Source organism: Actinomadura craniellae (assembly GCF_003289645.1).
GTDB classification, from domain to species: domain Bacteria; phylum Actinomycetota; class Actinomycetes; order Streptosporangiales; family Streptosporangiaceae; genus Actinomadura_D; species Actinomadura_D craniellae.
Genome location: NZ_QLYX01000003.1, coordinates 1 through 57,503, shown reverse-complemented (window position 1 = coordinate 57,503; position 57,503 = coordinate 1). Strand labels below are relative to the sequence as shown.

Annotated in this window: 50 protein-coding genes and 2 rRNA genes (1 of these 52 running past the window's edge); 18 read left to right on the top strand and 34 right to left on the bottom strand. The window is 72.9% G+C overall.

Features of this window, described 5'->3' with window-relative positions; translation table 11 throughout:
* A protein-coding gene (locus DPM19_RS06945; protein WP_111863995.1) for an MMPL family transporter crosses the window boundary here: on the bottom strand, positions 1–1,273 show its 5' portion. 884 nt of this gene lie to the left of the window's left edge; the window shows 1,273 of its 2,157 coding nt (coding positions 1–1,273); its start codon is at positions 1,271–1,273; its stop codon lies off the left edge, out of view.
* 58 nt (positions 1,274–1,331) lie between these two features.
* Positions 1,332–1,877, bottom strand: a complete 546-nt coding sequence (locus DPM19_RS06940) for a TetR/AcrR family transcriptional regulator (protein WP_111863994.1) — start codon at positions 1,875–1,877, stop codon at positions 1,332–1,334.
* Between the two features lie 244 nt (positions 1,878–2,121).
* On the opposite strand from DPM19_RS06940, the gene DPM19_RS06935 reads away from it, so the two are divergent.
* The gene (locus DPM19_RS06935; protein ID WP_111863993.1) at positions 2,122–2,685 is read left to right on the top strand and encodes a dihydrofolate reductase family protein; all 564 of its coding nucleotides are present in this window, start codon (positions 2,122–2,124) and stop codon (positions 2,683–2,685) included.
* 78 nt (positions 2,686–2,763) lie between these two features.
* On the opposite strand, the gene DPM19_RS06930 is transcribed toward DPM19_RS06935, so the two are convergent.
* Positions 2,764–3,276 (bottom strand): anthrone oxygenase family protein, encoded by a 513-nt coding sequence (locus DPM19_RS06930; protein WP_111863992.1) that lies wholly within the window; start codon positions 3,274–3,276, stop codon positions 2,764–2,766.
* Between the two features lie 115 nt (positions 3,277–3,391).
* On the opposite strand from DPM19_RS06930, the gene DPM19_RS06925 reads away from it, so the two are divergent.
* Positions 3,392–4,327, top strand: coding sequence for an AraC family transcriptional regulator (locus DPM19_RS06925; protein WP_111863991.1), 936 nt, complete (start codon positions 3,392–3,394; stop codon positions 4,325–4,327).
* 4 nt (positions 4,328–4,331) lie between these two features.
* Here DPM19_RS06925 and DPM19_RS06920 read toward each other — a convergent pair whose 3' ends face one another.
* From DPM19_RS06920 to deoC, 6 genes are all read right to left on the bottom strand, one after another.
* Positions 4,332–5,321, bottom strand: coding sequence for an LLM class flavin-dependent oxidoreductase (locus DPM19_RS06920; RefSeq protein WP_233509949.1), 990 nt, complete (start codon positions 5,319–5,321; stop codon positions 4,332–4,334).
* On the bottom strand, positions 5,216–5,461 hold the full coding sequence (locus DPM19_RS06915) for a DUF2630 family protein (protein WP_111863990.1): 246 nt from the start codon (positions 5,459–5,461) through the stop codon (positions 5,216–5,218). Before DPM19_RS06915 ends, DPM19_RS06920 begins: the two co-directional genes overlap by 106 nt.
* A gap of 106 nt (positions 5,462–5,567) precedes the next feature.
* A complete protein-coding gene (locus DPM19_RS34750) occupies positions 5,568–6,107 on the bottom strand; it encodes a hypothetical protein (RefSeq protein WP_146778759.1) in 540 nt (179 codons plus the stop codon).
* Between the two features lie 76 nt (positions 6,108–6,183).
* Positions 6,184–7,032, bottom strand: coding sequence for an aldehyde dehydrogenase family protein (locus DPM19_RS06900; protein WP_233509948.1), 849 nt, complete (start codon positions 7,030–7,032; stop codon positions 6,184–6,186).
* A gap of 13 nt (positions 7,033–7,045) precedes the next feature.
* Positions 7,046–8,515, bottom strand: a complete 1,470-nt coding sequence (locus tag DPM19_RS06895; protein WP_199484907.1) for an aldehyde dehydrogenase family protein — start codon at positions 8,513–8,515, stop codon at positions 7,046–7,048.
* Positions 8,516–8,528: 13 nt separating this feature from the next.
* On the bottom strand, positions 8,529–9,470 hold the full coding sequence (gene deoC / locus DPM19_RS06890) for a deoxyribose-phosphate aldolase (protein WP_111863987.1): 942 nt from the start codon (positions 9,468–9,470) through the stop codon (positions 8,529–8,531).
* 217 nt (positions 9,471–9,687) lie between these two features.
* Here deoC and DPM19_RS06885 point away from each other — a divergent pair, with 217 nt between their 5' ends.
* Positions 9,688–10,470 (top strand): SAM-dependent methyltransferase, encoded by a 783-nt coding sequence (locus DPM19_RS06885; RefSeq protein ID WP_233509947.1) that lies wholly within the window; start codon positions 9,688–9,690, stop codon positions 10,468–10,470.
* On the opposite strand, the gene DPM19_RS06880 is transcribed toward DPM19_RS06885, so the two are convergent.
* Both DPM19_RS06880 and DPM19_RS06875 read right to left on the bottom strand, forming a co-directional pair.
* A complete protein-coding gene (locus tag DPM19_RS06880; protein ID WP_111863986.1) occupies positions 10,415–11,047 on the bottom strand; it encodes a hypothetical protein in 633 nt (210 codons plus the stop codon). The genes DPM19_RS06885 and DPM19_RS06880 overlap by 56 nt on opposite strands.
* Positions 11,048–11,151: 104 nt before the next feature.
* Entirely contained in the window at positions 11,152–11,808 is a 657-nt protein-coding gene (locus tag DPM19_RS06875) for a hypothetical protein (RefSeq protein WP_111863985.1), read from the bottom strand.
* 182 nt (positions 11,809–11,990) lie between these two features.
* On the opposite strand from DPM19_RS06875, the gene DPM19_RS36915 reads away from it, so the two are divergent.
* Positions 11,991–14,837 carry a helix-turn-helix transcriptional regulator gene (locus DPM19_RS36915; protein WP_111863984.1) on the top strand — a complete coding sequence of 949 codons (2,847 nt, stop codon included), beginning with the start codon at positions 11,991–11,993 and terminating at the stop codon, positions 14,835–14,837.
* 286 nt (positions 14,838–15,123) lie between these two features.
* On the opposite strand, the gene DPM19_RS06865 is transcribed toward DPM19_RS36915, so the two are convergent.
* The 4 genes from DPM19_RS06865 to DPM19_RS06850 all read right to left on the bottom strand — a co-directional run bounded on the left by DPM19_RS06865 (position 15,124) and on the right by DPM19_RS06850 (position 19,845).
* The gene (locus DPM19_RS06865; RefSeq protein ID WP_111863983.1) at positions 15,124–15,954 is read right to left on the bottom strand and encodes a class I SAM-dependent methyltransferase; all 831 of its coding nucleotides are present in this window, start codon (positions 15,952–15,954) and stop codon (positions 15,124–15,126) included.
* Between the two features lie 185 nt (positions 15,955–16,139).
* Positions 16,140–17,285 carry an acetyl-CoA C-acetyltransferase gene (locus DPM19_RS06860; protein WP_111863982.1) on the bottom strand — a complete coding sequence of 382 codons (1,146 nt, stop codon included), beginning with the start codon at positions 17,283–17,285 and terminating at the stop codon, positions 16,140–16,142.
* Positions 17,286–17,400: 115 nt separating this feature from the next.
* On the bottom strand, positions 17,401–19,389 hold the full coding sequence (locus DPM19_RS06855) for an MDR family MFS transporter (RefSeq protein WP_111863981.1): 1,989 nt from the start codon (positions 19,387–19,389) through the stop codon (positions 17,401–17,403).
* Positions 19,390–19,449: 60 nt separating this feature from the next.
* Positions 19,450–19,845 carry a hypothetical protein gene (locus tag DPM19_RS06850; RefSeq protein WP_233509946.1) on the bottom strand — a complete coding sequence of 132 codons (396 nt, stop codon included), beginning with the start codon at positions 19,843–19,845 and terminating at the stop codon, positions 19,450–19,452.
* 135 nt (positions 19,846–19,980) lie between these two features.
* Here DPM19_RS06850 and DPM19_RS35160 point away from each other — a divergent pair, with 135 nt between their 5' ends.
* Positions 19,981–20,142: a hypothetical protein gene (locus tag DPM19_RS35160; RefSeq protein WP_158566714.1), complete on the top strand. Its 162-nt coding sequence runs from the start codon at positions 19,981–19,983 to the stop codon at positions 20,140–20,142.
* Between the two features lie 133 nt (positions 20,143–20,275).
* On the top strand, positions 20,276–21,031 hold the full coding sequence (locus DPM19_RS06845) for a class I SAM-dependent methyltransferase (RefSeq protein WP_111863979.1): 756 nt from the start codon (positions 20,276–20,278) through the stop codon (positions 21,029–21,031).
* A 62-nt stretch (positions 21,032–21,093) separates the two neighbouring features.
* Here the strand turns inward: DPM19_RS06845 and DPM19_RS06840 are convergent, their stop codons facing one another.
* The 4 genes from DPM19_RS06840 to pdxH form a co-directional block, all read right to left on the bottom strand.
* A complete protein-coding gene (locus DPM19_RS06840; protein WP_111863978.1) occupies positions 21,094–23,340 on the bottom strand; it encodes an ATP-binding SpoIIE family protein phosphatase in 2,247 nt (748 codons plus the stop codon).
* Positions 23,341–23,490: 150 nt separating this feature from the next.
* Positions 23,491–24,192 (bottom strand): metal-dependent transcriptional regulator, encoded by a 702-nt coding sequence (locus DPM19_RS06835; protein WP_111863977.1) that lies wholly within the window; start codon positions 24,190–24,192, stop codon positions 23,491–23,493.
* Between the two features lie 148 nt (positions 24,193–24,340).
* Positions 24,341–25,600: an MFS transporter gene (locus DPM19_RS06830; RefSeq protein WP_233509945.1), complete on the bottom strand. Its 1,260-nt coding sequence runs from the start codon at positions 25,598–25,600 to the stop codon at positions 24,341–24,343.
* Positions 25,597–26,271, bottom strand: a complete 675-nt coding sequence (pdxH, locus tag DPM19_RS06825) for a pyridoxamine 5'-phosphate oxidase (protein WP_233509944.1) — start codon at positions 26,269–26,271, stop codon at positions 25,597–25,599. The genes DPM19_RS06830 and pdxH overlap by 4 nt, the downstream gene beginning before the upstream one ends.
* A 107-nt stretch (positions 26,272–26,378) precedes the next feature.
* On the opposite strand from pdxH, the gene DPM19_RS06820 reads away from it, so the two are divergent.
* Positions 26,379–27,488 carry a citrate synthase 2 gene (locus DPM19_RS06820; RefSeq protein ID WP_111863975.1) on the top strand — a complete coding sequence of 370 codons (1,110 nt, stop codon included), beginning with the start codon at positions 26,379–26,381 and terminating at the stop codon, positions 27,486–27,488.
* A gap of 130 nt (positions 27,489–27,618) precedes the next feature.
* On the opposite strand, the gene DPM19_RS06815 is transcribed toward DPM19_RS06820, so the two are convergent.
* Positions 27,619–30,378 (bottom strand): ABC transporter substrate-binding protein, encoded by a 2,760-nt coding sequence (locus DPM19_RS06815; RefSeq protein WP_111863974.1) that lies wholly within the window; start codon positions 30,376–30,378, stop codon positions 27,619–27,621.
* Positions 30,379–30,436: 58 nt separating this feature from the next.
* Between DPM19_RS06815 and DPM19_RS06810 the strand changes: the two genes are divergently transcribed.
* The 4 genes from DPM19_RS06810 to DPM19_RS06795 all read left to right on the top strand — a co-directional run bounded on the left by DPM19_RS06810 (position 30,437) and on the right by DPM19_RS06795 (position 34,972).
* Positions 30,437–30,730, top strand: coding sequence for a hypothetical protein (locus DPM19_RS06810; RefSeq protein ID WP_146778758.1), 294 nt, complete (start codon positions 30,437–30,439; stop codon positions 30,728–30,730).
* Between the two features lie 10 nt (positions 30,731–30,740).
* Positions 30,741–31,853: a phosphoserine transaminase gene (gene serC, locus DPM19_RS06805; protein ID WP_111863972.1), complete on the top strand. Its 1,113-nt coding sequence runs from the start codon at positions 30,741–30,743 to the stop codon at positions 31,851–31,853.
* Between the two features lie 154 nt (positions 31,854–32,007).
* Positions 32,008–32,976 carry a hypothetical protein gene (locus DPM19_RS06800; RefSeq protein ID WP_233509943.1) on the top strand — a complete coding sequence of 323 codons (969 nt, stop codon included), beginning with the start codon at positions 32,008–32,010 and terminating at the stop codon, positions 32,974–32,976.
* A 79-nt stretch (positions 32,977–33,055) separates the two neighbouring features.
* Positions 33,056–34,972, top strand: coding sequence for a hypothetical protein (locus DPM19_RS06795; RefSeq protein WP_111863971.1), 1,917 nt, complete (start codon positions 33,056–33,058; stop codon positions 34,970–34,972).
* A 114-nt stretch (positions 34,973–35,086) separates the two neighbouring features.
* Here the strand turns inward: DPM19_RS06795 and thpR are convergent, their stop codons facing one another.
* The 5 genes from thpR to DPM19_RS06770 form a co-directional block, all read right to left on the bottom strand.
* A complete protein-coding gene (gene thpR / locus DPM19_RS06790) occupies positions 35,087–35,635 on the bottom strand; it encodes an RNA 2',3'-cyclic phosphodiesterase (protein WP_111863970.1) in 549 nt (182 codons plus the stop codon).
* 111 nt (positions 35,636–35,746) lie between these two features.
* On the bottom strand, positions 35,747–37,363 hold the full coding sequence (locus tag DPM19_RS06785; RefSeq protein WP_111863969.1) for a TerD family protein: 1,617 nt from the start codon (positions 37,361–37,363) through the stop codon (positions 35,747–35,749).
* Complete coding sequence (locus tag DPM19_RS06780; protein WP_111863968.1) at positions 37,363–37,932, bottom strand: TerD family protein; 570 nt, start codon at positions 37,930–37,932, stop codon at positions 37,363–37,365. Before DPM19_RS06780 ends, DPM19_RS06785 begins: the two co-directional genes overlap by 1 nt.
* Before the next feature lie 107 nt (positions 37,933–38,039).
* Positions 38,040–39,302: an MFS transporter gene (locus DPM19_RS06775; protein WP_111863967.1), complete on the bottom strand. Its 1,263-nt coding sequence runs from the start codon at positions 39,300–39,302 to the stop codon at positions 38,040–38,042.
* A gap of 35 nt (positions 39,303–39,337) precedes the next feature.
* Positions 39,338–39,721, bottom strand: a complete 384-nt coding sequence (locus DPM19_RS06770) for a MarR family winged helix-turn-helix transcriptional regulator (RefSeq protein ID WP_325050199.1) — start codon at positions 39,719–39,721, stop codon at positions 39,338–39,340.
* Positions 39,722–39,945: 224 nt separating this feature from the next.
* Here DPM19_RS06770 and DPM19_RS06765 point away from each other — a divergent pair, with 224 nt between their 5' ends.
* Positions 39,946–40,242 (top strand): DUF2530 domain-containing protein, encoded by a 297-nt coding sequence (locus DPM19_RS06765; RefSeq protein ID WP_111863965.1) that lies wholly within the window; start codon positions 39,946–39,948, stop codon positions 40,240–40,242.
* A gap of 33 nt (positions 40,243–40,275) precedes the next feature.
* On the opposite strand, the gene DPM19_RS06760 is transcribed toward DPM19_RS06765, so the two are convergent.
* From DPM19_RS06760 to DPM19_RS06740, 5 genes are all read right to left on the bottom strand, one after another.
* Positions 40,276–43,209 (bottom strand): sacsin N-terminal ATP-binding-like domain-containing protein, encoded by a 2,934-nt coding sequence (locus DPM19_RS06760; RefSeq protein WP_233509942.1) that lies wholly within the window; start codon positions 43,207–43,209, stop codon positions 40,276–40,278.
* A 43-nt stretch (positions 43,210–43,252) separates the two neighbouring features.
* Complete coding sequence (locus DPM19_RS06755; RefSeq protein ID WP_111863964.1) at positions 43,253–44,077, bottom strand: DUF3027 domain-containing protein; 825 nt, start codon at positions 44,075–44,077, stop codon at positions 43,253–43,255.
* Between the two features lie 67 nt (positions 44,078–44,144).
* Positions 44,145–44,543: a cold-shock protein gene (locus tag DPM19_RS06750; RefSeq protein ID WP_111863963.1), complete on the bottom strand. Its 399-nt coding sequence runs from the start codon at positions 44,541–44,543 to the stop codon at positions 44,145–44,147.
* 154 nt (positions 44,544–44,697) lie between these two features.
* On the bottom strand, positions 44,698–45,315 hold the full coding sequence (locus DPM19_RS06745; RefSeq protein WP_233509941.1) for an HAD family hydrolase: 618 nt from the start codon (positions 45,313–45,315) through the stop codon (positions 44,698–44,700).
* A gap of 230 nt (positions 45,316–45,545) precedes the next feature.
* Entirely contained in the window at positions 45,546–46,067 is a 522-nt protein-coding gene (locus DPM19_RS06740; RefSeq protein ID WP_233509940.1) for a GNAT family N-acetyltransferase, read from the bottom strand.
* Between the two features lie 189 nt (positions 46,068–46,256).
* Between DPM19_RS06740 and DPM19_RS06735 the strand changes: the two genes are divergently transcribed.
* From DPM19_RS06735 to DPM19_RS06705, 6 genes are all read left to right on the top strand, one after another.
* Positions 46,257–46,850 carry a TetR/AcrR family transcriptional regulator gene (locus DPM19_RS06735; RefSeq protein WP_199484906.1) on the top strand — a complete coding sequence of 198 codons (594 nt, stop codon included), beginning with the start codon at positions 46,257–46,259 and terminating at the stop codon, positions 46,848–46,850.
* 573 nt (positions 46,851–47,423) lie between these two features.
* Positions 47,424–49,508 (top strand): helicase-associated domain-containing protein, encoded by a 2,085-nt coding sequence (locus DPM19_RS06730; protein WP_325050198.1) that lies wholly within the window; start codon positions 47,424–47,426, stop codon positions 49,506–49,508.
* A 599-nt stretch (positions 49,509–50,107) separates the two neighbouring features.
* Entirely contained in the window at positions 50,108–51,664 is a 1,557-nt protein-coding gene (locus tag DPM19_RS06720) for a TROVE domain-containing protein (protein WP_111863960.1), read from the top strand.
* A 258-nt stretch (positions 51,665–51,922) separates the two neighbouring features.
* Positions 51,923–53,452 (top strand): class I adenylate-forming enzyme family protein, encoded by a 1,530-nt coding sequence (locus DPM19_RS06715; RefSeq protein ID WP_111863959.1) that lies wholly within the window; start codon positions 51,923–51,925, stop codon positions 53,450–53,452.
* 42 nt (positions 53,453–53,494) lie between these two features.
* Complete coding sequence (locus tag DPM19_RS06710; RefSeq protein ID WP_111863958.1) at positions 53,495–53,872, top strand: hypothetical protein; 378 nt, start codon at positions 53,495–53,497, stop codon at positions 53,870–53,872.
* Between the two features lie 67 nt (positions 53,873–53,939).
* Positions 53,940–55,592: a DNA repair helicase XPB gene (locus DPM19_RS06705; protein WP_111863957.1), complete on the top strand. Its 1,653-nt coding sequence runs from the start codon at positions 53,940–53,942 to the stop codon at positions 55,590–55,592.
* On the opposite strand, the gene DPM19_RS06700 is transcribed toward DPM19_RS06705, so the two are convergent.
* From DPM19_RS06700 to DPM19_RS06685, 4 genes are all read right to left on the bottom strand, one after another.
* On the bottom strand, positions 55,544–56,155 hold the full coding sequence (locus tag DPM19_RS06700; protein WP_111863956.1) for a dihydrofolate reductase family protein: 612 nt from the start codon (positions 56,153–56,155) through the stop codon (positions 55,544–55,546). The genes DPM19_RS06705 and DPM19_RS06700 overlap by 49 nt on opposite strands.
* Before the next feature lie 23 nt (positions 56,156–56,178).
* Positions 56,179–56,760: a dihydrofolate reductase family protein gene (locus DPM19_RS06695; protein WP_111863955.1), complete on the bottom strand. Its 582-nt coding sequence runs from the start codon at positions 56,758–56,760 to the stop codon at positions 56,179–56,181.
* A 125-nt stretch (positions 56,761–56,885) separates the two neighbouring features.
* Positions 56,886–57,002 (bottom strand): 5S ribosomal RNA (gene rrf / locus DPM19_RS06690).
* Between the two features lie 260 nt (positions 57,003–57,262).
* A 23S ribosomal RNA gene (locus tag DPM19_RS06685) occupies positions 57,263–57,503 on the bottom strand; the annotation flags it as partial.

Below are 57,503 nucleotides of genomic sequence, written 5' to 3'. Positions count from 1 at the left end.
GGGTCTGCGGCGCGTCGGCGGCGGAGACGACCGCGACGAGGCGGCCGTTGAACCCCTCGCCGAAACCTTCGCTGGTCAGGTCGTACGCCTGGCGTTCGGGCGAGTCCTTCGCCGCGGTGCCGGCGTCCGGCAGGGCCAGGCGCATGTCCTGCACCGGCAGGACGAGGGCGCCCAGAGCCAGGATCCCGACCAGCAGGACCGGCCAGCGCCACCGCACGACGAGGCGGCCCCACCGGTAGCCGAACCCCTCCTTCGCCGGCGCGTGCCCGGCGGTGCCGGAGCGCAGGGCGCGCGGCAGGACCCGGGTGCCGGCGAAGGACAGCACCGCCGGCAGCAGGGTCAGCGCGACCAGGACGGCGACGGCGACGGTCCCGGCCGCCGCCAGGCCCATGATGGACAGGAACGGGATGCCGACGACGGCCAGCCCGGCCAGGGCGATGACCACGGTGGCGCCGGCGAACACCACCGCCGAGCCGGCGGTGCCGATCGCCCGGCCGACCGCCTCCGGCGCGTCCAGGCCGTCCAGCAGGTACTGGCGGTACCGGGAGGTGATGAACAGCGAGTAGTCGATGCCGACGGCCAGCCCCAGCATCAGCGCCAGCACCGGCGTGACCGAGTTCATCTCGACCACGCTGCTGAGCGCGAACAGCCCGGCGATCCCCGCGCCGACACCGACCAGGGCGTTGACCAGCGTCATCCCGGCGGCCACCAGGGACCCCAGGGTGACGACCAGGACCACCGCGGCGACCACGACGCCGATCACCTCGGTGGCGCCCATGTGGAGCTGGCCCTTCACCGCCTCGCCGCCGGTCTCGACCCGCAGGCCGGGGGCGTCCGCGCCGACCTTCATGTAGGCGTCGCGCTGCGCGTCGGTGAGCTCGGCGGCCTCGGCGGTGAACTGGACCTGGACCAGGGCGTGGCGGCCGTCGGGCGACACCGCGCCGGACCGGAAGGGGTCGGTGGCGGCGGCCACGCCGGGGATCGCGGCGGCCTGCCGCACGATCGGCGCGACCTGGGCCGCGGTCAGCTTCTGGCCCTGTGGGGCGGCGATGACGACCGTGCCGGTGGCGCCGCTCGCCTGCGGGAACTGTTTCTTCAGGGCGTCCATCGCCCGCTGGGATTCGGTGCCGGGCATGCGGAAGTCGCCGCTGGTCGGGCCGCTGAAGGCGGCTGCCGCCCCGCCCAGTGCGAGCAGCACGAGCAGCCAGGCGGCCACGACGAGCCCCCGGCGGCGGAAGCACCATCGGCCGAGCCTGTACAGCAAGGTCGCCATGCGGGAAAACGCCTTTCTTTCGAAGTCTCGGAATCTCGGAGTCTCGGAGTCTCGGAGTTCAGTCGGAGCCGCGGCCCAGCGTCCGCAGCGCGCTGCGGATCATCTCCTCGCGCAGCAGTTCCTCGTTCACGTGCAGGTCGGCGGCGCTGGTCACGAACATGCCGCCGAGCGCCATGTATGCGGCCACGCGCTGCCGCGGGTCGGGTGAGCGGCCCGCCAGCGCGTCCACCAGCCGGTCGTCGATGCCCTCGATGCCCGAGACGGCCATGGGCCGCGACTCGGGCAGGGTGTCGAACAGGACCTTGAGTTCGCGCCGGAAGCGCAGCGCGACGTCGACGAACCCGGTGACCGCGGTCACGGCGGCGTCCGTGCCATCCAGGTCCGTCAGCCGGGCGTCCAGTTCGGCCGCCTCCCGGCCGACCGGGGTGAGCAGTTCGGTGAGGATCGCCTCCTTGCTGCTGAAGTGGTACAGCAGTGACGCCTTGGAGCAGCCGGCGTCGGAGGCGATGGTCTGCAGGGACGTCCCGCGGAACCCGTGCTGGGCGAACAGCCGCAACGCCGAGTCCAGGAGTTGCCCGTGCAGGGCGGTGGAGGAACGGGCCATATGACCACGGTAAATGTCCGATCGGTCGGTTCTGACCGATCGGACAGGGATCACACTGTGGCCTTCACCACGCGGTCCCGCGGCTCGGCGTGCGACGGCCCGGACAGGGGTGATCACGCTGCCACCCGGCCCCGTCCGAGGAATCGCCGCCGAAGATCTCCGGACGGGATGTCGAGGAGACGGGGATGGCTCCGATCCCCATGCGAAGGCGCCCCGAACCGGGGCCGAGCAACGGGAGCCAGAGATGCGGAAAATCGTTTACTTCGTGCACGTTTCGCTCGACGGGTACATCGAGGGCCCGAACGGGGAGTTCGACTGGCCGGTGATGGGGCCGGAGCTGTCGGAGTACTCGCACGAACTCGCCGAGCGGGCCGGCGCCTTCCTGTACGGGCGGTTGGTGTGGGAGATGATGTCGGGCTACTGGCCGGACGTCGAGTCGGTGTCCGACCACCCGCACGACCTGAGGTTCGCCCCCATCTGGCGCGCCACCCCCAAGGTCGTCGTCTCCCGCACCTTGCAGGAGGCCGGCTGGAACGCCCGGGTGGTCGGCCGGAACCTCGCCGCGGAGATCACCGCGATCAAGCGGGAGCCCGGCGGAGACCTCCTGCTCACCGGCGGGACCGGCCTGGCCGACAGCCTCACCGCCCTCGGGCTGGTCGACGAGTACCACGTCGTGGTCCACCCGGTCCTGCTGGGCGGCGGCAAGCCCCTGCTGCCCACGGCCAAGGGGCGCGTCCCCCTGGAACTGGCCGGATCGCGCGTCCTGGACGGCCGGCTCGTCCTCCTGCACCACCGCCCGGCCTCCTGAGGAGGCTCTCCGCGAAGACGCGCCGCCCGAAGACGACGACGGCGCCCCGGGGCTCGGGGCGCCGTTCGTTTCCGCCGGTCAGGACCCGCCGGCGGAGGTGAGCCGGCCGTGCAGGACGAGGGCCCAGCCCAGGCAGCCGACGGCGGCGACGGCGGTGGCGGTGCGGACGATGTTCCAGCGCACCCACCGGGCCTCGAAGCCCGCGCGGACCGCGGCAAGGTCGGCGATCTTGCCGGGGTCCCCGGCGGCGTCGATCTGGTTGTTGAGCGGGACGTTGACGAAACCCGTGATGCCGATCGTCAGCCCGTACAGGACGAGCGCGGCCACCACCCAGGGCAGCACCGACCGCTGCTCGGCGGGCAGGAAGAGCACGACGGCGAGGACGGTCAGCACCAGCGCGCCGAGGAAGCTCAGGTAGAACCAGCCGTTGAGGATCGCCACGTTGATCCGCTGCATCGTGGTGACGAAGGTGCGGTCGTCGGCCCTGGCCAGGCCGGGCATCACCGAGCACGCGTAGCCGTACAGCAGGCCCGCGATGAGCCCCATCGCGATGATCGCCGCGATCAGCACCCCGCCCCGGAACGTCTCCATCGTCTTCTCCCTCGCATCCGCGTCTTTCGCCGATACCCCGAGTCAACTGCGGGCAAGGGAAACGTTCCATGGCCGAAGATCTCCCGCCCATGCTCAGGCGTCTACACTCCCGCGTATGGACGCGCTGGCCGGACTTCTGGACGGTCCCCGGGCCCGGGGGGCGTTCCTGCTCCGCGCGGTCATGAGCCCGCCCTGGTCGCTGCGGATCCTGGACCGGTCGCCGCTCACCCTGATCGCCGTGGTGCGGGGCGAGGTGTGGGTCGTCCACGACGACGCCGAGCCGGTACGCCTGCCGCCCGGCGCCATCGCGATCGTGCTCGGCCCGGACCCGTACACGGTCGCCGGCGACCCGGCGACCCCGCCCCAGGCGGTGATCCACCCGGGGCAGCGGTGCGCCACCCTGGACGGGGAGCCGCTGGGCGAGGCGATGAGCCTGGGCGTCCGCACCTGGGGCGCCGACCCGGACGGCTCAATGACGATGCTCGTCGGCGCCTACCAGACGCTCGGCGAGATCAGCCGGCGGCTGCTCGGCGCGCTGCCCCGGCTGCTGGTGCTCCCCGAGGACGCCTGGGACTGCCCGCTCGTCCCGCTGCTGTGCGACGAGATCGTCAAGGAGGAGCCCGGCCAGGAGGCCGTCCTCGACCGGCTGCTCGACCTGCTGCTGATCGCCGTGCTGCGGGCCTGGTTCGCCCGCCCGGAGGGCGACGCCCCGGCCTGGTACCGGGCGTACGCCGACCCGGTGGTGGGCCGAGCGCTGCGCCTGATGCACGGCGACCCGGCCCGGCAATGGACGGTGGCGAACCTCGCCTCCGCCGCCGGCGTCTCGCGGGCCGCCCTGGCCCGCCGGTTCACCGCGCTGGTCGGCGAGCCACCGATGGCCTACCTCACCGGGTGGCGGCTGGCCCTGGCCGCCGACCTGCTGCGCGAGCCCGACGCCACCATCGCCTCGGTGGCCCGGCAGGTCGGCTACGGCAGCCCGTTCGCCCTCAGCGCCGCCTTCAAGCGCGAGCGCGGCATCAGCCCGCAGCAGCACCGCACCGGCGTGGCCTGAACGGTCAGCCGGTCCGGCCGCGGAGCCGGACCACCAGGCTGCGCACGGCGGGGACGACCTCCAGGGCGAACGTGGGAAGCTGCTCGGCCGGCCCGGCGAAGATGAAGGTGTCGATGCCGCAGGTGGTGGCGAGGCCGGCCAGGTCCTCGACCCACTGCTCGACCGGGCCGGAGAACGGCCCCCGGCGGGCGGCCTCGTCGATGGAGCCGATCACGTTGTAGACGCGCCGGATGGCGGCCGGATCGCGTTCCGCCGCCCGCGCGGCCGCGTCGATGATCTGCTGGCTTTCGGGCAGGCGGGCGGGCGGCACCTGCGCGGAGGTGACGACCCAGCCGTCGGCGGCCCGGCCGGTCAGCTCCAGCGACTTCGGCCCGGTGACGCCCAGCCAGACGCCCGGCAGGCTGGGCAGGACCGGGCGCGCCCCGCTGAGCCGGTAGTGCCCTCCCTCGAAGCGGGCCACCCGCAGGTCCGACCAGATCAGCCGGGCGATCTCGATCGCCTCGCCCAGCGCGGCGCGGCCCTGGGCGGTCGTTCGCCGGGTGCCGCCGTACTCCTCGATCGCCTCCCATTCGGCCCCCGCGCCCAAAGCCAGCTCGATCCGGTCGCCGCTCAGCTCGGCCAGGGAGGCCACGGTCTTGGCGAGCACCGTGGGCGGGCGCAGCGGCAGGCAGGCCACGTCGGGGAACACCCGGATCCGCGAGGTGCGTGCGAGCAGCACCGCCATCAGCGCGAACGCGTCGTGGTACCGGCGCTGGTAGGGGTGGTCCCGGACGCCGACCAGGTCCAGTCCCAGCCGGTCGGCCTCCTCCCCCAGTTCCAGCGCGGACGCGTCGGCCAGCGGTGTGAGGAGGTAGCCGAACCGCAGCGACCGGCCGTAGTCGATCCGGCCTACTGCAGGTAGTCCTCCACCTCGCCGGTCGGCCTGGGCCGTGCCTCGCCGGGGTCCTGGCCCGCCGAGAGCCGGGCCCGGCGCTGCCGGAGCAGGTCCCAGCACTGGTCCAGCGCCTGTTCCAGGCGGTCCAGCCGGGCCCGTTCGTCCTCCTGTGTCAACGCGTCCCGCCGGGCCAACTCGCGCAGCCGGTGCTCCTCCGCCACGAATTCGTCGATCAGTTCCAGGATCTGTTTCTCGTCCATCTCGCTCTCCGATCCGGTCGGGCATGCTCGCCTCCCCTACTCTCACCGGCCGGCGCGGGACTCTCCGGGGCCCTGCCCTGCGCCGGCGGGCAGGGCCCCGTACGGCTCAGCGGCTCCGGTTCTCGTTGTTGCTGGTCACCCCGGCCAGGAAGCCGCTGTCGGGACGCATGGGTTCGCTGCGGGACGGGAGCAGGCCGGCCGGGGCCGGGGGCTTCATCCGGCCCGTGCCGCGCTTGGCCTTCGGCTTGGCCGCGGGCCTGGTCGCCGGCTTCGCCGCGGGCTTGCGGGCGGCCGGGCGGCGCGTGGCGGGACGCGCGGGACCGCTCCCCGCCTGCTTGGCCAGCGCCCTGGCGGCAGCGTCCATGATCTTGGCGGCTTCGGCCATCGCCCGGGCGGCGCCCGCCATGGCCTTCCGCATGGCGTGCATGTGCTGGGCCGGGTCCGTGGCCCGGTCCACCGCCGACCTCAGCTGGCCGACCGCGGCGGACGAGACCTTCGACGCCGTCCCGGGCTTCCTGGCCGTCGTCCGGCGATGCCGCTTCGGTGCCGGCTTCCTGGCCGTCGAGCGGGTCGCCGCGGGCTTCCGGGTGGCGGGCCGTTTGGTGGCCCGGGCACCGGCCCGCATGGACGTACTCTTGGTAGGCATAGAACTACCCCCCGTAATCATCTGATACGGGGTGTTCTATTCCACGCTTCGGCGGATCTACACCCGAATCAGACGATCAGGTGCCTACCGGATGCCAGACGGTCTTGGTCTCCAGCAGGGCCGTCATCCGCTCGATCCCGGCCTCCGGGCCCGGCCGCAGCACCCGCTTGAGGTTCCCGGCCGCCGCCTCCTCCAGCGATCCGGCCAGGTCGGCCGGGGCGCCCGCCAGGTCCAGGGCGTTGACGTCCATGTGCGACGCCAGCCACGGTGCCAGCTCCGCCCGCCGGCCGGTCAGCACGTTCACCACCCCGCCCGGCAGGTCCGAGGTCGCCAGCACCTCGGCCAGCGTGATCGCCGGCAGCGGCGCCGGCTCCGAGGCGACCACCACGCAGGTGTTGCCCGACACGATCGCGGGCGCCACCACCGACACCAGGCCCAGCAGCGGCGAGTCCGGGGCCACGATCGCCACCACCCCGGTCGGCTCCGGGGTGGAAAAGTTGAAGAACGGACCCGCCACCGGGTTGGCCGAGCCGGCCACCGCGGCGAGCTTGTCGGCCCACCCCGCGTACCAGACCCACCGGTCCACGGCCTCGTCCACCTCGGCGCCCGCCGCGCCCTTGGCCGCCCCGGCCGCGCGCAGCTCCTCGACGAACTGGCCGCGCCGGCCCTCCAGCATCTCCGCGATCCGGTACAGGATCTGCCCCCGGTTGTAGGGGGTCCGCCCCGACCAGCCGCCGAACGCCTTGCGGGCCGCGCCCACCGCGTCGCGGGCGTCCTTGCGGGAGGCCTGCGAGGCGTTGGCCAGGAACCCGCCCCGGGCATCGTTCACCACGTACGACCTGCCGGACTCCGACCGGGGGAACGCACCCCCGATGAACAGCTTGTAGGTCTTGCGCACGGGCAGCCGCGCGTCGGACTGTGCCACCGGTTCCGTCCCCTCACCGCTGGGCGCCGGCCAGGTAGGCGCCCAGCCCGTGCCGGCCGCCCTCCCGACCGAAGCCGGACTCCCGGTAGCCGCCGAACGGCGCCGCCGGGTCGAACTTGTTGAACGTGTTGGCCCAGACCACGCCCGCGCGCAGCCGCTGCGCCGTCCACAGGATGCGCGAGCCCTTCTCGGTCCACACCCCGGCGGACAGGCCGTACGGCGTGTTGTTGGCCTTCTCCACCGCCTCCGCCGGGGTGCGGAAGGTCAGCACCGACAGCACCGGCCCGAAGATCTCCTCCCGGGCGATCCGGTGCGACTGGGCGACCCCGGTGAAGACCGTGGGCGCGAACCAGAAGCCGCGCGACGGCAGCTCGCACGGCGGCGACCAGCGCTCGGCGCCCTCCCGCTCGCCGATCTCCGACAGCGCCCGGATCCTCTCCAGTTGGGCGGCCGAGTTGATCGCCCCGATGTCGGTGTTCTTGTCCAGCGGGTCGCCGACCCGCAGCGTGGCCATCCGGACCTTCAGCCGGTCGAGCACCTCCTCGGCCACCGTCTCCTGGACGAGCAGCCGCGACCCGGCGCAGCACACGTGCCCCTGGTTGAAGAAGATCCCGTTGACGATGCCCTCCACCGCCTGGTCCAGCGGCGCGTCGTCGAAGACGATGTTGGCGGCCTTGCCACCCAGCTCCAGGGTGAGCCGCTTGGCCGTGCCGGCCACCGCCCGGGCGATCTGCTTGCCGACCTCGGTGGAGCCGGTGAAGGCCACCTTGTCGACGCCCGGGTGCTCCACCAGCAGCCGCCCGGTCTCGCCCGCCCCGGTGACGATGTTGACCACGCCCGGCGGCAGGTCGGCCTGCCGGCACAGCTCGGCGAAGGCCAGCGCGGTCAGCGGGGTCGTCTCGGCGGGCTTGAGCACCACGGTGTTGCCACAGGCCAGCGCGGGCGCGATCTTCCAGGCCAGCATCAGCAGCGGGAAGTTCCACGGGATGACCTGGGCGGCCACCCCCAGCGGGCGGGGGTCCGGGCCGTACCCGGCGTATTCCAGCTTGTCGGCCCAGCCCGCGTGGTAGAAGAAGTGCGCCGCCACCAGCGGCAGGTCCACGTCGCGCGACTCGCGGATCGGCTTGCCGTTGTCGATCGACTCCAGCACGGCGAGCTCGCGCGACCGCTCCTGGATCAGCCGGGCCAGCCGGTACAGGTACTTGGCCCGCTCCCGGCCCGGCATCGGGCCCCAGACCTCGTCGTGGGCCTTCCGGGCGGCGGCCACCGCCCGGTCGACGTCGGCGGCGTCCGCCCAGACGACCTCGGCCAGCGGCTCCTCGGTGGACGGGTCGATCGTCTTGCTGCGGGTCTCGCTCGACCCGTCGACCCACTCACCGCCGATGAACAGGCCGTATGCGGGCTTGATGTCGACGACGTCGCGCGACTCGGGCGCCGGCGCGTACTCGAACAGCGCGTCACCCCGAGGCACATCCGAACTCATGATCTAGACGCTCCTAGTCCAGGGTGAAGTAGTCGGGACCCGCGTACACGCCGGTGCGCAGCTTCTGCCGCTGCATCAGCAGGTCGTTGAGCAGGCTGGACGCGCCCAGCCGGAACGCGGCGGGGTCGAGCCAGTCGGGCCCGGCCGTCTCGTTGACCAGCACGAGGTACTTGATCGCGTCCTTGGTGGTGCGGATGCCGCCGGCGGGTTTGACCCCCACCCGGCGGCCCGTCCGCGCGCGGAAGTCACGGACCGCCTCCAGCATGACCAGCGTCACCGGCAGCGTCGCGGCGGGCGACAACTTGCCGGTGGAGGTCTTGATGAAGTCGGCCCCGGCGTGCATCGCCAGCCAGGACGCCCGCCGCACGTTGTCGTAGGTGGCGAGCTCACCGGTCTCGAAGATCACCTTGAGGTGGGCGTCGCCGCACGCCTCCCGGGTCGCCACGATCTCGTCCCAGACCTTCATGTAGTCCCCGGCCAGGAACGCGCCCCGGTCGATCACCATGTCGATCTCGGTGGCGCCGGCCGCGACCGCCGCCCGGGTGTCGGCCAGCTTGGCCTCCAGCGGGGCCCGGCCGGACGGGAACGCGGTGGCCACCGCCGCCACCCCGACGCCTGAGCCCTCGACCGCGCGCACCGCCTCGGCCACCAGGTCGGGGTAGACGCAGACGGCGGCCACCCGGGGCACCTCGGGGTCGGTGGGGTCCGGGTGGACGGCCTTGGCGCACATGGCCCGCACCTTGCCGGGCGTGTCGGCGCCCTCCAGGGTGGTCAGGTCGACCATGCCGATCGCCAGGTCGATGGCCTCCGCCTTGGCCGTGGTCTTGATTGATCGGGTGGCGAGGCGCGCGGCCCGTTCCTCGGCGCCCACCTGGTCCACTCCTGGCAGCCCGTGCAGGAACCGGCGCAGCGAGGCCGCGGACGCCGCGATGTCGGGCGAAGTCTCCGTTGACACCCCACAAGCATCGCGGAAGCAGGTCACTGGAACAAAACGGACCGCCACAACGGTGCTGACCCCGGCTGGTCAAGTTCTGCCGATCCGCGCGCCTTGCACGGTTCGCATCTCACTTATGTAAAGATCTTCGATCTCTGGCAGGAGAGCCGTCATGATGCACTTGGTACTTGATCGCCAGACTTCCCCGCTTCGGCGATCACTCGGCGAGGAGCCCGTTTTGCTTGATCCGAAGGTCCCCAGCGTCGCCCGGATGTACGACTACTTCCTCGGCGGCAAGGACAACTACGCCGTCGACAGGGACGCCTCCGAGGAACTGTCCAAGGCCGCGCCCAGCACCCGCGCCCTGGCGATCAACAACCGCAAGTTCCTCCAGCGGGCGGTGCGGTACGTGGCCGAGCAGGAGGGCATCCGGCAGTTCCTCGACCACGGCTCCGGCCTGCCCACCCAGGACAACGTCCACCAGATCGCGCAGCGGGTCGACCCGGACTCCAGCGTCGTCTACATCGACAACGACCCGGTGGTGCTGGCGCACGGCCGGGCACTGCTCGCCGACAACGACCGGACCACCGTCATCACCGCGGACATCCGCGACACCGACGGGATCATGTCCGACCCCGCGATCACCGAACTGCTCGACTTCTCCAAGCCGGTCGCCGCGCTGTTCGTCTCCGTACTGCACTGCATCCCCGACGGGGACGACCCCGCCGCGCTGGTCCGCCGGGTGATGGACCGGCTGGCCCCCGGCAGCATGCTGGTGATCAGCCACCTGGTCAGCGAGGACGACGAGGTGCGCAACCGGCTGACCGACTTCATGCTGACCGCCACCCAGAACAACTGGGGCCGGGTGCGCACCACCGCCGAAGTGAGCCCCTTCTTCAACGACCTCGAACTGGTCGACCCCGGCCTGGTCGAGATCTCCACCTGGCGCCCCAACCTGGGCGACGTCACCCAGCAGACCCTGGAGTGGATCGAGTTCGGCGGGGTCGCCCGGAAGAAGTAGCGGGATTGGTGCGGGTGACGTAGCGGAAGGGGAGGCCGCCGGGGGCGGCCAGCACTCCGCCAAAGCGGGTGTCGCCCGCGAACCACATGTGGTCGTGGGGGCCCTTGGAACCGGGCGGGAACGGGCCCTCCCAGCCCTCCTGCGGTGGGGGGAACGAGCAGTGGCTCTGGCCATCTGGTCGCAGCAGCACGACGCGGCCCTCCTTCGCCCAGTGGCGGCCGTTCGCGCGGCGTCCCTCGGCGGAGACCACCTGTACCTCCCGGGTGGCGCAGGGCCACACCTGCCAGCCGTAGGTGGTCAGGATGCGTCGTTCCTTGCGGCGGGCGCGGCGCCACAGCAGTGTTGGGACGCCGATCGCCGCGATCGCGAATCCCAGCCCCAGGGTGACCAGCACGGACAGCGGTGAGGTGGGGTCGCCGATGCGTGCCAGCAGGTAGCCGAGGAGCACCGCGTTGATGGCGGCCGCGAGGGCGCCCAGCCGGACCCCGCGTTCGCGGCGTTTGAGGATCGCCTCGACTCCGGGGGTGTCCAGGGCCCGGCCCGGCCGGATCTCGTAGCCGTACTCCTCGGCGATCATCACTGCGCTCCGATCTCGGGAAGCCGCACCGGTCGCGACAGGATGCCGGGCCGGGCCACCGGCCGCCCAGTGCCGGCGGCCCGGCCGCTCGTCCGGGGTTTGTGTCAGGTGGTCTGCTGCTGGCGGCCCAGGACCGCGCGGGAGGACGAGTTGTCGGTCTCCAGGCGGGTGCGGTCGCTGTACCAGGAGTACTGGACCTGGCCGTCGTCGCGCAGCCGCAGGGCCACGTACCCGGTCGGGACGGACGCGCAGTTGCCGCCCGCCTCGGCCCCCTTGGTGATCGTCTCGTAGAACACGATCTTGTCGGACGTCACCGAGTCCACCCGCAGCTCGCCGGAGCAGGCGAACCCGGTGTAGGTGGAGGTGCCCGACTCGGCGCCTTGCGTCAGCGTGATGGTGGCGGAGAATTCCTTTTTCGTACCACTTGAATTGTGGTAATAGCCCAGACCGTTCCAGACACCGGAGAAATTGGCCGGTACCGCGCGCGGATTGATCGACGGAGAGGCGGACACGGCGGTCGTGCGGGTGGGGTCCGGGTCCTCGTCGTCGCCGCCGAGCGTCACCACGACCACGGCGAGGAGGACGAACAGGGCCAGGGTCCCGACACCCAGGGAGATCAGCAGGGGTGCGGCGGACGAGCGGCGCGGCGGGCCAGGCTGGAACGGAGGGCCGGGCGGGCCGAACGGGCCGGGAGGACCAGGCGGACCAGGCGGATACGAGGGGAACTGCGGTCCCGGCGGGCCGGGGGGCGGTCCATACATAACGCGCTCCTGCAATTGCCGAAATGGCTTGGGCAGCCATTGGCGGGGGGCGTCCAGGCGGGATTCGTCGGGAACACCCAGTATGACGCCCTCGGCCCCGACCTGGTTGCTCCGGCAAGAGAGGAAAATTCACTTGTGCCCGCCTGGCATCCTGGTAGGACGAACCGGGCGCGAGGAGGACAGTGAGCACGCTGGTGGGTCGCTCGGCCGACCTCTCCCTGCTGGCGCAGGCGCTGGCCGACGCTCCCGGCGCGGTCCTGCTCGGCGGCGAGGCCGGCGTCGGCAAGACCCGGCTGATCCGCGAGTTCGGCACCCGCGCCGACGGCGCCCGGGTGCTGGTCGGGGGCTGCGTGGAGCTGGGCTCGGACGGCGGCCTCCCGTTCGCCCCCTTCACCGCGGTGCTGCGCCGGCTCGTCCGCGAACTCGGTACCGACGGGGTCACCGCACTGCTGCCCGGCCCGGCGACGGGGCTGGCCCGGCTGCTGCCCGAGTTCGGCGACCCCGGCACGAACACCGCCGAAGACCGGGCCCGGCTGTTCGAACTGGTGCTGACCCTGCTGGAGCGGCTGGCCGAGGACGGCCCCCTTGCCCTGGTGATCGAGGACGCGCACTGGGCCGACCGCTCCACCCACGACCTGCTCGCTTTCCTGGTCCGCAACCTCGACGGCCCGCGCCCGGTGCTGCTCGTCGTCACGTACCGCACCGACGAGCTGTACCGCGGGCACCGGCTGCGGACGCTGCTCGCCGAGCTCGACCGGATCGACCGGGTGCGCCGGCGGGAACTGGGCCGGCTGACCCGCACCGAGGTCGCCGACCTGGTCCGTGAGCTCACCGGCACCACGCCCGAGGCCGACCAGCTCGACCGCGTCTACCGGCGCAGCGAGGGCAACCCGCTGTTCGTGGAGTCCCTCGTGGACTGCGACGGCGGCATCGCCCGCGAGCTGCCCGAGTCGCTGCGCGACCTGCTGCTCGCCGCCGTCCGGCGGCTCCCCGAGGAGACCCAGGACCTGCTGCGGACGGCCAGCACCGGCGACACCCGCCTCGACCACGGGCTGCTGGCCGCCGTCACCGGCCTGGACGACGCCACGCTGACCCGGAGCCTGCGCCCGGCGGTCGAGGCCAACGTCCTGACCGTCGACGGCGACGGGTACGTGTTCCGGCACGCGCTGATCCGCGAGGCCGTGCACCGGGACCTGCTGCCCGGCGAGCACACCCGGCTGCACACCCGGTTCGCCGAGGCGCTGACGGCCGACCCGGCGCTGGTGCCGCGCGGCCGGGCCGCGGCGGAACTCGCCCTGCACTGGCACTCCGCGCACAACACCACCTGGGCGCTGATCAGCGCCTGGCAGGCCGCCACCGAGGCCTTCGCCGCCACCGCCCACGCCGAGGCGCTGAACATGCTCTCCCGGGTCCTGGAGCTGTGGGACCTGGTCCCGGACGCCGCGGAGCGGATCGGCGCCGGCCACGTCGAAGTCCAGGAGCGCGCGGTCGCCGCCGCGGACCTGAGCGGCGAGCACGAGCGGGGCATCAAGCTCGCCACCGCGGCGCTGCGGGAGGTCGAGCGGCTGCCGGACGCCGACCGGTGGCGGGCTCGCCTGCTGGAACAGCGCGGCCGGATGGCCGCCTCACTCGGCCGCTACCAGGAGGGCGTCACGGACCTGGAAGCGGCGGTCCGCGGCACACCGGCCGAGCCCGCGAGTGCCGAACGCGCCACCGTGCTGGTCGCGCTGGCCCGGGGCCTGCTCAAGGTGTCGGACTTCGCGGCCGGCCGCGCAGCGGCCGAAGAGGCCGTCGCGGTGGCCCGGCAGGCCGGTGACGCCGAGGCCGAGGCCGAGGCGCGGTGCGCTCTGCTCTGCTCCATCGACTCCTCGCACGACCCCGCAGCGCTGCTGGCCGAGGCGGACCGGATCGAGGAGGTCGCCCGGCGGGCCGGGACGTACTCTCCGCTGCTCCGCGTCTACGTCACCCGCTCGCACATCCTGGAAGGGACCGGGCGGCACTCCGCCGCGGCCGAGGTGGCGCGCGCCGGGATCGCGCTGGCCGGCGAGTACGGGCTCGGTCGGACCATGGGCACTTCCCTGGCCATCAACCAGGCTGAACCGCTGGTGTCGCTGGGCCGCTGGGACGAGGCGACGACCGTGCTCCGGCAGGCCCTCGACCAGGACCCGCCGCGCAGCCAGCAGGCGCTCCTGTGGCAGCTCGCCGGCGAGGTGGCGACCGCCCGCGGCGAGCTCGGCCAGGCCGCCGCCGCACTGGCCGCCGCCGAACCGGCGGTGCTCGGCCAGAGCCCGCCCTACTACGAGCACCTGCTGCCCGTGCTGCGGCTGACGGCCGCGCTGCGGTGGGCCGAGGGCGACCGGGCGGCGGCGCTGGCCGCGATCGAGCCGATGCTCGCCGACTTCGACTCCCCCGACCGGGAACGCTACCTGTGGCCCGGCCTGGTGGAGGGCGCCCGGATCTGCGCCGGTTCCGGCGACCGCGCCGCGTTCGCGGCGATCGAGGCGCGAGCCAAGTCGCTGCAGGTGCTGGACCCGGTCCAGGAGGCCCACCGGCTGACCTTCACCGCTCTCGCCGCCGAGATCCACGGCCGGCCTGACCCGGCCGCCTGGGACGCCGCGGCAGCCGCCTGGGAAGTGCTGGAACAGCTGTACCCGCTGGCCCGCGCGCTGGCGGACGGGGCCGCTGCGGCGCTGCCCGGCGACCGCGCGGGAGCCGCCGAGCGGCTGCGCCGGGCCGCGGAGGTCGCCCGGCAACTGGGCGCCCGCCCGCTCGGCGAACGCATCGCCGAGCTGTCGCGCCGGGCCCGGCCGGGCTCCGGGACGCCGCTGGGCCTGACCCCGCGCGAACTGGAGGTGCTGCGGCTGGTGGCCGAGGGACGGGCCAACCGCGAGATCGCCGCGGCACTGTTCATCTCGGCCAAGACCGTGAGCGTGCACGTGTCGAACATGCTGGCCAAGCTGGGGGTGGCGAGCCGCGGCGAGGCCGCCGCCACCGCCCACCGGCTGCGCCTGTTCGACCCGGCGCCCTGATCCCCGGCGCGCCCGCCACGGCCGCGCGGAACGCCTCCGGCCGCCGAACCCGCTGAAATCCGGCGGCGAGAACCGTCCCCTCCCGGGCTCCCGCCACCGGACCGTCGGACCACACGGGAACTACAGTGGCTGACCCTCCGGGGCCGCGGACCGGGTGCTTCCGCTGGGCAGAGAGGCGACCCGCGCCCCCGTCCGGTCGGCACGATTGTGGCCCGGGGGCGCGCCGGGACCCCCGGCGACGCGCGGCCGCTACCCAGTCATGCCCGGGACGCGACGATTTCCGGGATCACTTCCCGCCGGGGACCCGGGCCACACAGAGCACCGTCTGCCCGAACGGCGGGCGCACCACCCGCTCGATCGCGCGGGTGGTCGGGATGACCGTCCGGTCGTAGATCTTCACCAGCCGGGGGTCGGGGTAGCCCGCGCCGCCCCGCCGGACCGCCGCCCACCAGGCGATGCCGCCCAGGAAGTTGATCGGCTTGAGCACTTCGGGGACCAGCCCGGCCCCGCGCACCGAGGCGTTCAGGGTCTTCGGCGTGTAGCGGGTGACATGCCCGACCTTGCGGTCGAACTCGCCGTACAGCTGCATGTAGCCCGGCACCCAGATGACGATCCGGCCGCCCGGCTCGGTGACCGCGGCCAGGTCGCGCAGCGCCTGGACGTCGTCCTTGATGTGCTCCAGCACGTTCATCATGACGACGGTGTCGACCTTGCGCCGGATCGGCACGTCGGCGGGCAGCGCCAGGTCGAGCACCTCGACGTCGTCGTTGCCGTCGTAGCGCTTGCGCAGCTGCTCGACGCAGTACGGGTCGTTGTCGCTGACCGCCAGGTAGTCAAGCCGGCCGGCGAACTGCTCGGAGAAATGGCCCAGGCCGGAGCCGATCTCCAGCAGCGACCGCCCGACATGCGGCGCGACCATGTCGTACTCGTACTTGCGGTAGTTGCGGGCCTCGTCGCCGCCGAGGTGGTTCTCCAGCGCGCCCTCGCCGGCCGCGGGCTGGACCACGTCGCCGTCCGCGCCGGCCGCCGCGGGCGCGGGGCGGGCGGGGGCGTCCTTGCTGCCGAGCAGCTTCAGGAGAGTGCCGGCGATGCTCTTCTTCTGTGTTGATGACTGCATGGATTCCCGATCGCTGGGTGCGCTGTTCGCCGGATCGACGGGCCGGGGCGGTCGGGCACAGGGCCGATCTCGGGCACAAAGACCGCGTAAGTCTAACCGCCGGACGTGCTCCCCGCGCCCCGACCGCCCACCCCGAACCACCCGCGGGCGGCCGGGAGAACCCCGACCGCCCGCATCAACACAGCTCAGACGCGCTCGATGATGGTGGCGTTGGCCTGGCCGCCGCCCTCGCACATCGTCTGGAGGCCGTACCGGGCGCCGGTGCGCTCCAGCTCGTGGACGAGCTTGGTCATCAGGACGCCGCCGGTCGCGCCCAGCGGGTGGCCCAGCGCGATCGCGCCACCGTTGGGGTTGACCTTGGCCGGGTCGGCGCCGAGGTCCTTCTGCCAGGCCAGGACGACCGGGGCGAAGGCCTCGTTGATCTCGGTGACGTCGATGTCGTCGATCTTCAGGCCGCTCTTGGCCAGCGCCTTCTCCGTGGCCGGGATCGGGCCGGTCAGCATGTAGACCGGGTCCGAACCGCACAGCGCGAGGGTGTGGATCCGCGCCCGCGGGGTCAGGTTGTACTGCTTGACGGCCGCCTCGGAGGCGATCAGCAGCGCCGACGCGCCGACCGAGATCTGCGACGCGACCGCCGCGGTGAGCGCCCAGCCGTCGCGCAGCGGCTTGAGGCCGGCCATCTTCTCCAGGGTCGTGTCGGGGCGCGCGCCCTCGTCCTTGGCCAGCCCGGCGATCGGGGCGATCTCGCGGTCGAAGTAACCGGCCTCGATCGCCTGGGACGCCCGGCGGTGGCTCTCCAGGGAGAACTTCTCCAGGTCCTCGCGGGTCAGGCCCCATTTCTCGACCATCAGCTGCGCGCCGCGGAACTGGGAGATCTCCTGCGTGCCGTAGCGCTCGCCCCAGCCCTCGCCGTACGGGAAGGGCATGCCCTTCTCCATCGCCATCGCGACCGAGGAGCCCATGGGCACCATGGCCATCTGCTCGACGCCGGCCGCGACGACCAGGTCCTGGGTGCCGGACATGACGGCCTGGGCGGCGAAGTGCACCGCCTGCTGCGAGGAGCCGCACTGCCGGTCGATGGTGACGCCGGGGACGTTCTCCGGCAGCCCCGCCGACAGCCAGGCGGTGCGGGCGATGTCCAGCGACTGCGGGCCGACCTGCATGACGCAGCCCATGATCACGTCCTCGACGGCGGACGGGTCCACGCCGGTGCGGTCAACGAGCTCCTTGAGCACGTGCGCACCGAGGTCGGCGGGGTGAATGTCCTTCAGGGCACCCTTCTTGGTGCCGACAGGGGTACGGACCGCACCGACGATGTATGCCTCGGCCACGACGCCTCCAGTCTGGGTAGGGGTTCCGTCCCGAAACCGAGCGGGATTCGGTCAGTAGCAGATTACCTCTCCGCGACCCGAACGGTATATGACATCGGTCTCCGCCCTGCCTCTCTCACGGCCCCAGCACTGTCCGGTCGTGGACACCACCCACGTCCGCCCGCGACAACCCGGTCAGCAGGTCCACCAATTCGGGATGGCGCTCGGGCTCCCAGCCCGCCAGCAGCTCGGCCAGCCCGCCGCGGCGGGCCTCCGCCAGCCGGTCGGCCGCCACCAGCCCGGCACTGGTGATCGTCAGCCAGACCTCGTCCCGCTCGACGTACCCGGCCGCCACCAGCGGGTCGACACACCGGCGGCCCCGCTCGACCGGCACCTCCGCCTCGCCGGCCAGGTCCTGGCGGCGGATCACCAGTTCCCGGGCCACCCGGCACAGCGCCCACGCGCTGCCTGCCGACAGGTCGAACCCCGCCTTCCTGACCAGCCCCTCGTACAGCTCGCGGGCCGCCAGGTCGCGCCGCATCAACCGGGTCAGCGCCACCTCCAGCTCGGCCAGCGAGGAGCGCGCGGTGGGCGCGCAGCCCACCGCCTCGCCGAGGTCCTGCGACCGGCTGGTGGTCCGCAGCGGCAGCTCGCGCAGCACCCAGGCCAGCGCGAACCCGGCCACGGCCACCGGGACGGCCCAGGCGAACACGATCGAGATCGCGTCGCTGTAGGCGTGCAGGTACGGCTGCCTGTCCGGCTCCGGCAGCGTCCGGATCAGCGCCGGGTCGTTCGCGACGCGCTCCGGGTCCAGCCGGCCCGGCACCAGCGCCGTCAGGTTCCCGACCAGCCGGGACGCGAAGACCGCGCCGAACACCGACACGCCGAAGGCGCCGCCGATCGACCGGAAGAACGTCACGCCGGAGGTGGCCGCGCCCAGGTCCTCGTAGGGCACCGCGTTCTGCACCGCCAGGATCAGCACCTGCATGACCATGCCCAGCCCCAGGCCCAGCACCAGGAAGCGGGCGTTCATCGCCAGGTCCGACGTGGACTCGTCCATCGTGGACATCAGGTACAGGCCGAGCGCGGTGAACCCCATGCCGGCGATCGGATACATCTTGTAGCGGCCGTGGCGGGCGATCAGCCGGCCGCTGGTGACCGAGGTGAGGAGCAGGCCGAACACCATCGGCAGCAGGTGCACCCCGGACATCGTCGCCGAGATCCCGTGCACCACCTGGAGGAACAGCGGCAGGTAGGTCAGCGCCCCGAACATCACGAAGCCCACCACGAACGCCAGCCCGGAGCACACCGTGAAGACCTGCCGGCCGAACAGGTGCGGTGGCAGCACCGGCTCGACCGCGCGCCGCGCCGACCAGGCCCAGCCGAGGAGCAGGGCCACCGAGGCCAGGACGAGGCCGACGATCATCGCCGACCCCCAGGCGTACCGGGTGCCGCCCCAGGTGGCCGTCAGCACCAGGCAGACCGCCGCCGCGGCGAGCAGGGCCACGCCCGGGTAGTCGATGGCGTGCGACCTGCGCGGCTGCGGTGCCCGTAGCGCGACGGCCACCACGAACAGGGCCAGCACGCCCAGCGGCAGGTTGATGTAGAACACCCAGCGCCAGGTCAGGTGGTCGACGAAGAACCCGCCCAGCAGCGGCCCGAGCACGCTCGACACGCCGAAGACCGCACCGAACAGGCCCTGGTAGCGGCCCCGTTCCCGGGGCGGCACCACATCGCCCACGGTGGCCATGGCCAGCACGATCAGACCGCCGCCGCCGACGCCCTGCACCGCCCGGAAGGCGATCAGCTGGCCCATGCTCTGGGCCAGCCCGCACAGCGCCGAGCTCGCCAGGAACACCACGATCGCGAGCTGGAACAGGCGCTTGCGCCCGTACTGGTCACCGAGCTTGCCCCACAGCGGGGTGGCCGCCGTCGAGGCGAGCAGGTAGGCGGTGACCACCCAGGCCAGGTGCTCGGCGCCGCGCAGCTCGCCGACGATGGTGGGCAGCGCCGTGGAGACGATCGTCTGGTCCAGCGAGGCCAGCAGCATGCCCAGCATGAGCGCGCCGAGCACCGCGTACAGCTCGCGGCCGTGGAGCGCGGGCTCTTCGCTCGCCTCGGCCATCGCCGCGCCCCCGTCCCCTCGCCGGCGGTACGGGGCCCTACTACCCGGCGACCCGGCGGATCAACGCAGGTCTTTGGCCACCTTCGCGGTGCCCAGCGCGGTGGCTCCGACCGCCGCACCGGTGATCCCGGCCACCGCCCGGAAGGGCAGCGAGCTCCGGCCCTTGAGCCCGGCGACGGTGTCGAGCGCGTCGACCACCAGGCCCAGCCGGGCCCAGGTCCGGCGGCCGGACTCCTTGCTGATCAGGTAGCCGGCGCCCAGCACGATCTCCCGGGCCGCGAACATCCGGGCCAACTGGTCGCGGCCCGGGTCGGCGCCCTGTCCCAGGCCGAGCAGCCGCGCGGTCACGGCCGGTGCCAGGAAGGACGCCGTGCCCAGGGCCACCCGGCTCCACGCCATCTGGATCATGAGATCGTCGATGCGGTCTCGCTGCTCTGCTGCACTCTGCTTCGCCACGTCCGAGAGCGTATAGCGGGAAAGATCAGGAAACGGCACCGGGTAAGTATTTACTGACAGGCTGCGCCGCGCGCCGGAACCCCGGGGCCCCGCGTAGGCTGTCGGCAGCGGCCCCGCCCCCGATCGAGGTGACGCATGTCAGAAGGGCTCATCACGCTCCTCGTCATCACCGTGCTGATCTTCGTCGCGCTACGCAAGGTCACCGAGCGACTGCGCATCCCCACGCCGACCTTCACCGCGGTCTTCATGGTCTTCGTCCTCGTCGCCCTGGCCATGTTCGGAAAAGAACTGCAATAGCGAAGAGGTCCGAACCTCCCGGCCCGTTGCGGAGTCTCATAGTTCTACAGGCCGGGTCCGCCGATCGGGGCGGCGCGCCCGGCCCGCGCGGCGGCGGCAGGGGGAGCGATCCCTCTCAGGAGGGAGACCAGGCATGCTCCACGGCACCGGTACCAAGATCCGGAACTCCGGCGGGCAGTCCACCCCTCATCTGGACCGGCTGATCGACTTCATCGAGCCCGAGGCCGGCGACACCTGCCTCGACCTCTCCCGCGACGGTGGAGCGCTGGCCGCGGCGCTCACCCCGCACGTCCACGCGCTGACCACCGCGGAAACCCCACCGAAGAGCGCCCCGGACGCCCCCGCCGCACCGCGCGTCCCCCCGCCCGCCGCCGCGGGCCGCACCCCGACCGTGCTGTTCACCGGGCCCACCGCCGCGTCCGGCCCCGCCACACCGCCCCACCGTGACGGCACGTTCACCCTGGTCACCGCCCGGTTCGCGCTGTACCGATCGGGCGACCCCGCCCGCACCCTGCCGGAGATGCTCCGGGTGCGCCGGCCCGGCGGCCGGCTGATCATCGCCGAGATCGTCCGGCCCGACATGACCGCCCGCGACCGCGGCCGGATCGAGCAGATGCGCGACCCCGAGCACCCGGGCGTCCTGTCGCTGTCGGCCCTCGTCGACCTCGCCACCGCCGCCGGGGCCACGGTGCGCCGGCTCGACATGTTCACCATCGAACGACCGCTGGACCCCTGGCTGGCCGAGGGCTGCGACCGGCGCGCCGCCGACGGCATCCGGCAGGCCCTGCTCGACGAGATCGACGGCGGCCCGCGCACCGGCGCCCGGCCGCGGGTGATCGGCGGCGAGCTCTGGTTCACCCAGTCATGGGCCCAACTGGCCGTGCACTGAGCCCGTCACCGCGGAAACTCCGGTCGAGCGCGCAACCGGCCGCGCCGCGCGCCGAACCCCCGTCACCGCAGGGGCAGCTCGAACCAGACGGCCTTGCCGTCGGTGGTGGGGCGGGCGCCCCACCGGGCGGCCAGCTGGTCGACCAGGTAGAGGCCGCGGCCGCCCTCGTCGGTCTCGCCGGCGCTGCGGATGCGGGGTAGCCGCAGGTCGGAGTCGAACACCTCGACCCACAGCGAGTCGCGGCCGCGCCGCAGCCGGAGCCGGAACTCCTTGACCGACGGTTCGCGGCGGCCCAGCCCGGCACCCGGCCCCCAGAGCCCGTCGTCGAAGTCGGCGAACTCCTCCAGGTCATCGAAGGCCCCGCCCGGGACGCCCTCCAGCACCAGCTCAGGACGCGGGCTGGGGCTGGCGGTGTGCAGCACCACATTGGTGACGATCTCGGAGATCAGCAGGCAGGCCAGCTCGGACTGCTCGTCGTGCACGTCCCAGGAGGCGAACGTCTCGGCGGCCAGCCGGCGCGCCTCCGAGACCATGATGGGCTCGGCCGGGAAGTCGCGCTGCGCGACCGGAAGCTCCTCCGGGGCGGTGCGGATCACCACGATCGCGACGTCGTCGTCGATGTCGCCGGGCACCGCCTCGTACGCCGCGCGGGCGATCGACTCGACATCGTCGCGGGCGGCCCCCGCCACCGCGTCCCGCAGCATCCGGCGGGACTCCTCACGGGTGTAGTACTCCCCGTTCTCCTTGGGCCGCCGGTCGATCAGCCCGTCGGTGTAGAGCACCAGCGTGGCGCCGGGCCGCAGCTCGCAGCTCTCCTCGTTGAACAGGATGTCGCCGCCCATCCCGGGGGCGCGGATGCCGAGCATGGCCCCCCGGCTGTCGTACTCCAGGTCGGAGACCTCGCCGTCGACGATCAGCAGGGCCGGCTCGTGGCCCGCGTTGGCGAAGGACAGCGTCCGCGACCAGGCGTCGTAGACGAAGTAGGTGCACGACACCAGCGGGGTGCGCCGCACCTCGTCGCCGTAGCGTGGCGGGTCGGGGCGCGTCATGGTGCGCACCCACTCGTCGAGCTTGCGCAGGATGTCGGCGGGCGGCTTGTCGTCCTGGGCGAAGGCCCGCAGCGCCGCGCGCAACTGGCCCATCACGGCCGCGGCCCGGGCACCGCGCCCCTCGACGTCGCCGATCACCAGCCCGACCCGGCCCGCCGACAGCGGGATGACGTCGTACCAGTCGCCGCCAACCTGGGTCTGTATGCCGTGGCCGTGCGATTCGAGCGGCTTGGCCGGCTCGTACCGCCAGGCGATCTGCAGCCCGTCCAGCCGGGGGGGTTGCTCGCCTGGCAGCAGGTTCTTCTGGAAGGCCAGCGCGGTCTCGCGCTCCTCCTCGAACAGCATCGCGTTGTCGACGGCCAGCGCCACCCGGCTGGCGATCGCGCCGACCAGGTCGCGGTCGAAGCCGTCGTAGTGCGGGTCGGGCCGCCTGCTGAGGTTGGACAGCGCCAGGCTCATCACGCCCAGCAGCTCGCCCCGGGCCAGCAGCGGCGCCGCGATCACCGAGGTGACGCCCATGTCGTCGCCGAGCCGCTGGCTGGGCTCGGTGGGGGCGGAGAAGCGATGCTTCACCACGTCCTCGACCAGCACGGCGTCCCGGCGGTCCATCGCCTTGGCGCAGAAGTGGTCGGGCGGGTAGGAGACCTGCTCTCCCACGTCGGCCCAGGTGCCGGGCGGCGGGGTCCATCCGGCGGCGTGCCGGGACACCCGCCGGACCAGCCGCTCGCCGTTGAACAGGTCGATGAAGCAGTGGTCGGCGAACTGCGGGACCAGGGTCTCGGACATCTGCCGCAGGGTGATCTCCAGCTCCAGCGAGCCGGCCAGCCGCTCACCGATCCGCTCCAGCAGGCCGTACCGGTCCTGGTCGCGCTGGTTGCTGCGCAGCGCCTCACGGGAGAAGATCACGATGCCGTCGATCGAGCCGGAGGGCAGCCGCAGCGGCACGGCGTGCGCCCGGGTGTAGACCATGCTGCCGTCGGCGCGCTGGCTGCAGAAGGTGCCCTCCCACACCCCGCCCTTGAGGACGTGCCGCGCCAGTTCGGTGGCCTGCTCGCGGTCTTCCTCGGCGATGCCCAGCGACAGGATCGAGTGGCCGACGAAGTCGTCTTCGGCGGCGAAGCCGAACAGTTCCTGGGCGAACAGGTTGCGGTAGATGACGTTGCTGAAGCGGTCGCAGACGATGACCGCCATCTCCATCTGGTTCAGGACCGTCTCGGGCGGCAGGCTCGCCTCGAACGCGGGTTCCCCCCAGTTCCTCATCCGCCCGATCCCATCCACCGCACCGGGCCACGCCCGATCGTCGTAGACACCCCTCCCGTATTCAACGACGAACCGGCCCTCCGGACGCGGGGACGTGACCCCTCAGTGCGGAGATCTTCGGTACAGACCGGGGGGACCAAGAGGAGGTCGTCAACGTTTCGACACGAAGACGTGTTCCGCGAGACGGCGTGGAAGCTCCGTCGCGGGGGAATCTGTCTCGTCGTCACACGTAACTCGCACACCGTCGTCGCTCGGCGCGAGCGTCACCTCGCGTCCCGGTTGGATTCCGACCTGCTTGAGTGTAAGCATCAGATCGCTGTCTTTCTGCACCTGCTCGCTGATCCGGCGGACCACGGCCGGAGTGCCAGGTGATGTCGCGATCTCACTCATGGAACTGAGCGGGCCGGCCTCCTCATCTTCGCCGTGCCCACCGAGTTCGTCGAGACCCGGAATCGGATTGCCGTGCGGGCAGTGCGTCGGGTTGTCGAGCAGGGCCACCAGCCGGCGCTCGACCTCCTCGGACATCACGTGCTCCCACCGGCACGCCTCGATGTGGACGTCCTCCCAGGGCAGCCCGATCACGTGGATCAGCAGGCACTCGGCCAGCCGGTGCTTGCGCATGACCCGGGTGGCCAGGTCGCGGCCGGGGTCGGTCAGTTCCAGGTGCCGGTCGCCCTCGACGCGGAGCAGCCCGTCGCGTTCCATCCGGGCCACGGTCTGGCTCACCGTCGGACCGCTCTGGGACAGCCGTTCGGCGATGCGCGCACGAAGGGGAACGATCCCCTCCTCTTCGAGCTCGAAGACCGTGCGGAGATACATCTCCGTGGTGTCGATCAGGCCGTGTGAGGTCAAAGCTCCCTCCAGTCTCGCTTTCCGAGTCTACTTCCTCGGGACGCTCGGCACTGGCGACCACGCGTATCGGTGTGATACCTGATGGACCCCGGGTACGCGTCAACACATCATGGCCGATACTTCTTCCCGCGGGTGGCGGTTCGGGAGTTCAGGGCTTGCCGGGTCCGGCCGTCCGGGTGTCGTAGCGCAGCAGCGCCGGGACGCACAGCGCGACCACCACCACAAGAATCGCGCAGGCCAGCCCGCCGCCCACCCAGGACACGGTCGCCCCCGTCACAGCGGCGGTCGCCCCGGCCCGCAGGTCGCCCAGCCGCGGCCCGCCCGCCACGACCACCACGAAGACGCCCTGCAGCCGGCCGCGCATCTCGTCGGGCGCGTACGTCTGGAGCATCGACTGGCGGAACACCGCCGAGACCAGGTCGGCCGCGCCGGCGACCGCCAGCAGGGCCACCGCCAGCCACAGGCTGTGCGCGAGCCCGGCGGCGGCGACCGCCAGCCCCCAGATCACGATCGAGCCGACCAGCGCCACCCCCTGCCGGTGCACCCGCCCGATCCAGCCGGAGAGCACGCCGCCCGCCACCCCGCCGATCGCGATGGCGGCGAACAGCCAGCCGACCGCCTCCCCGCCGCCGTACTGGGTCTCGGCCAGTTCGGGGAAGAGCGCCCGGGGCATCGCCACGCCCATCGCGATGATGTCGACGACGAACGACATCATCAGCACGGGCTGGGTGGCCAGGTAGCGCAGCCCCTCGAACACCGAGCGCAGCCCGGGCCGGCCCGTCGTCCCCCCCAGCGGCGGGACCGGCGGCAGCCGCAGCGCCGCGTACAGGCCGACGGTGAACAGCACGGCGTCCAGCGCGTAGGCCACCGAGTAGTCCCAGCGGGCCAGCACCACCCCGGCCAGCAGCGGGCCGGCCAGGATGCCGACCTGGCTGGCGGTGTAGGTGAGGGTGTTGGCGGCGGCGACCTGCTCCTTCTCGATCAGCCGGGGAATGATCGCGCCCCGGGTCGGCGAGGAGATGGCGAACCCGGTGGCCTGGATCGCCACCACGGCCATGATCAGCGGGAGGTTGTGCAGGCCCAGCAGCGCCTGGACGAGCAGCAGCAGCGTCGAGACCCACGCCACCCACGACGCCACGAGCAGCAGGCGGCGGCGGTCCATGTGGTCGGCGACCGCGCCGCCCCAGAGCCCGAAGACGATCAGCGGCACCAGGTTGACCACGCCCAGCATGCCGACCCACAGCGACGAGCGGGTCATGTCGTAGACCTGGACCGGCACCGCCACCGCGGTGATCTGGAAGCCGATGAAGGAGACCCCCTGGCCGATCCAGAGCCGCCGGAACGCGGGGTGGGCCAGCGGACGGGGGTCGATCGCCAGCCGGCGCCAGCGCGGGGGAGCGAGCGTCAAGGAGAGAGCCTTTCGATCGTCCAGCCACGCCCCTCCCGGCGGTAGCGCAGCCGGTCGTGCAGCCGGTCGGGCCGGCCCTGCCAGAACTCGACCGTCTCCGGCACGACGAGGAACCCGCCCCAGAAGTCCGGCAGCGGGATGCCGTCCGGGTCCGGCCACCGCTCGGCCGCCGCGGCGTACTGGTCCACCAGTTCGTCCCGTGCGGCGATCACCGCCGACTGGCGCTCGCTGGCCCACGCGCCCAGCCGGGAGCCGGGCGGGCGGGACCGGAAGTAGGCGGCGGACTCCTCCCGGCTCAGCGGCGTGACCTCGCCGTTCACCACCACCTGGCGGGACAGCTGGTGCCAGGGGAAGACCAGTGCCGCTCGCGGGTTGGCCGCCAGGTCCCGTCCCTTGCGGGAGGTGTGGTTGGTGAAGAAACGGAAGCCGTCCGGCCCGTGCCCCTTGAGGAGGACGGTCCGCGCGCTCGGCACGCCGTCCGGCGTGGCCGTCGCGAGCACCATGGCGTTCGGCTCGGGCAGGCCGGCCCCGACGGCGTCGATGAACCACTCGCTGAACTGGGAGAACGGTTCGGCGGGGAGCGCCGACTCGGACAGACCGGCACCCTCGTAAGATCGGCGAAACCCGGCCGAATCGGACGTAGGTCGCTGCACAGTGACGAAGCCTCTCACCTGGGCATTGTCAGTATCACAGGGGCCTGGGTACTCAGCGGTAACGGGGACAGGGTTCAATGAACAACACCGCCTTATCACCCTGCGGACGAAAGGCAGGACGTATCATGTCCGACTTCAAACCCGGGCTTGAGGGCGTGGTCGCCTTCGAAACCGAGATCGCGGAACCGGACAAGGAGGGTGGGGCCCTCCGTTACCGGGGGGTCGACATCGAAGACCTCGTCGGCCGCGTCTCCTTCGGCGACGCCTGGGGACTGCTCGTCGACGACAGCTTCGACCCGGGCCTGGCCCCGGCGGAGCCGCACGTGCTGCCGGTCAACTCCGGTGACGTGCGCGTCGACGTGCAGAGCGCGCTCCCGATCCTGGCGCCCTCCTACGGGATGCGTCCCCTGCTCGACATCAGCGACGAGGAGGCCCGCGCCGACCTGGCCCGCGTCTCCGTGACGGCGCTGTCGTTCGTCGCGCAGTCCGCGCGCGGGGTGGGGCTGCCGATGGTGTCGCAGCAGCGCATCAACGAGGGCCGGACCATCACCGAGCGTTTCATGATCCGCTGGCGTGGCGAGCCCGACCCGCAGCACGTCAAGGCGATCGACGCGTACTGGGTGTCCGCGGCCGAGCACGGCATGAACGCCTCCACCTTCACCGCCCGGGTGATCGCCTCCACCGGGGCCGACGTGGCCGCCGCCATCTCCGGCGCGATCGGCGCGATGTCCGGCCCGCTGCACGGCGGCGCCCCCGCCCGGGTGCTCCCGATGATCGAGCGCGTCGAGCAGATCGGCGACGCCCGCAAGGTCGTGACCGACATCCTCGACGAGGGCGGCCGGCTGATGGGCTTCGGCCACCGCGTCTACCGCGCCGAGGACCCCCGCGCCCGGGTGCTCCGCCGCACCGCCCGGGAGCTGGGCGCCCCCCGCTTCGAGGCCGCCAAGGCCCTGGAGGACGCCGCGCTGGCCGAGCTGCGCGAGCGCCGCCCCGACCGCCCCATCGAGACCAACGTCGAGTTCTGGGCCGCGGTCATGCTCGACTTCGCCGAGGTCCCCCCGGCGATGATGCCCGCCATGTTCACCTGCGGCCGGACGGCCGGGTGGGCGGCGCACATCCTGGAGCAGAAGAAGACCGGCCGGCTGGTCCGCCCCAGCGCCCGGTACACCGGCCCGGGCACCCGCCCCCTCACCGACGTCGCCGGTGCCGACGCCGTCCTCAAGCGCGGCGTTTGAGCCGACCGAGCGAGCGGAGTGGACCGTGAGGGACGAGCGGTTCGCGTAGCGAGCAAGGAGGCGAGGACGCTGGCAAGCAGGGCTTGAGCCGCGCCCTCCGGCCCCCGGCGCCCGCCGGGGGCCTTCGCGTTCACCCCTGCCGGGGCGGGCAGCCCTGCTCGTGCGGCTGCGCGTCGATCAGCCGGCCGCAGACGGCGTCGACCACCAGCCGGCCGTCCGGCTGCACCGCCGCCAGCAGCACCGGCTTGTCCGCGACGTCGTGGCCGTTCGCCCGGCCGCGGAAGCGCAGCACGCCGCTGGCGCCCTGCTCGGGCGGGCCGCTCGGTGGCTCCATCAGCGTGGCCAGCACCGCCGGCGCGGTCGGCTCGCCGCTGAGCTGGAGGACCGTGCCGATGACCGTCCGGCCGGCGTCGTAGGCCAGCGCGGCGTGGGTGAGGGACGGCCGCGTGTTGGCCGGCGCCGCCCGGCCCACCAGGCGGTCGACCATCGGCGCGAACTCCGAGTAGAAGCGCGGCGCGGGCTGGTCGGCCACCCATTTCTCCACGAACGCCTCGCGGGCCGCCAGCGGGGTGAAGAACAGCCGGATGCGGGTGTTGCGCCCGATCTCCGCTCCGTTGTCGCTGACGTACTTGGTGACCTCGTCGCCGCCCAGCACCACCCGCCGGCCGCCGCCGCAGGTGGTGGCCGACAGCGCCGTGATGAACGCGTCGAACTCGTCGGAGCGGCCCGCGTAGTAGAAGACGTCGGCGGGCCGGGGCTCCCCGCATGCCTGCCGGACCCGGACGGCCACGTCGGCGGGGGCGGTCGAGGGCCGCATCCGCACGGCGTTCCGGCCGAACGCGGCGCGGAAGTCCTCGGCCAGGTTCCGGCTGTAGAGGTCGTCGGGGCTGGCGTCGTAGAACACCTCGGCGCTGGTCGCGCGGGCGCCGGTCCGGCCCGTCCTGGCCCAGTGCGCGGCGTGCACGGCGAGCCGCCGGTTGGGTGGGGCCAGCCGGAAGTAGTACGGCGAGTAGTCGGACTGGCCGGGGCGCCAGGCCGTCTGGTCGTAGGTGTTGGTGGTCCCGATCATCGGTAGCGCCGCCCGGGTCAGCACCTCGATGGCCGCCGAGGTCTCCCGGCGGCTCTGGCCGAACCCGACCACCGCCACCACCGAGCGGTCCGCGGCCGCCCGCGCCCGGATCTCCTCGGCGACCCGCGTCGCGTACCGGAACCGCGATCCGGCGTTGGCCAGCAGTACCCGCACCGAGGGCCCGACCCGGGCCCGGTTGTGCTGCTCCTGCGCGATCGCGAGGCCGACGAGCTCGCCGTGCGTGCCCGCCTGGAGGTCGGCCTGCCCGCTGGGCGAGCGGGGGTCCAGGGTCATCGCGCCCAGGTAGATCACCGTGACGTATTGCCGGCCCGACCGGATCACCTCGTCGTTGCGCTGCTCGATGTACTTCTCCACCGCCGACAGCCGGGGCTCGCTGAAGACGTGCGAGCCGTCGGTGATGCCGATGCACTCGCCGTTGGGCGCCTTCCAGACCGAGTGCGGGTCGCAGAACCGGACACCCTCGTAGACGATCACCGCCAGCGAGGCGACCAGGATCGCCGACATCGCCAGCCAGGGCACGAAGGGGTGTGCGGGCAGCGGGACGCGCCGGGGCCGGTACACCGGGTCGGTGCCCGAGCCGTCGCCGGCCGACACGTCCGCCTGGAGCACCCGGCGCGGGCCGAACACCGCGACCCGCCGCCGGTCGGCCTGGTAGGCGTCCCAGGCGGCGGCGACCCCCGCCAGGTCGGCCGGCTCGTCCGTGGCGACCGGTACCCGGACGTTGCGGGCCAGTTCGGCGGCCTGCGCCTGGGAGCCCACCCCGACCACGAGCAGCAGCGGGTCGAAGCGCTCGGTGTCCCGGCGGACGCGCTCCACCCGCCGGACGAAGGTCCGAGCGCTGTGGTCCTCAGGCAGGGCGTCGATGACCACGACCGGATGGCGCACCCGCGCCCAGGTGGCCCGGCGCCAGTCGCGCCGGTACGCCTGCCGCAGGTCCTCCAGGAAGGCGTTGACCAGCAGCAGTTCGAGCTCTTCGTCGGAGTTCCGCTCGGGGCGGAAGAACACGTCCAGCGCGAAGCCCGGCAGGTCGGTCCCGGCGCCGCCCACCCAGGACTGGTGGCGGAACCAGCGGTACCGCCACCAGCCGACCCGGCCCCGGGTCCGCCGCACCACCTCGCCGACCAGGAACGACAGCCCGAACCCGGCGGCCAGCCCGGCCGCGGCCAGGTCGATGGTGCTTGCCGCGGTAGCGCTGAGCAGTGCCACCAGCGCCACCCCGATGGGCAGCAGCTGCTCCACGTAGGTCAGGATCGAGGCGAGCCGGCCCTGCCCGCCGGGCTCGGCCGCGGGCAGCACCAGTTGCCGGCGCCGCCGGATCCCGCCCGCCAGCAGGGCCCGCCGGGCCTTCGCGCCGGACGCGGCGGTCAGCTGGGCGGCGAGCTGCCAGTTGCGGCGGGCCGAGTCCGACGCGAGGCCGTCGGCGCTCTCCCCGGCCGCCTGCCGCAGCCGCATCCGGCGCAGTTCCAGGAACCACAGCGCCAGGCTGAGCAGCGGGAACCGCAGGGCGGGCTCGAACCTGGGCTTGGCGTCGGCCAGTTCCCGGCTGATGTGCCGCAGCAGCAGCGGGACGTCCTCCAGCGGGTCGCCCGCCTGGACGTGGCTGCAGGGGCCGGTGACCTCTCGGCACCGCTCGACCAGCTGGTGGGTCACGCTCCGGTTGTCGCGGGCCGAGCCGATCGTTACCAGCAGTGGCCGCAACCGGTCACCCGTGCGGCGCGGCGGGCGCTCCCGCATCCGCTCGAAGACCCCGAGCAGGGCTTCGAGCCTGGCCTCGGACTGCGCCTCGCCGCTGGAGCCCACGCCGCCCTCCCGTTCAGTTGATCTGGTCCATACAACACCCAATCGACATCATGGGAGCGTGTCGGACGAAACAGACGCCGAGGAGTTGCGGCGCTACGAGGAAGCCCGGCAGGCACGGGCCCGGCGGCGCGACGCGCTCGCCCGGCGCGCCGTCGGCTGGATCATGGCGGCGGCCCTGGCGCTGCTGGCCTACGACTCGGCCGCGGCTGCGCTGGCGGACCACCGCGCGGGACGGTCGTGGGCATACCCGGCGGTACTGGCGCTGGGCTGCGCGGTCGCCGCCGCCACACTCGTGTTCCGGCTGGTCCGACACCGGGTGACCCGCGGGAGAACCACCCCCGGGGTTGACTAGGCTGTAGCGAGTGACTGACATCGTCATCCCCGCAGAGATCAAGCCAGCCGACGGCCGCTTCGGATGCGGCCCGTCGAAGGTCCGTCCCGAGCAGCTTTCCGCCCTGGCCGAGTCCGGCGCGAAATACCTGGGAACCTCCCACCGGCAGGCGCCGGTGAAGTCCCTGGTCCGCCGGGTCCGCGAGGGACTGGGCGAGCTGTTCTCGCTGCCCGACGGCTACCAGGTCCTGCTCAGCAACGGCGGCACCACCGCCTTCTGGGACATCGCCGCGTTCGGGCTCGTCCGGGAGAAGTCCCAGCACCTGGTGTTCGGCGAGTTCTCCAGCAAGTTCGCCAAGGTCACCAAGGGCGCGCCCTGGCTGGCCGACCCGTCGGTGATCTCCGCCGACCCCGGCACCCACCCGCTGCCGGCCGCCGAGGACAGCGTCGACGTCTACGCGCTCACCCACAACGAGACCTCCACCGGCGTCGCCATGCCGATCAACCGGGTCGGCGGCGCCGATTCCCTGGTGCTGGTCGACGCGACGTCGGGCGCCGGCGGCCTGCCGGTCGACGTCGCGCAGACCGACGTCTACTACTTCGCGCCGCAGAAGTGCTTCGCCTCCGACGGCGGGCTCTGGGTCGCCCTGGCGTCCCCGGCCGCGCTGGCCCGGATCGACGAGATCGCCGCGTCCGGCAGGTACGTGCCCGAGTTCTTCAGCCTGCCGACGGTCGTCGACAACTCCGCCAAGGACCAGACCTACAACACCCCGGCGGTCGGCACCCTGCTGATGTTCGCCGAGCAGGTCGAGTGGATGAACGCCCAGGGCGGCCTGGCCTGGACCACCGCGCGCACCGCCGACTCGTCCCACCGGCTCTACGCCTGGGCCGAGAAGTCGCAGTTCGCCACCCCGTTCGTGGCCGACCCGGCCCAGCGCTCCCAGGTGGTCGGCACGATCGACTTCGACGACGCGGTGGACGCCGCGGCGGTGGCGAAGACGCTGCGGGCCAACGGCATCGTCGACACCGAGCCGTACCGCAAGCTCGGCCGCAACCAGTTGCGGATCGGCATGTTCCCGGCCATCGACCCGGCCGACGTCGAGGCGCTGACCCAGTGCGTCGACCACGTCGTCGAGCGGCTCTGAGCACCGGGTGCGGGCGTCCGGCCCGGGCGCCCGCACCGAACGCATAGGCTGCGAGTGTGAACCGCTCCCCCCAGTGGCTGCTGCCCACCGTGCTGACCGCGCTGATACTGGCCGTGGTCGTCGGTGCGCTGCTCAACTGAGCGGGAGGAGCGGGGTGTACCGCCGGATCGGGGCCCTGACGGGGGTCTGCTGCCTGCTGACGGGTTCCGCCGCGCCGGCGCTGGCCGGCACGGGCAAGCCGCCCGTCGCCTTCACCATCACCGACCCCCGGATCACCGAGTCCAGCGGGCTGGCGGCGAGCCTGCGGCACCGCGGCGTCGTCTACACGCACAACGACTCGGGCGCCGGGGCCCGGATCTTCGCCGTCGGCCCCGACGGCCGGACCCGGGCCGTGCTCACCCTGGCGGGCGCCGCCGCCCGTGACTGGGAGGGGATCGCGCTCGGCCCGGACGAGCGGGGCAGGCCGTCCCTGTACGTCGGCGACATCGGCGACAACCTGGGCGGGGTCTGGCCGTACATCACCGTCTACCGGGTGCCCGAGCCCGCCCGGCTGCGCGACATGACGCTGCGCCCCACCACGTTCCGGCTGCGGTACGCCGACGGGCCGCGCAACGCCGAAGCGCTGCTGGTCCATCCGGGCACCGGGCGGTTGTACGTCGCCAGCAAGCTGTTCGGCGGGGCGCTGTACCGGGGGCCCGCCCGGCTGCGCAGCGACCGGACCAACACGTTGACCAAGGTCGGTTCCGCCCCGTCCATGGCCACCGACGGCGCGTTCTCCCCCGACGGGCGGACGTTCACCCTCCGCACCTACTTCTCGGCGCACGTCTTCGCCGCCCCCGACAAGCTCCTCCGGGTGGTGTGGCTGCCGGGCCAGCAACAGGGTGAATCGATCACCTACACGCCGGACGGCCGGTCGCTGCTGATCGGCTCGGAGGGGGCCGGGCAACCCGTCTACCGGGTGGCGCTGCCCGCGGAGGCGCTGCCCCCGCGGCCCTCGCCGTCCAGCGTGGCGGCCCCGGCCGACCCGGCGCTGCGGGACACCGACGGCCGGCGGAACGCCCTCTTCATCGCGCTCGCCGTCGGCGCCGCCCTCGCCTACGCCGTGTTCCGCCGGCGGGCATGACCGGGCGGGTCACACGGTTGATTCCGACGAACAGAAGAAGGCGGAGCGAAACGCTGATTTCGTGTGAGGATCTGTAGTCGTGGACCATGAGCTCGTCGGGTCGTCCGGTGATGATTCCCGGCCGGCCGGCCGCCGGCGCCCCGCGGCGGGCGGACCGTTCGCGCTGCTGACCCTGCTGGTCGCGCTGCTACCGATCCGGCCGGTCTGGCTGTGGGCCGCGCTGGTCGCCGCGGCGGCGGCCGCCCCCTGGGCGCTGGGCGCGCTGCGCGGTCGCCGGCCCCGACCGTACTGGCGGCTGTCGGCGGCGGGCCTGGAACGCGTCGGCCCCGGCGGGACGGTGCTGACCCGGTACGAGCGGTCCCGGATCGTCGAACTGGCACTGACCGTCGACGACGGCGCCCTCATCGTGTTCCACAAGTTCGGCCGGGTGTCGCTGGGGAAACTCACCCGGCTGGGTTTCGACCCGGCGTCCTTCTTCGTGACCGCCCGCCGGCTCGGCATCCCGATCCACGTGCTCACCGGCGACGCCGCCGGCACCGAGGACGGCACCCCGCCGCCCGACCGCGCCGCCGAGCGCCGCCTGCTCGACCTGGAGGCCGACCTGCTGGCCGCCGCGCACACGCTGGAACCGGCCCCGGCCGGCCCGGGCGCTCCTGTGGAACTGGCGTCCATGCCCACCGAGCCGAGCCCCGGACGGGTCGCCGCGCTGGGCGTCCTGGCCGGGCTGCTAGCCGGTATCGGCCTCGTCCGGGCGGCGCTGACCGGGCCGCTCGACCTCGCCGACCGGATCACCGCGGGCTGCTGGGCGGCGGCCGGGCTGCTGGTGGTGCTGCTGACCCAGCGCTGGCTGGCCCGCCACACCCCGGTGCGCTGGACGATCGGCCCGGACGCGGTGCGCATCCGGTACGGCCGGGCCGACGGCCCCTCCCTGCGGTCCGTCGAGACGGCCGCCCTGGTGGTCGGATCCGACCCGCTGGGCGGGCGGGACCCGGCGATCACGCTGGCCTTCGACCACCGGCTGCGGCTGCTGGCCCGGCTGCCGGCGCGCGGTCTCGACCCGTTCCAGCTCGCGCACGCCCTGGACGAGCGCGGTTACCGGGTGGTCTCCCCCGACGTGCGGGTGCCGCGCCCCTCGGCGTACGGCCTCGACGAACTGCCCGAGATCTTCGCCCAGGTGCCGGGCGGCCGGCTCACGGTGGACGGCGAGGGGCTGGGCTGGGCTGACGGCGCGGGCGACGTGGTGCTGCGGATGCCCGACGACCGGATCGGCGGCCTGGAACTGCTCACCATCTCCGGGCACGCCTGGCTGCGGGTGTACGACTCCGACGGCGACGAGTTCTTCGCCGCACCGCTGTCGGCACTGCGGATCTCCCGTACCGACCTGCGCGACTCCGCCCGGCGGGCCGGGCTGCCGGTGACCGACGCGGAGTACGACGCCTACCTCAGCGCCGCGTTCCACGGCGCGGTCTCCGCGCTGTCCGCCGACCCGCCGCCGCCCGACCCGGCGCCGCCCGGCGACTCCGGGGTGACGCTGGACGCGACCCGCCGCTCCCGGCTGCTGGCGTATGCGGCGACCGTCCTGCTGTGCGAGGTCGTGGCGGTGCTCGGCGCGCTCTGGCTGGGCGACGACCTCGGCGGCTTCGGCACCACCCTGGCCTGGGCCGCGCCGCTGGGTCTGCTCGTCGGGCTGGCCGGGTCCTGGCGCTACGACCGCGACCGCGACCGGCTGCGCGTCTCGGCGGCCGAGATCGCGGTGGTGACCGGCCGGGGCCGGGTGGCGTGGCGGCAGGCGCGTTCCGGGGTCGGCGGGGTCGGCATCGACGACTCCCAGGAGGGCCCGCCCCGGCTGGTGGTGTGGAGCCCCGCCGGCCGGGTGCTGCGCCGGGTGTCCCTGCCCCCCGACCTGGGCGAGCTGCGCCGCGTCTGCGAGCGCTACGGCCTGCCCTGGGGCCCGCCGGACGCCCACCGCCCCGCGTCCCCGCCACCCGAGCTGTAGGCCGGATCAGCCGGACCCGGCGACTTCCCGGGCATCGAGCCGTAAGCGAGATCGGCCGCGCGGCGGCTTCCCGGGCACCCGGACCACGAGCCGCACCGGGCCTCGGGAGCGAGGTCAGCCCAGCGGCCAGGACCGGACGTACTCGTAGCGGACCTGCGCCCCCAGGTGGCTGCGCACCAGATGGAGCGTGTCGGCGGCCCAGGGGGCGCCGGCGAAGGCGGCCAGTTCCTCGGTGAGCGGCCGCAGGTCGGTGGGGCGCCGGCTGCGGGCCAGGGTGAGGTGCGGCCGGAAGCCCCGGTGATGGTCCGCCGGCGACCCGGCACGGCTGCCCGCCGCGCTGCACGAGGCGGCGAGTCGGGCCAGCGCCCGGCGGTCGCCGTACACCCCCGTCCACAGCACCCGGGCATGCACCCCGGACGGGAAGGCCCCGGCCCCCGCCAGCGACAGCCCCATCGGCGCGTACCGCCCCGCCGCCCGTTCGAGCCGGGGCAGCAGCCGCTCCAGGGTGGTCTCGTCGATCTCCCCGAAGAACGCCACCGTGACGTGCATCAGCTCGCGCCGCTCCCACCGCAGCTCCGGATGAACGGCGCGCAGCGGCCGGACGGCCCCCGCCAGCTCGTCGAGCGCCGCCACGGACGGCAGCAGCGCCGCGAACAGCCTCATATGACGTTCCGGTGGGCCACCCTCAGAGCCTTTCAGCCCACACCCCGCTTGTCACTTCGCCCCTGGCCAGTGACGCTTCTCTGCGTGTCAAGTGGTGGGTGGGCGGTGGGGTCAGCCGTGGGAGGCGATGGCGCGGACGTGGGCGGCGAGGACATGGGCGAGCAGGGCGGGGGCCCGGGTGCCCGCGCCGGCGTCCGGCAGCAGGTCGGGGGTGAGGGTCCACTCGGTGCCGACCCAGTTGTCGACGATCGGGCCCTCGCCCGCCGGCAGGGTGTTGCACATCTGGCGCAGCCGCATCGACCGGACGGACTCGGTCGCCCGGCTGTCGGTCTCGACCAGCATCACCGGCACGCCGACCGTGGGGCCGTCCTCCACCAGGCGGAGCAGCTGGTGCGACTCCTCGCCGTCCAGCGCGGCCCCCGCGTCGAGGATCACCACCAGCCGGACCGGCGGGCCCCCGGCCAGGGTGGCGGGCAGCTCGTCCTCGCTGCCGCCGATCCGGCGCAGGTCGACCAGGTCGAGCAGGCCGCGCACCCGCTGTTCGGCGGCCGGGCCGATGGCCAGCCCGCCGCCGAGCAGGGCCTGCGTGGTGGCCTGGTCGAAGCCGTTCACCCAGCCCGCGCCCGACAGGCCGGCCGCGTCGATGACCTCCAGCCCGACCAGCCCGGGCGGGACGGCGGCCAGGAACCGGGTGACCAGCGACCACGCGTACGCCGCGGCGTCGCCCGGCAGCGGGCCCTGCGAGATCCACACCCCGCGCCGCCACGGCACCCGCAGCACCAGCGGCACGTGCAGCTCGGGCATCTCCGGGGTGGTCAGCCGGCCCAGCAGCACCCCGTCGGCCAGGTCGGTGCGGGGCTGCCAGGTCAGCCAGGACGCCTCGGTGAACGGCGCGACCTCGGGGGTGAGTCGGGGCTCCTGCCGGGTGAGCTCGTCGCGCAGCTGCGCGGCGTCACCGGACAGGCGGGAGGTCGCGGCGTCCATCAGCTCCTGGTAGCGGCCGCGCGGCACCCGGCCGGCGACCTCGTCGTTGCGGATGTTCAGCGCGTGCTCGGTGGACGAGCGGAAGGCCGCCAGCGACCGGCTGGCGTCCTCCCAGATCAGCCAGGCGCGTTCGAGGAACCCGACCTCCCGGCCGCCCGGACCGGAGGGGTGCGGCTCGGTGGGCTGCCCGGGGATCGGGCCGGTGGCGCCGACCGGCGGCGGGGGCGGGGCGGCCGTTTCCGCGTCGCCCGGGTCGTCGACCTCGACGCCGTGCGCGACGACCAGTTCGGCCAGGCCGCCCGCGTACCCCTGGCCGAGGGCGCGGACCTTCCAGGCCCCGGCACGCCGGTACAGCTCCAGGCCGAGCAGCGCCTTCTCCGGGCCGAGCTCGTCGACGGTGAACGTCACGAGCGGGGCGCCGTCGGCTCCGGTGAGCAGCAGCCGGGGCGGCGGGACCGCCCCGAACGACATGCGCCCGACGAGGCTGACCACGATCAGCACCGCTTGGACGTCGGCCGGGACCTGGGTCAGATCGATGTCGATCCGCTGGCCGCCGGCCGGGTCGGACCAGCGCGCCCCCGGCCCTTCGGGGGCGTTGAAGAACACCAGGTCCGCGTCGGACCGCACGCGCATGTCGGCGGCCACCAGCAGGGCGCTCACGTCGACCGGTACGGCGCAGGAGGCCGTGGCGACGAGACGATGTACGGCGAGCGGCGCGTTCGCGCCGCGGACCAGGTCGTTCATCAGGCGTGCTGGGCGATCACCGGGAGCATGTCCTGGAAGGTACGGCCGTGGCACGGCTCGCCGATGGCGTTCATCTTCCAGCCGGCCGGGTTCCGGTAGAGCTTGGCCATCACCATCGCCGTGTGGGCGCCGCCCCCGGTCAGGGTGTAGCGGGCCAGCTCGGCGTTGTCGCGCTCGTTGACGACCCGGCAGAAGGCGTTCTCGACCTCGTTGAACGTCTGGCCGTTGAACGAGCTGACGGTGAAGACCAGCGAGGTCACGTGCACCGGCAGCCGGGAGAGGTCGACGATCACCGACTCGTCGTCACCGTCGCCGGCCCCGGTCAGGTTGTCGCCGGTGTGCCGGACCGAGCCGTCGTCGCTGGTCAGCTTGCCGAAGAAGACCACGTCCGCGATCTGCCCGTCGGCGAACAGCACGCACGAGGCGTCCAGGTCGATCTCCTGCTCGCGGGAGCCGAAGAAGCCCCGCTTCTTCACGGCGTCCCAGCCGAGCCCCATCCGTACCAGTTGCAGCGCGTCGCCGGGCTTCTCCAGCGAGATCCGCTGGCCCTTCACCATCGACACGGTCACGGCCGTCGCCTCCTCAGTCGTCGTCGCGCCCCCCACGGACGCCCGGCAGCCGCCCGTCCTGCGGACCCGGGCGAGAAGCCCGGGCGAGGTCAGGCATGCAAAGCCTGTCAGCCGACGTGCCGGATTGTCATCCCATTCTCGGACGAAGCGCGCCGGAACGGGTTCCGGAGGGTACTGATGATCGTCTCACGAGGCACTGACAAAGCGATGACGGTGAGCGTGGTGAGGGTGGCCACCGCGCCCCCGAGCACGATGCTCAGCCGGGGGCCGAACGTCTCCGCCAGCCAGCCCACCAGCGGTGCGCCCACCGGGTTGGTCCCCAGGAACACGAACATGTAGAGCCCCATCACCCGCCCGCGCATCTCGGGCGCGACGGAGAGCTGCATGGTGGCGTTGGCCGCGGTGGTGAAGGTCATCAGCGTGATGCCGGTGGGCACCAGCACGATCAGGAACGACCAGAACGTGGGCATCAGCCCGGTGACCATCTCCAGCACGCCGAATCCCGCCGCAGCGCCGTACAGCAGCCGCCGGGTCGGCCGGACGCGCCGGGCCGCGAGCAGCGCCCCGGCCAGCGCGCCCACCGCGAGCATCGTCGAGGCGAGGCCGAACGAGGAGGCCCCGGCGCCGAAGACCTCGCGGGCCACCAGCGCGGTGGTGATCTGGAAGTTCATGCCGAACATCGCCACGAAGCCGACCAGCACGAGCACCGTCACCAGGTCGCGGCGTCCCCGGACGTAGCGCAGCCCCTCGCGCAGCTGTCCCTTGCCCCGCGGCACCCGTTCGGCCGGGTTCAGCTCGGCCTCGCGCATGGCCGCCAGCCCGAGCAGCACGGCGCCGAAGGAGGCGGCGTTGAGCAGGAAGACGGGCCCGGTGCCGATCAGCGCGATGAGCACTCCGGCGATCGCCGGGCCGACGATCCGGGCGCCGTTGAAGGTGGCGCTGTTGAGCGCGATGGCGTTGGGCAGTTCCCGGGGGCCGACCATCTCCACCGCGAACGCCTGCCGGGTGGGGTTGTCGACCACCGTGGCCAGGCCCAGGCCGAACGCCAGCAGGTACACGTGCCAGACCTGTGCCGTGCCGGTGAGCGCGAGTACGCCGAGCACCAGGGCCAGCGTCCCCATCGCCACCTGGGTGACCGCCAGCACCCGGCGCTTGGGATAGCGGTCGGCGATCACGCCGCCCCAGAGCCCGAACAGCAGCAGCGGCAGGAACTGCAGGCCGGTGGTGATGCCGAGCGCGGTGCCGCTGCCGTGGGTCAGGTCCAGGACGAGCCAGTCCTGGGCGATGCGCTGCATCCAGGTGCCGGTGTTGGAGACCACCTGTCCGGCGGCGAACAGCCGGTAGTTGCGCACCCGCAGCGAGCGGAACATGCCGCCGGGGCCCTGCTCATCGCGGGCCCCGGCCGTTACGCCTTGCTCAGTTTGTCCAGGATCGGCGCCGCCTGCTCCAGGATCGCCCGCTCCTGCGAGGTCAGCTCCGCCAGCCGCTGGGACAGCCACGCCTCCTTGCGGGCCCGTTCCTCCCGCATCAGGGTGCGGCCGCGGTCGGTCACCCGGACCACCACCTGGCGGCCGTCCGTCGGGTGCGGGCTCCGCTCGACCAGCCGTTCCAGTTCCAGTGCGGTGATCACCCGGGTCATCGACGGGGGCTGCACCTTCTCGTGGTCGGCGAGTTCCCTCGGGGTCATCTCGTGGTGTCGTTCGATCGCGGCCAGCGCGGCGAACTGGGTGATCGTGAGCCGGTGGTTCCCTTGGCGGCGGAGCCGTCGGCCCAGGCGCGCGATCGACATGCGCAGCTCCTCCGCGAGGGACTGCGCGCTGTGGTCTGTGGTCTTCGGTGTGGGCATGGCCGTTCTCGAAAGTCATTACTCTTGCTAACGATACGCGGGCGTTCCGCATTCCGTCCACAAGGGGAGACTTCGGCCTCCTCCGCTCACTCGCCGGGGTGTTCGGGGCATCGTCCCACGAAGGGCGGGCCCGCTCCGGTCGCGGGCGGGTGGCCTAGCCTGGAGACATGCCCCGACAACGACGCCCCGACCCCCCGCCGCTGGAGACCGACGACGTCCGGATCTCCGCCGTCGGCACCGCCGCCTGGCTCGTCGCGCTGGTCGTCCTGCTGATCGTCGGCATGTCCGAGGATCGGCGCTGGTGGCTGTGGGTCTGCGTCACCGGCGCGTGCATCGGCGCGTTCGGGGTGCTCTACATCCCCCGGCTGCAGCGCAGCCGGGCCGAGGCCACCCGCCGGCACGTGGCCGCAACCGGCCACCCCACCGAGCTCCCCGTCCCGGACGAGCGGTCCGACCGCTCCTGACGGCGGCGGGCACGCTCCGTCCCGGCCCCGGGCTCACAGGTCCAGGTCGGCCTCGGCGAGCAGGTCCGGCAGCGCGCCGGGGTCGCGCAGCACGGCCGCCACCAGCAGCCGGTCCGGCCAGCGCCCGGTCACCCAGGCCAGCCCGCGAGCCAGCCCCTCGGCACCGCTCGCATGCACCGTCCCGCCCACGGCCCGCCAGCCCGCCGTGACACCGTCGACGACCAGCGGGTCGTGCGCCACGTAGGTCCCGGGCGCGTCCGGCAGCACGGCGCGCACCACCGGCGGCACGGGCCGCTCGACGCCCCGCGACACCACCTCGCCCGGCACCTCGTCGCTCGCCAGCTGCAGGTCGAGCGCGTCCGCCAGCTCCTCCGACCGGTCGTACGCCGCCAAAACCAGCGGCTGGCCGGCCAGCAGCGGCAGCAGGTCCGGGCGGTCCAGCACCAGCGCGTCCGCCGCCGCGACCACCTCGGGCGCGCCGTCCACGACCGCCCGGACCCGCTCGGGCGGCCGGAGGGGATCGGCTCCGGGGGGACGGTCGGTGAGCGCCGTCCACAGCTCGCGCAGCCGGTCCCGGGAGACCGTCCGATCGGGATCGGCCAGCCGGGCCAGCAGCTCGGCGGCCCCACCCGGCTCGGCCAGCAGCTCGGCCGCCGACGCGCGCACCCCCAGCGCCCGCAGGAACTCCGGATCCAGCCCGCCGGGCGCGACGTCGTACAGCCCGGCCAGTTCCCGGGCCGCGGCGAACCGCAACTCGGCGGGACGCCGGCCGGCCAGCACCGGTTCCCGCGCCAGCCACCAGGCGGTATAGGACGGGACGGGCGCCCGGCGGCCGCCGGCGGTCAGCACCCCGGCCGGCTCCACCACGGCGGCGCGCACCGGCGGCACGGCCAGCAGGGCCAGCGCGGCGGGCCAGTCGGCCACCAGCTCCAGGTCACGCACGGCGGTGAACTCGGGCAGCAGCGGCGGGACGTCCTGGCCGGGCAGCCGGGCGAGCACGTCCTCGGCCCACTCCTCCCCGCCGTCGAGGTCGAAGGCGCCGTCCGTCAGGTCCGCCACGGAGACCTCGTGCTCGCGGACCAGCGCGAACCCCCGCAGCACCCCGGCGGCCACCAGGGCGTCCGCCCCGTGCCGCTCGACCAGATCGGCCGCGACCACCCCGAACGGGGAGTCGTCCCCCATCACCGGGCGCAGGGGGCTGTCGGGCAGCAGCAGCTCGCCCGCCGGGTAGAGCTCCCCGTCGTCGCCCGGCAGGGCCAGTTCGGCGAGCCAGGGCAGCTCGCCCGGGTCCAGGCCGGCCGCGGCCACCAGGTCGAGCACGGCGTGCGCGATCGGCTCGGGCTCCTCGGCGTCGTAGGAGCCGGTCACGGCGGCCCGCACCGCCGGGTCGGCGAGCACCGCGCGCGGGCCGGCGGGCACCGCGCCCAGGCGCGCCAGCAGCGGGTGCGCCGCCTGCGGATGCACGAACCGCAGCCCCAGCGCGTCGTGGTCGGCCGGGTCCACGCCCTCGGTGCCGACCAGCAGCCCGCGCGGCCCCCGCACCAGCCGCCCGTCGGCCAGCGGGACGGGCAGCGCCCCCAGCGCGTCGGTCCGCGCCCCCGCCAGCGCCTCGTACAGCCGGTGCCACCAGCCGGGCGGGCGTTCCAGGCCGGCCAGCGCGTCCACCAGGTCCGCGAGCTCCAGCCGGCGCACGCCCAGCGCGGCCAGCGCCGGGTGCCGCACCGGCCACCCGGCGGGCAGCAGCCCCGGCAGGACGCTTCCGGCCAGCAGGTCCACGGCCGCGGCGGGCGCGTCCACCGCCACGGTGTCCGGCCCCCGGAACAGCGCGGACGTCCCGTCGGGCGCCGCGATCGGCAGCAGGGGGACGCCGGGCAGCCGGTCGAGGACGGCGCGCCGGATCCGGGCGTCGAGCTCGCCCGCGGCGACCGGGCCGGGCACCAGGTCGAGCAGGCCGGGCTCCGGCGGCACCGCGCGCAGCAGTTCGACGTACGCCTCGGCGGCGCGCTCGACCAGGAACCCGGTGAGCGGCCCCGGCGCCACGTGCCGCCGGTCCGGCGCCAACGGGAAGGACGCGATCAGCAGCGCGGGCAGGTCCAGCGGCTCGTCGCTGGGGGTCGGCGCGTGCAGGACGGCCGCCGCCCGGCCCGGCACGTCCGGCAACGCCCAGCGCAGCCGCCAGTACGGCCGGGCGCGTTCCTCGGTCGGCCGGTCGGCCAGCAGCTCGGCGGGGATCTCCCCGTGCGCCTCGACGGTCCGCCACCGCACCCCGTCGATCACCACCGTCCCGGACGGCGCGTCGGGCTCGGCCTCCAGGGTGCGGACGGCGCCGTCGAGTTCGACGTCCACCCGGGCGAGGGCGGGCAGGGCGAGGAGCAGCGCCGGGCCGGTCTCGGCGAGCTGCCGCCGGACGAGGTCCGCGGCGGCGGGATCGCGCAGCGGCAGCCGGACGACCGTCTCGAACTCCGCGCCGAGCTCGCCCGGCCGGGGCGGGTCGGGGAGGGCGAAGGGCAGCCGGAGCACCGGCACGTGGAAGCCCCGGTGGTCCAGTTCCCCGGCCAGCGAGGGCAGCCCGGCGGCGAGTTCCCGGGTGCGCCGGGCCGACCAGCCGACCCCGGTGCCCGAGCGGGTGCCGATCGCGGGCTCGTCGCTCACCGCGACCACCGCGGCGAACCCCACCCCGAACCGGCCCGCCGCGGCGGCGTCGCCGCGCTTGGCGGAGGCCCGCAGGCTGGACAGCGCGGCCACGCCGGCGGCGTCCAGCGGCGCCCCGGTGTTGGCCGCGAGCAGCACCCCGTCGCGCAGCGCCAGGCGCAGCCGGCCGGGCACGCCCGCCGCCGCGGCGGCGTCGGCCGCGTTCTGCGCCAGTTCGACGATCACCCGGTCGCGGTAGCCGCCGAGCGCGTGGTCCTCCTCGGCGTTGGCGTCCTCGCGGAACCGGGCCGGCGACTCGGCCCAGGCGCGCAGCACCCGCTCGCGCAGCGCCGCGGCCTCGAAGGGGTCGTGCTCGCGGTCAGCTATGGCCGAGCGCCTCTTCGTCTTCCTCGGAGATCGAGGCCGCCGGGATGAGGTCGTACCCCAGCTCGTCGACGATGGGCTCGGAGGTCTCGACCGGCGGCGGCACGACCACGGCCTCCGAATGCGCCCCGCAGCCATGATCGACCGAGACGATCTTGCCGTCGTCGGGTGCGTACTCGTTGGCGCAGGCCCCGAAGACCCGCCGGAACGCCCCCGCCAGTGGCACGAAGAACCCACAGGTGGCGCACTGTGCCGGCGCGGCGGTCGCGATCGGCGCGTGCGGCCCGGAGGTGCCCTCGTACCACCGGGCGGCGGCCTCGTCGCGGCCCTCGGCCGACAGCACCCGGGCCCGGCCCAACCCCAGCTCCCACTGGGCCTGGTGGTCGGTCGCGTCACTGATCTGGGTCAGCCCCGGGGCCAGCCGGGGGTCGTCGGAGGCGGTCGGCAGCAGGTCACCCGGGCCGAGATCACCGGGACGCAGCCGCTCCAGCCAGGGCACCCACTCGGGCGGGCGCAGCGCGCTCTCACCGGGCAGCAGCACGCACTCGCACACCGTCACCAGCTTGGCCCGGGCGGCCCGGGCGACGGTGACGGCCCAGTGCCAGCCCTGGTAGGCGGGGTCGAGGCAGGTGAAGAAGTGGGTGACCACCCGGTCGGCCTCGCTCTGCAGGCCGAGGTGCTCACCGACGTTCCCGGGGCCGGCCGTCTCCTCGGCGGCCTCCCGGGCCAGGTCGATCGCCTCCGCGCAGGCCTGATCGACCGCGGGAGTGCGGGTCCGGCGGGCGGGCCGCGCCGGACTGGACTGACGAACTGCGCTCACGCTCCCGATTCTCCACCATGAAGAAGCATGGACAAGCACATCGAGATCACGCTCGGGGTGACCTCCCTCAGCCACCGTGCAGGTCGTCGGCGACCGCCCGCAGCACCGTCGCGATCTTCTTGGCCTCCGTGGGCGCCGGGTGTTTGCCCCGCCGGTAGGTGGTGGAGATGCCGTCGAGCAACTTGATGAGATCTTCGACGATCAGCACCATCTCGTCGGGCTTCTTCCGCCGGGCCCGGGCGGCCGTTTTCTCCACCGAGGGCGGGGTCTCCAGAACGCGCACCGAGAGGGCCTGCTGGCCCCGGCGGCCTTCGACGACACCGAATTCCACCCGTTGCCCGGACTTCAGCGCGGCGACTCCGCTCGGCAGGGCGGAGGAATGCACGAACACCTCACCACCGTCGTCGCGGGTGAGGAAGCCGAATCCCTTGTCAGTGTCGTACCACTTGACCTTGCCAGTGGGCACAGGTGACCTCGTCTAGCTCTCGAATAATTGCCCTCAAGCGTAGTGGCTGCGCCCCAAAACGGGGAACACGGGAGCGTTGTCCGTAGGCCCGATTTCGGGCGGTACGGGGCGCGTCCACCACCCCGTCCGGACAATCCCGTTCACTCGCCCCAGTTCAGGCGGCGCGGTGGCCGGCGAGCCAGCCGGGAAAGGCGAGCAGGTCGGCCAGCACCACATCGGCGCCGTAGGCCTGCAGCGCCGCCGCGTCGTACGGTCCGGTGGCGACCCCGACGCTGAGCGCACCCCCGGCCCGGGCCGCGTCCACGTCCGCGGTGTGGTCACCGACATATGCGGCGGCGGCGTGATCGCGCAGCGCGCGGCCCTTCTCGGCGCCGAACAGCGCCCCGACGACGACATCCACGGGCAGGCCGAGGAAGCGCACGGTGCGCTCGGCGTCCCGCTGGTTCTTGGCGGTGACGACCATGACGCGCCCGCCCGCGGCCCGGACCTCGTCGACGGCCCGGACGGCGCCGGGCATCGCGACGGTCTCGGGTACGGCGATGCCGGCGTACAGCTCCCGGTAGCGCGCGGCCATGGCCGGTATCTCGGCGGCCGGGTACCAGTAGGCGAGCTCCGTCTCCAGCGGGGGGCCGAGCCGGGCCACCACGGCCGCGGTGTCGATGAAGACCCCGGTTTCGGCGGAGAGCACCGTGAAGACGGCGGCGATGCCGCGCCGGGTGTCGGCAAGGGTGAGGTCGAGATCGAATCCCACGGTGAAAGCCTGGTCCGCCACGACCCACAGGGTAGAGGTGGGGCCGGCGCGCACAGGCCCGCGCCCCCCTGGCAGTGGCGATGCGACGGGATCCGAAAGAGGAGGGCGCGGGAATCTGCAGTGAAACTAGGTGATTCTGTGTGACTCTATGTGACTCTGTGCGCTTTTTCGCCGACCGGAACTGGCTTGCCCGACGGACCGGAACCACGGTTCCGTACTCACGCTCTACCCGCTGACCAGGCCCTCAACCCTCAGGAAGACCTGGATGTCAGCCAGTCGGACCAGCTGAGATCCCGCCCCGGAAAGCAGATCGTTTTGAAGGGCCATGCGGAGATTGCCCACTCTTCAACGAAATCGGTGAGCTCGTCCGCCAGAGCGGTGCCCGTCACATCCCGCCTCATCCAGAACAGCACCCCCGCGTCAACACCGCTCTGCCGGGGCGGCAAGATCTGGATACGCCCGATCATCCGCTCCTCGTCGACGCTCAACACCGCATAGGTGAACGACCGACGCAACTGGCCTTCCTTCTGCAACCAGGCGATGTCGATCAGGGCCTGTTCCAGCGTGAGATCCACACCCGGCCAGCCGAACCGCTCACCGAACTGCTCCCACAACATCTCCCGGGTGCTCATCACCGCGTCGTAGTCCTTGACCACGTCGTGGACCGTGAGGGGGCGAATCCGAAAGCTCGGGCCGGCCACGAGGGTGGGTACGTCGAAGTCCTCGGGCAGGAAGGCCACATCGACCCCTTCCATCGGCAAGGATGTGGTCACCGAACTCTAGTGTCCCGATACTCGTTAGGGCAGTGATCGGTCCCGTCCGGCAAAGTAACGTCCGGATGGTGCCGCGCACACCGCGGTCAGACCGGGAGTGGGCCGGAACACTATCGCCGGCCGGCTCCGCATCGAGCACAGGCGCCCAGGTCAAAGATGCCCTAGTGTCGTGGCGGAGGAAAACCAACGATGAGCAGAACGACACGCGAGCGGATCGTGGCCGAAGCACTACGGCTGTTCGCCGACCGGGGCTACGCCGCGACCTCCGTCGCCGAGATCGAAGCGGCCTCCGGGCTCTCGCCCGGCGCCGGAGGTCTCTACCGGCACTTCCGCTCCAAGGAAGAAGTACTCGCCGCCGCCATCCGCGAGCACATCACCAGCACCAAATCCCAGCTGGACGTGATACGCGAACAAGCCACCCAGTTCGCCGACCTGCCGCTGGTCGAACGGCTGAAGATGACCTGCCACGCCGGGCTGGCGAAGATGCGCGAGGAACAAGACCTCGTCCGGGTCCTCTTCCGCGACCTCGACCAGTTCCCCGAACTCGTCGCCGAGATGCGCGAAGGCATCGTCAACCCGCTGTACGAAGCCATCGCCGAATGGCTCTCCACACAGCCCGAACTCGCCGACAACGACGAAGACTGGCCCGCGATCGCCTCGATCCTGGGCGGCTCGGTGGTCAACTACTGGCTGGCCAACGAATCAATGCACGAACCACCCAGCCGCATCGCCGAAGAACGCTTCGTCCTCGCCTGGGCCCGCCTGGCCATGGGGCTCTGTTAGCTTGGCGCTCGTTCCTCGCGCTTGTCGCGGCGCCTTCGGCGCGCCGTCTTCCCTCGTCGCGGTGAAGATCGCTCGTTCCTCACGATCTTCACCGCTCCTCAGTCCAGACGGCGCGGGCGCCGCTCCCGGACCGCCTCGCTTCGCATCGGCATCCATCTCGTCCGGCTCGTTTGATGGTGATCGGGGCGTTGCTCCTGTGTGGTGGTCCGGGGGGTTGAGCGGGCGGGCCAGGTAGGGGTTGAGCGGGCGGGCCGGGTGGGGGTTTAGCGGGCGGGCTGGGTGGGGGGTTGGCGCGGCTACCGTGGATGGGTGGAGACGTATGCGGACTGGCTGCGTGGGCGGAGTGATGCGGAGCTGCGCGTGTTGTTGTCCGCGCGTCCGGAGCTGATCAGTCCGGTTCCCGCCGATCTGACTGCGCTGGCGGCGCGGGCGGGGACTGCGGGGGCGGTGACGCGGGCGTTGGACCGGCTCGATCGGTTCGAGTTGGCGGTGGTTGAGGCGTTGCTGGTGTTGCCTGCGCCGGTTCGGGTCGGTGATCTCACTCGTGCGTTGGGGCATGACTGCGGTCCGGCTGTGGTGCGGTTGCGTGCGTACGGGCTGGTGTGGGGCGAGGACGACGCGTTGAGTACCGCGCCGGGGGTGCGGCAGGGGGTGGTCTGGCCGGCGGGGCTGGGGCCGCCGGTGCGGGAGGTGTTCGCCGGGTATCCGCTTGATCGGCTGGTCGATCTGGTTACCGATCTTGATGGGGTCGTGCCTCGGGGGTTCGCGGACTCGGAGCAGTTGGTGGCGCGGCTGGCGGAACGGCTCGCGGAGCCTGCGGCGCTGATCGACGATGCGGGTGAGGAGGCTGCCGCCGCGCTGCTCAGGCTGGTCTGGGGGCCTCCGGTGGGGCGGGTCGACAATGCTCGGCGGCCGTTGCGTGCCGGCACGGCGGGCACTCCGGTGGAGCGGTTGCTGGGGCGGGGGCTGCTGGCCGCCACCGATGATCGGACGGTCACGTTGCCTCGCGAGGTCGCCTTGCACCTGCGGGGTGGGCGGCTGTTCGAGGATCTTTCCGCGGAACCGCCGGGACTGGCCGTGGCCGCTTCGGGGTGGGGGGCCGAGCATGTCGATCGCACCGCTGCGGGGCAGGCGCTCACCGCCGTCCGGCAGGTGGAGGACCTGCTGGAGCGGTGGGGGGTGGAACCGCCGCCGGTGCTGCGCAGCGGTGGCCTGGCCGTCCGCGAACTGCGCGCCGCGGCGGCGCTGCTCGACGTGGCGGAGTGGCAGGCGGCGCTCTACGCCGAGCTCGCCTACGTCGCAGGGTTGCTGACCCGGGGCGGGGACGACGAGTGGCTGCCCACCCACGGCTACGACCTGTGGCGGATGCACGACACCGCCGAGCGGTGGGCGATCCTGGTGCGCGCCTGGCTGGACACCGACCGGGTGCCGGGGCTGGCCGGCGAGCGCGACGACCGCGACCGGGTGATCAACACCCTGGCCGACGAGTCGGTGCGCACCAGCGCGCCCGAGACCCGGCGGGCCGTGCTGGACGCGCTGGCCGCCGCGGACGGCGCACCGGACCCCGACGACGTCCGCGCGCACCTGGCCTGGCGGCGGCCCCGGCGGCGCGGAGCGCTGCGCGACCGCCTGGTCGGCTGGACGCTGCGCGAGGCGGGGGTGCTGGGGCTGACGGGGCTGGGCGTGCTCGCCGCGCCCGCCCGGGACCTGCTGGCCGGCGCCGACCCCGCCCCGCGGCTGGCCGCCCTGCTGCCCGAGCCCGTCGACAAGGTGCTGATCCAGGCCGACCTCACCGCCGTCGCCCCGGGGCCGCTGGTCGTCGAACTGGCCCGGGAGCTGGGGCTGATGGCCGACGTCGAGTCCACCGGCGGCGCCACCGTCTACCGTTTCACGCCGGGGTCGGTGCGCCGCGCCCTCGATGCGGGGCGCTCCGCCGCCGAACTGGCCGACCTGCTCGACCGGCACTCGGCGACCCCGGTGCCCCAGCCGCTGACCTACATGATCGAGGACGTCGCGCGGCGGCACGGGCGGCTGCGGGTGGGCACGCTCACCTCGTACGTGCGCGCCGACGACCCGGCCACACTGGAGGAGATCCTGGTCGACCGGCGGGCCGCCCCGCTGCGGCTGTACCGGCTGGCGCCCACCGTGCTCGCCTCCCGGCTGTCCTCGGCCGAGTTGCTGACGGCGCTGCGTTCCATGGGGCTGGCCCCGGTCGCCGAGTCCGCCGACGGCGGCGTGGTGGTCACCCGGCCGGACGCACACCGCGCCGCCACCCCCGACCCCGGCCGGTTCCGCGGGCCGGTGGTCTCCGACGAGTCGATGGTCGGCGCCGCGCTCCGGGCGCTGCGCGCCGGCGACGAGGCGGCCCGGCACGGCGCCGAACTCGCCCGGCGGCGCGCCGACGTCCCGGCCGGCGAACCACCCCGCTCGCCCGCGGTGGCGACGGTGGAGGAACTGCGCAGGGCGATCGAGCGCGGCGCCCGGGTCTGGATCGGCTACCTCGACCAGCAGGGCCGGGCGTCCAGCCGCATCGTGGAGCCCGTCCGGCTGGAGGGCGGCTTCCTGACCGGGTACGACGCCACCCGGGCCGCCGTCCAGCGGTTCGCCCTGCACCGCATCACGGGCGTCGCCGAAGTCGATTCCTCATCCGCCCCGTGAATTAAAAGGGTTGCCGCGCATCGGCGGGTGCGGCATTCTTACAGCCGTCGGAAGAACGGCACCAAGAACTGCGGAGGAGGATGCGATGCCACGCCAAGGGAAACCAGTGCCCCAGCGGCCGCATCCCGCCGAGGCGGAAAACACACCGATACCCGGTGCCGACTCTCGGCGACCATGAACGTGCGCGCCCGGTGCGCAGGCAGCGGTTACTTCCACTCTTAATGGGCAGGTTGCGGGTTCGAATCCCGTCCGGTCTTCGGGATCGGTAGCTCAATTGGCAGAGCAGCACGTACCGCCGCCGCTTCGATCTCGGGCGCTCCAGATTTTCCCTCCCGGTGCGAGGGCCGAAGTTACTCCGGTATAACTCAGGTTCAAATCCTGGCCGGCTCGGAAGAGCCGCAGAACTTCGGCCGACCCCTTCTCGGGAGGGCCCATTCGACGACCTGCCCGGTGCGCAGGTGACGGTTACTTCTATTTGGGATAGAGAGATGCGGGTTCGAGTCCCGCCCGGTCCTCTCGCGGGCCGGTAGCTCAATCGGCAGAGCGCTGTGTACCGTCGCCGACCCTGATCTCGGGCAGCCCATGGAGGGCCCCTTTCGATGGCCAAGTTCAACCGGGCGCGGATCGCGGGTGCGATCAGCGCCGTCAAGACCCGTCCCGACACCACCGCCACCACCTACGCGGGCGCGCCCGGCCACGCCCGCGACACCAAGAGCGAGCTGTTCCTGCTCGCGGTCGCGAACATGGTCGGCGAGCAGACCTTCTACGAGGCCGCGACCGAGCGCGACGCCCGGTTCCGCACCCTCGTCGGCGAGGTCGCGATCCAGGACGCCGACTGGCTGGCCCGCATGATCGGGTGGCTGCGGACCGGCGCGGGCATGCGGTCGGCGAGCGTCGTCGCCGCCGCGGAGGGCGTGATGTCGCGGCTGTGCGCCGAGCTGTCGGGCGGCAACCGGCAGCTCATCGGCGCCGCGCTGCAGCGGGCCGACGAACCGGGCGAGTTGCTGGCGTACTGGCACGGCCGGTTCGGCCGGGCACTGCCGCAGCCCGTCAAGCGCGGGGTGGCGGACGCCGTCCGCCGGCTCTACACCGAACGCTCGCTGATCAAGTACGACACCGGGTCGTACCGGTTCGCCGACGTGCTGGAACTGACCCACCCGGCGCCGGCCACGCCGCGCCAGGGCGACCTGTTCCGGCACGCGATCGACCTCCGGCACGGCCGGGACCGGGAGATCCCCGAGTCGCTGACCGTGCTGCGGGCGCGGGCCGAGCTGTCTGCGCTGCCGGCGGCCGAGCGGCGGGCGCTGCTCCGCCGGGCGGACTCCGCCGAGACGCTCGCCGCCGCCGGGATGACCTGGGAGTCGCTGGCCGGCTGGCTGAACGGCCCGCTCAACGCGCCCTTCTGGGAGTCGATCATCCCCTCGATGGGGTACTTCGCGCTGCTGCGCAACCTGCGCAACTTCGACCGTGCGGGCGTCTCGGACGAGGTGGCCGGGCAGGTCGCGGCGCGGCTGACCGACCCCGAGCAGGTCGCGCGGTCGCGGGTGCTGCCGATGCGGTTCCTGGCCGCCCACCGGGCGGTGCCGTCGCTGCGCTGGGGCCACGCGCTGCAGCGGGCGCTGGACGCGTCCCTGGCGAACGTCCCCGCACTGCCGGGGCGCACGCTGGTGCTCGTCGACCGGTCCGGCTCGATGTTCGGCCCGCTGTCGGCACGGTCCGACCTGACCTCCGCGGACGCGGCGGCGGTGTTCGGCGCCGCGCTGACGCTGCGGGCCGAGCGGGCCGACCTGGTGCAGTTCGGCACCAGCAGCGCGGCGGTCGAGATCCGGCCCGGCGAGCCGGTGCTGAAGGTGGTCGAACGGTTCCGGAGCATGGGCGGCACCAACACCGCGGAGGCGGTCCGGCAGCACTACCGCGAGCACGACCGGGTGGTCATCGTCACCGACGAGCAGGCCTGGGCGGGGTACCGCGGCGAGGAGCCGACCCGGACGGTGCCCGAGCGGGTGCCCGTCTACACCTGGAACCTGGTCGGCTACCGGCACGGGCACGGCCCCTCCGGGTCCGGCACCCGGCACACCTTCGGCGGGCTGTCGGACGCGGCCTTCGCGATGATCCCGCTGATCGAGCGGAGCCGCACCGCCGGCTGGCCGTTCTAGGGACCCCGGTTCGGCCTACCGGGGTCCGGGTGGGAGCCGTGCCGCACCGCCGGCCGTTCCAAGGGCCCCGGTTCGGCCCACCGGGTCCAGGTGGGAACCGTGCCGCACCGCCGGCCGGCCGTTCCAGGGACCGGTCCAAGCACGGTGGGAGCCCGTCGCGTCTCGCGGCGGGCTCCTTGTGCTCCCGCCCATTGACCGCATGGTCATAAATGGGGTCCGCTGGTGACCGTTATCCCAGGGAAAGGGGAACGCGCGCACATGGGCGAGCAGCGCACTCTCGGCAGGCTGGCCGAGGTGGCCTGGAACCGGTTCGACGACTACGAGTCCCTGTTCTTCGAGGGTTCCTGGCACCGCAGCCAGCAGCTCGCCGGGCGAGCCAGACGCGCCTGCGGCGGGTTCACCGAACTGGGCGTCCGCCCCGGCGACCGGGTGGTGGTCATGATGGCCAACTGCCCGGAGGTCGGGATCACCTACCAGGCCCTGTGGCGGGCCGGCGCCGCGATCACCCCCGTGATGTTCCTGGTGTCCCCCGAGGAACTGCGGCACATCCTGCTCGACAGCGGCGCCCGGGTCGTCGTCACCACCACGGAGGTGCTGCCCAAGGTCCAGGCCGGAGCGGACGGGCTGGACGTCCGGATCGTCCTGGTCGGCGAGGAGACCACGGGAACGATCCCGTTCTCCCAGCTGGACTCCGGCCCCGAAGGCCCGCTGGTGGACCGCGCCGAGGACGACCTGGCCGCCCTGATGTACACCGGAGGCACCACCGGGCGGGCCAAGGGCGTCATGCTCACCCACGCCGGGCTGTACTCGGCCGCCGGTCGCCGGAGCGAGCAGGGCCAGGTCTCCGACCCCCCGAACCGCTCGATCGTCCCGCTGCCGCTGTCGCACGCCTACGGGTTGATCGTCACGCTCATCGGCATGCACTCGGAACTGCCGCGCGTCAGCGTGCTCATGCGCTGGTTCGACGCCGCGCAGTGGCAGCGGCTCGCCGCCGAGCACCGGGCGCAGATCGGGCCGCTGGTCCCCGCCATGATCCAGATGCTGCTGGCCGACCCCGGGTTCGGCGCCACCCCGCTGCCCGACCTGAGGTACGTCACCAGCGGCGCGGCCCCGCTGCCGCGCGAGGCGCTGGACGAGTTCGAGCGGCGGCTACCCGGCGTGGAAATCCTCGAAGGTTACGGAATGACCGAAACCAGCGCGATCATTTCGTCCAACCCGCCGGGAGCACGGCGGCTCGGCAGCGTGGGGCTACCGATCCCCGGCTACCAGGTCGTCATCCGCGACGACGAGGGCCGCGAACTGCCGCCCGGCACCGACGGCGAGATCTGCGTCACCAGCGAGAGCGTGATGCGCGGCTACTGGAACGCCGACGAGGCCACCGTGGCCGCCATGCCCGGCGGCGAGCTGCGCACCGGCGACATCGGCCACCTGGACGAGGACGGCTACCTCTACGTCGTCGACCGCAAGAAGGACCTGATCATCCGCAACGGCTTCAACGTCTTCCCCCGCGATGTGGAGGACGCGTTGACTGAACACCCGGACGTCACGATGGCCGGGGTGGTCGGCCGCCCCGACCCCCGGCTCGGCGAGGAGGTCGTCGCCTTCGTCTCCCTCGCCGAGGGCTCCTCGACCACCTCCGCCGACCTGGTCGGGTGGATGCGCGACCGGATCGGCCAGGTCAAGTACCCGCGCGAGGTACACGTGGTCGACGCCGTCCCGGTGACGAGCGTCTTCAAAACCGACCGCAAACGGCTACGAAAAATGCTGGACGAATACTCTTCCTCCTAGGATTGAGGAGTAATCTGCGCTTCTCAGGCGGCTGGGGGATGGATGAGTGGATACGGCGGGCAGCCCTACGACCAGTACGGGCAACCGCAGGGCTGGGACCCGCAGGGGCAGTACTCCCCTGCCCCCGACTACGGCTACGGCCCGCCCGGGACTCCCCCCGGCGGGCAGCCGACCAACGGTGCCGCCGTCGGGGCGCTGATCGCCAACTGCGTGCTCGTGGTGTTCTGCTGCGGGCTGCTGGCGATCCCGGGCATCATCACCAGCGCCATGGCGATGAGCCGGCAGCAGACCGACCCCGAGTCGTCCCGCACGCTGACCCTGTGGAGCTGGGTGATCTTCGGTTGCAACATCGCCCTGTCCATCGTCCTGATCGCCGTCCTCATCATCATCGGCGCGTTCGAGGACACCTCGACCTACTGAGCCGGGAAGAGGCGGGCGGGCCTCCCGTGTTGCACACTGGGTTGCCCCGAGTGCGGAAAGGGAGCCCGTGTCCGACGGCCCGTTGATCGTTCAGTCCGACAAGACCCTGCTGCTCGAAGTCGACCATCCCCTGGCCGACGACTGCCGGCGCGAGATCGCCCCGTTCGCCGAGCTCGAGCGGGCTCCCGAGCACGTCCACACCTACCGGATCACCCCGCTGGCGCTGTGGAACGCGCGCGCGGCCGGCCACGACGCCGAGCAGGTCGTCGACGCGCTGCTGCGGTTCTCCCGCTACCCGGTGCCGCACGCCCTGCTGGTCGACGTCGCCGACACCATGGGCCGGTACGGGCGGCTCCGGCTGGAGAAGCACCCCTCCCACGGCCTGACGCTGGTCTCCACCGACCGGGCCGTCCTCGAAGAGGTGCTGCGGTCACGCAAGGTCGCGCCGATGCTGGGCGAGCGGCTCGGCACCGACGCGGTGGTGGTGCACCCCAGCGAGCGCGGCACGCTCAAGCAGGCGCTGCTCAAGCTCGGCTGGCCCGCCGAGGACCTGGCCGGGTACGTCAACGGCGAGGCGCACCCCATCGAGCTCGCCGAGGACGGCTGGTCCCTGCGCTCCTACCAGAAGGAGGCCTCGGACGCGTTCTGGCACGGCGGCTCCGGCGTCGTGGTGCTGCCCTGCGGCTCGGGCAAGACCATCGTGGGGGCCGCCGCCATGGGGCTCGCCCGGGCGACGACGCTGATCCTGGTGACCAACACCGTCTCCGCGCACCAGTGGAAGCAGGAACTGCTCCGCCGCACCACCCTGACCGCGGACGAAATCGGCGAGTACACCGGCGCCAAGAAGGAGATCCGGCCGGTCACCATCGCGACCTACCAGATCATGACGACCCGGCGTAAGGGCGCCTACGCGCACCTGGAGCTGTTCGACGCCCGCGACTGGGGGCTCGTCATCTACGACGAGGTGCACCTGCTGCCCGCACCGATCTTCCGGCGCACCGCCGACCTCCAGGCGCGGCGCCGGCTGGGGCTGACCGCCACGCTCGTACGCGAGGACCACCGCGAGGACGACGTCTTCTCCCTCATCGGCCCCAAACGCTACGACGCCCCCTGGAAGGAGATGGAGGCGCAGGGCTGGATCGCCCCCGCCGACTGCGTCGAGGTCCGGGTGACGCTCACCGACTCCGAGCGGCTGGTGTACGCCACCGCGGAACCCGACGAGCGCTACCGGTTCTGCGCCACCACCGAGACCAAGAACACGGTGATCGAGGCGCTCGTCGCGCGGCACCGGGGCGAGCAGACCCTGGTCATCGGCCAGTACATCGACCAGCTCGACGAGCTGGGCGCCCGGCTGGACGCCCCGGTGATCAAGGGCGAGACCCGCATCAAGGAGCGGGAGCGGCTGTTCGAGGCGTTCCGGGCCGGCGAGATCTCGGTGCTGGTGGTGTCGAAGGTCGCCAACTTCTCCATCGACCTGCCCGAGGCGACGGTGGCGATCCAGGTCTCCGGGTCCTACGGGTCGCGGCAGGAGGAGGCGCAACGGCTGGGCCGGGTGCTCCGGCCCAAGTCCTCCGGGCAGGGTGCCCGGTTCTACGCGGTGGTCGCCCGGGACACCCTCGACCAGGACTACGCGGCGCACCGGCAGCGCTTCCTGGCCGAGCAGGGGTACGCCTACCGCATCGTCGACTCCGACTCGGTGCTGGCCGACGAGGAGCCCTGACGCCCGTAGGTCAGGACGACCATGCCGCCGTCGAGGACCCGGGTGCCGGTGAGCTCGAACCGCCGGGGCGCGAAGTCGGCGGTGAACAGCGGGATGCCGGCCCCGGCGACGATCGGGTAGACCTTGACGACCAGCCCGTCGATCTCGGGAAGCAGGGTGCCCGCCAGCCTCGCCCCGCCGACCAGGTAGATGTCCTTGCCATCCTCGGCCTTGAGCGCGCGGACCCTGGCCAGCGGGTCGGTGGAGACGATCTCGACCTCGGGGTCGGGGCTCTCGGTGAGGGTCGTCGAGACCACGTACTGGCGCAGGTGCCGGTAGGGGCTGGTGATCCCGATCCGCAGGGCCGGGTCGTAGGTGGCCCGGCCCTGCACCGCGGTGTCGAAGTGCCGGCCGGGGGAGTCGACGCCCAGCGCCGCGCGGACGTGCGCCGGTAGCGTCTCGGGATACTCCTCGGTGATGAAGTCCAGGACGTCGGGGGTGACGGGGAAGAAGTCCGCGTCCCCGTCGGGGGCGGCGATGCAGCCGTCCAGGGTGGTGGCGACGTAGTAGATGAGCCTTCGCATATGAGCCTCTCCTCGGACCTTGGCTAGGCGCGGGTGTAGCTGAGGACGACCGCCCCGCCCCCGAAGACACGGGTGTCGGTCAGCTCGAACGCCCGTGGCTGGAACTGCGCGGTGAAGACCGGGATGCCCGTGCCGATGACCAGCGGGTAGCGCTTGACGATCAACTCGTCGATCTCGGGGAGCAGCGCGCCCGCCAGCCGCCCGCCGCCGGCCAGCCAGATGCCGAGCCCCTCCTCGCGCTTGAGCCGGCGCACCAGGCCGGCCGGGTCGCCGGGGACCAGTTCCACCTCCGGGTCGGGGCTCTCGGTGAGGGCCGTCGAGACCACGTACTGGCGCAGGTGCCGGTAGGGGCTGGTGACGCCGATGTCGAGCGCCGGACGGTAGGTGCCGTGGCCCATCACGACGGTGTCGAAGCACCGGTTGCCGGGGAGGTCCAGCCCCATGTGCTCCCGCACGTGGGTGGGGACCGTCTCCGGATAGCGGGAGGTCAGGAACTCGGCCATCTCGTCGGCTCGGTCATCGGCCGGGAAGAAGCCGAAGGAGCCGTCCGGTGCGGCGATGAAACCGTCGATGGTGGTGGCCACGTAGTAGGTGAGCCTTCGCATACGTCCCCTCAGGACAAACCGACCGGATGACAACCTCCGCCATTCGGAAATGAATGGTTGAGTATCTTTTCAGGTGAAATGCAGAAGGCCCGCCCCAATTGGGGCGGGCCTTCTATATATGTTGTGTCCGGCGGTGTCCTACTCTCCCACACGGTCGCCCGTGCAGTACCATCGGCGCTGGAGGGCTTAACTTCCGGGTTCGGAATGGGACCGGGTGTTTCCCCTCCGCCAAAACCACCGAACGTCTCTCCACCAACCCTCTGGGGTATGAGCACCAGGGGTGGTGAGCTTGTGTTCGGGGACCTTGCGGTCACCTTCATTCAATTGTGGACGCGGGTGCAGCACCCTGTTTCCCCGTGGTTCCTGGCCAGGTGGCCGGGTGAACCCCCGGGGAAGAGGGGGGTGCTGCGGGTTCCCGGTTGTTGGTCGGGAACCGCACAGGGACGCGAGATCATCTCAACGACCGCTGAAGGTCGTTGGTGTTGGTCACCGTTGAGGTGTGGTGTTCAAGTCGCTCGGCCGATTAGTACCGGTCCACTGAGCACATTGCTGTGCGTGCATGTCCGGCCTATCCACCCAGTGGTCTGCTGGGGGCCTTAACCCGACCCGAAGATCGGGGGGGAGACCTCATCTTAAGGAAGGCTTCCCGCTTAGATGCTTTCAGCGGTTATCCCGTCCGAACGTAGCCAACCAGCCGTGCCCCGGGCGGGACAACTGGCACACCAGAGGTTCGTCCGTCCCGG

Excerpts from the sequence above, each read along its gene's own strand:
- DPM19_RS06940 (WP_111863994.1), bottom strand. The coding sequence starts at position 1,877 with ATGGCCCGTTCCTCCACCGCCCTGCACGGGCAACTCCTGGACTCGGCG.
- DPM19_RS06935 (WP_111863993.1), top strand. The coding sequence starts at position 2,122 with ATGCGGAAAATCGTTTACTTCGTGCACGTTTCGCTCGACGGGTACATC.
- DPM19_RS06930 (WP_111863992.1), bottom strand. The coding sequence starts at position 3,276 with ATGGAGACGTTCCGGGGCGGGGTGCTGATCGCGGCGATCATCGCGATG.
- DPM19_RS06925 (WP_111863991.1), top strand. The coding sequence starts at position 3,392 with ATGGACGCGCTGGCCGGACTTCTGGACGGTCCCCGGGCCCGGGGGGCG.
- DPM19_RS06915 (WP_111863990.1), bottom strand. The coding sequence starts at position 5,461 with ATGGACGAGAAACAGATCCTGGAACTGATCGACGAATTCGTGGCGGAG.
- DPM19_RS34750 (WP_146778759.1), bottom strand. The coding sequence starts at position 6,107 with ATGCCTACCAAGAGTACGTCCATGCGGGCCGGTGCCCGGGCCACCAAA.
- DPM19_RS06895 (WP_199484907.1), bottom strand. The coding sequence starts at position 8,515 with ATGAGTTCGGATGTGCCTCGGGGTGACGCGCTGTTCGAGTACGCGCCG.
- DPM19_RS06880 (WP_111863986.1), bottom strand. The coding sequence starts at position 11,047 with ATGATCGCCGAGGAGTACGGCTACGAGATCCGGCCGGGCCGGGCCCTG.
- DPM19_RS06875 (WP_111863985.1), bottom strand. The coding sequence starts at position 11,808 with ATGTATGGACCGCCCCCCGGCCCGCCGGGACCGCAGTTCCCCTCGTAT.
- DPM19_RS06865 (WP_111863983.1), bottom strand. The coding sequence starts at position 15,954 with ATGCAGTCATCAACACAGAAGAAGAGCATCGCCGGCACTCTCCTGAAG.
- DPM19_RS06855 (WP_111863981.1), bottom strand. The coding sequence starts at position 19,389 with ATGGCCGAGGCGAGCGAAGAGCCCGCGCTCCACGGCCGCGAGCTGTAC.
- DPM19_RS35160 (WP_158566714.1), top strand. The coding sequence starts at position 19,981 with ATGTCAGAAGGGCTCATCACGCTCCTCGTCATCACCGTGCTGATCTTC.
- DPM19_RS06845 (WP_111863979.1), top strand. The coding sequence starts at position 20,276 with ATGCTCCACGGCACCGGTACCAAGATCCGGAACTCCGGCGGGCAGTCC.
- DPM19_RS06840 (WP_111863978.1), bottom strand. The coding sequence starts at position 23,340 with ATGAGGAACTGGGGGGAACCCGCGTTCGAGGCGAGCCTGCCGCCCGAG.
- DPM19_RS06820 (WP_111863975.1), top strand. The coding sequence starts at position 26,379 with ATGTCCGACTTCAAACCCGGGCTTGAGGGCGTGGTCGCCTTCGAAACC.
- thpR (WP_111863970.1), bottom strand. The coding sequence starts at position 35,635 with ATGAGGCTGTTCGCGGCGCTGCTGCCGTCCGTGGCGGCGCTCGACGAG.
- DPM19_RS06785 (WP_111863969.1), bottom strand. The coding sequence starts at position 37,363 with ATGAACGACCTGGTCCGCGGCGCGAACGCGCCGCTCGCCGTACATCGT.
- DPM19_RS06775 (WP_111863967.1), bottom strand. The coding sequence starts at position 39,302 with ATGTTCCGCTCGCTGCGGGTGCGCAACTACCGGCTGTTCGCCGCCGGA.
- DPM19_RS06770 (WP_325050199.1), bottom strand. The coding sequence starts at position 39,721 with ATGTCGATCGCGCGCCTGGGCCGACGGCTCCGCCGCCAAGGGAACCAC.
- DPM19_RS06765 (WP_111863965.1), top strand. The coding sequence starts at position 39,946 with ATGCCCCGACAACGACGCCCCGACCCCCCGCCGCTGGAGACCGACGAC.
- DPM19_RS06735 (WP_199484906.1), top strand. The coding sequence starts at position 46,257 with ATGAGCAGAACGACACGCGAGCGGATCGTGGCCGAAGCACTACGGCTG.
- DPM19_RS06720 (WP_111863960.1), top strand. The coding sequence starts at position 50,108 with ATGGCCAAGTTCAACCGGGCGCGGATCGCGGGTGCGATCAGCGCCGTC.
- DPM19_RS06715 (WP_111863959.1), top strand. The coding sequence starts at position 51,923 with ATGGGCGAGCAGCGCACTCTCGGCAGGCTGGCCGAGGTGGCCTGGAAC.
- DPM19_RS06710 (WP_111863958.1), top strand. The coding sequence starts at position 53,495 with ATGAGTGGATACGGCGGGCAGCCCTACGACCAGTACGGGCAACCGCAG.
- DPM19_RS06700 (WP_111863956.1), bottom strand. The coding sequence starts at position 56,155 with ATGCGAAGGCTCATCTACTACGTCGCCACCACCCTGGACGGCTGCATC.
- DPM19_RS06695 (WP_111863955.1), bottom strand. The coding sequence starts at position 56,760 with ATGCGAAGGCTCACCTACTACGTGGCCACCACCATCGACGGTTTCATC.